This window comes from Vibrio sp. 10N.222.52.B7, from assembly GCF_041474275.1.
Taxonomy (GTDB): domain Bacteria; phylum Pseudomonadota; class Gammaproteobacteria; order Enterobacterales; family Vibrionaceae; genus Vibrio; species Vibrio crassostreae_C.
Window position 1 is genome coordinate 1 of the sequence record NZ_JBFRTU010000083.1, and the last position, 57,490, is coordinate 57,490.

Annotated in this window: 46 protein-coding genes; 33 read left to right on the top strand and 13 right to left on the bottom strand. The window is 45.1% G+C overall.

What is annotated here, in order from left to right; all coding sequences use genetic code 11:
- Window positions 1-79: 79 nt before the first annotated feature.
- From AB4512_RS19150 to AB4512_RS19165, 4 genes are all read left to right on the top strand, one after another.
- Window positions 80-1,594, top strand: a complete 1,515-nt coding sequence (locus AB4512_RS19150; protein WP_372175359.1) for a sodium:solute symporter family protein — start codon at window positions 80-82, stop codon at window positions 1,592-1,594.
- Window positions 1,595-1,684: 90 nt separating this feature from the next.
- Window positions 1,685-2,632, top strand: coding sequence for a sugar kinase (locus AB4512_RS19155; RefSeq protein WP_372175360.1), 948 nt, complete (start codon window positions 1,685-1,687; stop codon window positions 2,630-2,632).
- A gap of 14 nt (window positions 2,633-2,646) precedes the next feature.
- Complete coding sequence (locus AB4512_RS19160; protein ID WP_372175361.1) at window positions 2,647-3,276, top strand: bifunctional 4-hydroxy-2-oxoglutarate aldolase/2-dehydro-3-deoxy-phosphogluconate aldolase; 630 nt, start codon at window positions 2,647-2,649, stop codon at window positions 3,274-3,276.
- A gap of 141 nt (window positions 3,277-3,417) precedes the next feature.
- Complete coding sequence (locus AB4512_RS19165) at window positions 3,418-5,868, top strand: family 20 glycosylhydrolase (protein ID WP_372175362.1); 2,451 nt, start codon at window positions 3,418-3,420, stop codon at window positions 5,866-5,868.
- Window positions 5,869-5,987: 119 nt separating this feature from the next.
- Here AB4512_RS19165 and AB4512_RS19170 read toward each other — a convergent pair whose 3' ends face one another.
- A complete protein-coding gene (locus AB4512_RS19170; protein ID WP_372175363.1) occupies window positions 5,988-8,051 on the bottom strand; it encodes a sensor histidine kinase in 2,064 nt (687 codons plus the stop codon).
- A gap of 230 nt (window positions 8,052-8,281) precedes the next feature.
- On the opposite strand from AB4512_RS19170, the gene AB4512_RS19175 reads away from it, so the two are divergent.
- The 4 genes from AB4512_RS19175 (at window position 8,282) to lhgO (ending at window position 14,585) form a co-directional block, all read left to right on the top strand.
- On the top strand, window positions 8,282-9,622 hold the full coding sequence (locus AB4512_RS19175) for a sigma-54 dependent transcriptional regulator (RefSeq protein WP_102321268.1): 1,341 nt from the start codon (window positions 8,282-8,284) through the stop codon (window positions 9,620-9,622).
- 317 nt (window positions 9,623-9,939) lie between these two features.
- Window positions 9,940-10,953, top strand: coding sequence for a TAXI family TRAP transporter solute-binding subunit (locus AB4512_RS19180; protein ID WP_371724761.1), 1,014 nt, complete (start codon window positions 9,940-9,942; stop codon window positions 10,951-10,953).
- 213 nt (window positions 10,954-11,166) lie between these two features.
- Window positions 11,167-13,344: a TRAP transporter permease gene (locus AB4512_RS19185; protein WP_372146105.1), complete on the top strand. Its 2,178-nt coding sequence runs from the start codon at window positions 11,167-11,169 to the stop codon at window positions 13,342-13,344.
- Between the two features lie 26 nt (window positions 13,345-13,370).
- Window positions 13,371-14,585 carry an L-2-hydroxyglutarate oxidase gene (lhgO, locus tag AB4512_RS19190; protein WP_372175364.1) on the top strand — a complete coding sequence of 405 codons (1,215 nt, stop codon included), beginning with the start codon at window positions 13,371-13,373 and terminating at the stop codon, window positions 14,583-14,585.
- Between the two features lie 138 nt (window positions 14,586-14,723).
- Here lhgO and AB4512_RS19195 read toward each other — a convergent pair whose 3' ends face one another.
- The 5 genes from AB4512_RS19195 to AB4512_RS19215 all read right to left on the bottom strand — a co-directional run bounded on the left by AB4512_RS19195 (window position 14,724) and on the right by AB4512_RS19215 (window position 21,826).
- On the bottom strand, window positions 14,724-16,286 hold the full coding sequence (locus tag AB4512_RS19195; protein WP_372175365.1) for a M28 family metallopeptidase: 1,563 nt from the start codon (window positions 16,284-16,286) through the stop codon (window positions 14,724-14,726).
- Between the two features lie 161 nt (window positions 16,287-16,447).
- The gene (locus AB4512_RS19200) at window positions 16,448-18,817 is read right to left on the bottom strand and encodes a M4 family metallopeptidase (protein WP_372175366.1); all 2,370 of its coding nucleotides are present in this window, start codon (window positions 18,815-18,817) and stop codon (window positions 16,448-16,450) included.
- A 572-nt stretch (window positions 18,818-19,389) separates the two neighbouring features.
- Window positions 19,390-19,665 (bottom strand): hypothetical protein, encoded by a 276-nt coding sequence (locus AB4512_RS19205; RefSeq protein ID WP_017065177.1) that lies wholly within the window; start codon window positions 19,663-19,665, stop codon window positions 19,390-19,392.
- 100 nt (window positions 19,666-19,765) lie between these two features.
- Window positions 19,766-21,085 (bottom strand): sensor histidine kinase, encoded by a 1,320-nt coding sequence (locus AB4512_RS19210; protein ID WP_372175367.1) that lies wholly within the window; start codon window positions 21,083-21,085, stop codon window positions 19,766-19,768.
- A 36-nt stretch (window positions 21,086-21,121) separates the two neighbouring features.
- Window positions 21,122-21,826, bottom strand: coding sequence for a response regulator (locus AB4512_RS19215; protein ID WP_029235682.1), 705 nt, complete (start codon window positions 21,824-21,826; stop codon window positions 21,122-21,124).
- 288 nt (window positions 21,827-22,114) lie between these two features.
- Here AB4512_RS19215 and AB4512_RS19220 point away from each other — a divergent pair, with 288 nt between their 5' ends.
- The 14 genes from AB4512_RS19220 to AB4512_RS19285 all read left to right on the top strand — a co-directional run bounded on the left by AB4512_RS19220 (window position 22,115) and on the right by AB4512_RS19285 (window position 39,146).
- Window positions 22,115-23,212: an alpha/beta hydrolase gene (locus tag AB4512_RS19220; protein ID WP_372175368.1), complete on the top strand. Its 1,098-nt coding sequence runs from the start codon at window positions 22,115-22,117 to the stop codon at window positions 23,210-23,212.
- A gap of 430 nt (window positions 23,213-23,642) precedes the next feature.
- Window positions 23,643-24,245, top strand: a complete 603-nt coding sequence (gene betI / locus AB4512_RS19225; protein ID WP_048610022.1) for a transcriptional regulator BetI — start codon at window positions 23,643-23,645, stop codon at window positions 24,243-24,245.
- 105 nt (window positions 24,246-24,350) lie between these two features.
- Window positions 24,351-25,811 carry a betaine-aldehyde dehydrogenase gene (gene betB / locus AB4512_RS19230; protein ID WP_372175369.1) on the top strand — a complete coding sequence of 487 codons (1,461 nt, stop codon included), beginning with the start codon at window positions 24,351-24,353 and terminating at the stop codon, window positions 25,809-25,811.
- A 72-nt stretch (window positions 25,812-25,883) separates the two neighbouring features.
- Window positions 25,884-27,596 carry a choline dehydrogenase gene (betA, locus tag AB4512_RS19235; RefSeq protein ID WP_372175370.1) on the top strand — a complete coding sequence of 571 codons (1,713 nt, stop codon included), beginning with the start codon at window positions 25,884-25,886 and terminating at the stop codon, window positions 27,594-27,596.
- Window positions 27,597-27,715: 119 nt separating this feature from the next.
- Window positions 27,716-28,687, top strand: coding sequence for a choline ABC transporter substrate-binding protein (locus AB4512_RS19240; RefSeq protein WP_372175371.1), 972 nt, complete (start codon window positions 27,716-27,718; stop codon window positions 28,685-28,687).
- Between the two features lie 95 nt (window positions 28,688-28,782).
- Window positions 28,783-29,625, top strand: a complete 843-nt coding sequence (gene choW / locus AB4512_RS19245; protein WP_009845976.1) for a choline ABC transporter permease subunit — start codon at window positions 28,783-28,785, stop codon at window positions 29,623-29,625.
- Window positions 29,626-29,627: 2 nt separating this feature from the next.
- Window positions 29,628-30,839, top strand: a complete 1,212-nt coding sequence (gene choV, locus AB4512_RS19250; protein ID WP_372175372.1) for a choline ABC transporter ATP-binding protein — start codon at window positions 29,628-29,630, stop codon at window positions 30,837-30,839.
- A 362-nt stretch (window positions 30,840-31,201) separates the two neighbouring features.
- Window positions 31,202-31,684 carry a MarR family winged helix-turn-helix transcriptional regulator gene (locus tag AB4512_RS19255; RefSeq protein WP_017061075.1) on the top strand — a complete coding sequence of 161 codons (483 nt, stop codon included), beginning with the start codon at window positions 31,202-31,204 and terminating at the stop codon, window positions 31,682-31,684.
- Window positions 31,685-31,960: 276 nt separating this feature from the next.
- Complete coding sequence (locus AB4512_RS19260; RefSeq protein WP_372175373.1) at window positions 31,961-33,376, top strand: coniferyl aldehyde dehydrogenase; 1,416 nt, start codon at window positions 31,961-31,963, stop codon at window positions 33,374-33,376.
- Window positions 33,377-33,448: 72 nt separating this feature from the next.
- A complete protein-coding gene (locus tag AB4512_RS19265) occupies window positions 33,449-33,892 on the top strand; it encodes a hypothetical protein (RefSeq protein WP_372175374.1) in 444 nt (147 codons plus the stop codon).
- A 216-nt stretch (window positions 33,893-34,108) separates the two neighbouring features.
- A complete protein-coding gene (locus AB4512_RS19270) occupies window positions 34,109-35,314 on the top strand; it encodes an iron-containing alcohol dehydrogenase (RefSeq protein ID WP_372175375.1) in 1,206 nt (401 codons plus the stop codon).
- A 195-nt stretch (window positions 35,315-35,509) separates the two neighbouring features.
- Entirely contained in the window at window positions 35,510-35,941 is a 432-nt protein-coding gene (locus AB4512_RS19275) for a tetratricopeptide repeat protein (RefSeq protein ID WP_372175376.1), read from the top strand.
- Window positions 35,942-36,034: 93 nt separating this feature from the next.
- The gene (locus AB4512_RS19280; RefSeq protein ID WP_372175377.1) at window positions 36,035-37,780 is read left to right on the top strand and encodes an arylsulfatase; all 1,746 of its coding nucleotides are present in this window, start codon (window positions 36,035-36,037) and stop codon (window positions 37,778-37,780) included.
- A gap of 118 nt (window positions 37,781-37,898) precedes the next feature.
- Entirely contained in the window at window positions 37,899-39,146 is a 1,248-nt protein-coding gene (locus tag AB4512_RS19285; protein ID WP_372175378.1) for an anaerobic sulfatase maturase, read from the top strand.
- Between the two features lie 98 nt (window positions 39,147-39,244).
- On the opposite strand, the gene AB4512_RS19290 is transcribed toward AB4512_RS19285, so the two are convergent.
- Window positions 39,245-39,835: a TetR/AcrR family transcriptional regulator gene (locus tag AB4512_RS19290; RefSeq protein WP_102458015.1), complete on the bottom strand. Its 591-nt coding sequence runs from the start codon at window positions 39,833-39,835 to the stop codon at window positions 39,245-39,247.
- 320 nt (window positions 39,836-40,155) lie between these two features.
- Between AB4512_RS19290 and AB4512_RS19295 the strand changes: the two genes are divergently transcribed.
- The 8 genes from AB4512_RS19295 to AB4512_RS19330 all read left to right on the top strand — a co-directional run bounded on the left by AB4512_RS19295 (window position 40,156) and on the right by AB4512_RS19330 (window position 47,196).
- A complete protein-coding gene (locus AB4512_RS19295; RefSeq protein ID WP_372104839.1) occupies window positions 40,156-40,812 on the top strand; it encodes a QnrS family quinolone resistance pentapeptide repeat protein in 657 nt (218 codons plus the stop codon).
- 119 nt (window positions 40,813-40,931) lie between these two features.
- Complete coding sequence (locus AB4512_RS19300; protein WP_372175379.1) at window positions 40,932-41,363, top strand: GNAT family N-acetyltransferase; 432 nt, start codon at window positions 40,932-40,934, stop codon at window positions 41,361-41,363.
- A gap of 552 nt (window positions 41,364-41,915) precedes the next feature.
- Window positions 41,916-42,359: a PTS sugar transporter subunit IIA gene (locus AB4512_RS19305; RefSeq protein WP_108092688.1), complete on the top strand. Its 444-nt coding sequence runs from the start codon at window positions 41,916-41,918 to the stop codon at window positions 42,357-42,359.
- Between the two features lie 26 nt (window positions 42,360-42,385).
- Complete coding sequence (locus AB4512_RS19310; RefSeq protein ID WP_082152263.1) at window positions 42,386-43,798, top strand: PTS mannitol transporter subunit IICB; 1,413 nt, start codon at window positions 42,386-42,388, stop codon at window positions 43,796-43,798.
- 48 nt (window positions 43,799-43,846) lie between these two features.
- Complete coding sequence (locus tag AB4512_RS19315; RefSeq protein WP_372175380.1) at window positions 43,847-45,118, top strand: zinc-binding dehydrogenase; 1,272 nt, start codon at window positions 43,847-43,849, stop codon at window positions 45,116-45,118.
- Between the two features lie 58 nt (window positions 45,119-45,176).
- The gene (locus AB4512_RS19320) at window positions 45,177-45,689 is read left to right on the top strand and encodes an MltR family transcriptional regulator (protein WP_017065193.1); all 513 of its coding nucleotides are present in this window, start codon (window positions 45,177-45,179) and stop codon (window positions 45,687-45,689) included.
- Between the two features lie 10 nt (window positions 45,690-45,699).
- Window positions 45,700-46,434, top strand: a complete 735-nt coding sequence (locus AB4512_RS19325) for a nucleoside/nucleotide kinase family protein (RefSeq protein ID WP_017065845.1) — start codon at window positions 45,700-45,702, stop codon at window positions 46,432-46,434.
- 15 nt (window positions 46,435-46,449) lie between these two features.
- A complete protein-coding gene (locus AB4512_RS19330) occupies window positions 46,450-47,196 on the top strand; it encodes a phosphatase (protein ID WP_372175381.1) in 747 nt (248 codons plus the stop codon).
- Window positions 47,197-47,334: 138 nt separating this feature from the next.
- Here AB4512_RS19330 and AB4512_RS19335 read toward each other — a convergent pair whose 3' ends face one another.
- The gene (locus AB4512_RS19335) at window positions 47,335-47,550 is read right to left on the bottom strand and encodes a hypothetical protein (RefSeq protein WP_017065196.1); all 216 of its coding nucleotides are present in this window, start codon (window positions 47,548-47,550) and stop codon (window positions 47,335-47,337) included.
- 448 nt (window positions 47,551-47,998) lie between these two features.
- Between AB4512_RS19335 and AB4512_RS19340 the strand changes: the two genes are divergently transcribed.
- Complete coding sequence (locus tag AB4512_RS19340) at window positions 47,999-48,259, top strand: DUF5062 family protein (protein ID WP_017061084.1); 261 nt, start codon at window positions 47,999-48,001, stop codon at window positions 48,257-48,259.
- Between the two features lie 200 nt (window positions 48,260-48,459).
- On the opposite strand, the gene melB is transcribed toward AB4512_RS19340, so the two are convergent.
- Entirely contained in the window at window positions 48,460-49,887 is a 1,428-nt protein-coding gene (gene melB, locus AB4512_RS19345; protein WP_048610299.1) for a melibiose:sodium transporter MelB, read from the bottom strand.
- A 70-nt stretch (window positions 49,888-49,957) separates the two neighbouring features.
- A complete protein-coding gene (locus tag AB4512_RS19350) occupies window positions 49,958-51,310 on the bottom strand; it encodes an alpha-glucosidase/alpha-galactosidase (protein WP_372175382.1) in 1,353 nt (450 codons plus the stop codon).
- Window positions 51,311-51,637: 327 nt separating this feature from the next.
- Here AB4512_RS19350 and melR point away from each other — a divergent pair, with 327 nt between their 5' ends.
- Window positions 51,638-52,642 (top strand): transcriptional regulator MelR, encoded by a 1,005-nt coding sequence (gene melR / locus AB4512_RS19355; protein ID WP_372175383.1) that lies wholly within the window; start codon window positions 51,638-51,640, stop codon window positions 52,640-52,642.
- 109 nt (window positions 52,643-52,751) lie between these two features.
- On the opposite strand, the gene AB4512_RS19360 is transcribed toward melR, so the two are convergent.
- The 3 genes from AB4512_RS19360 to AB4512_RS19370 all read right to left on the bottom strand — a co-directional run bounded on the left by AB4512_RS19360 (window position 52,752) and on the right by AB4512_RS19370 (window position 55,912).
- The gene (locus AB4512_RS19360) at window positions 52,752-53,381 is read right to left on the bottom strand and encodes a bifunctional 4-hydroxy-2-oxoglutarate aldolase/2-dehydro-3-deoxy-phosphogluconate aldolase (RefSeq protein WP_372175385.1); all 630 of its coding nucleotides are present in this window, start codon (window positions 53,379-53,381) and stop codon (window positions 52,752-52,754) included.
- A gap of 15 nt (window positions 53,382-53,396) precedes the next feature.
- Complete coding sequence (locus tag AB4512_RS19365) at window positions 53,397-54,365, bottom strand: sugar kinase (protein WP_372175386.1); 969 nt, start codon at window positions 54,363-54,365, stop codon at window positions 53,397-53,399.
- A gap of 113 nt (window positions 54,366-54,478) precedes the next feature.
- Entirely contained in the window at window positions 54,479-55,912 is a 1,434-nt protein-coding gene (locus AB4512_RS19370; protein WP_017068132.1) for a PTS transporter subunit EIIC, read from the bottom strand.
- A gap of 260 nt (window positions 55,913-56,172) precedes the next feature.
- Here AB4512_RS19370 and AB4512_RS19375 point away from each other — a divergent pair, with 260 nt between their 5' ends.
- A complete protein-coding gene (locus AB4512_RS19375) occupies window positions 56,173-57,372 on the top strand; it encodes an enolase C-terminal domain-like protein (RefSeq protein ID WP_004732372.1) in 1,200 nt (399 codons plus the stop codon).
- The last annotated feature ends 118 nt before the right edge of the window (window positions 57,373-57,490 follow it).

A 57,490-nucleotide genomic window follows, 5' to 3' on the forward strand; every position in this document is an offset into this window, starting at 1 on the left:
TAATTATATGAAATATAAAAATGAATGAATCATAAATAAAGTTCAAGAATGAACTTAATATTTCACTGAGAGGTGTCAAATGAACAGCACACTTTTTCTTACAGGCTTCGGCGTGTACGTATTATTTTTAATTTGGTTAGGCTGGTTTGTCTCGCGTAATCAAAAATCTGGCGAAGATTTCTTATTAGGCGGCCGTGGCCTGCCATTATTCTTAGTTCTGGGTACAACCGTCGCGACTATGGTCGGCACGGGCTCAAGTATGGGTGCGGTTGGCTTCGGCTACGCAAATGGTTGGGCGGGTGCTCTGTACGGAATAGGCGGTGCTGTCGGCATCCTATTGCTTGCACTTTGGTTTGCTCCGGTTCGTAAACTGAACTTCATGACCATGAGTGAAGAGCTGGCTTATTACGTTGGCGCTAACCGAATCGTAAAAAACGTGGTTGGCCTACTTATCTTTATCGCGTCAATCGGTTGGTTAGGTGCGCACATTCTAGGTGGCGGCATGTACCTAGCGTGGATTGCAGACATCGACCTTAACCTTGCGAAAATTATTATTGCTGCAGCTTTCACTATCTACGTTGTTATCGGTGGTTACACAGCAGTTGTATGGACCGATACGATTCAAGCAATCATCCTTTTTGCTGGCTTCATCCTAATGGCGGTAATGTCTGTTGATCACATTGGTGGCATGGACAACCTTTACGCTGCGATGGACCCTGCTGCTACAAGCTTTTTAGCAATCGATAAACTGGGCATTCTGCCTGCTGTTTCTCTGGCTGTGGTTATCGGTGTGGGCGTACTTGCAACACCTTCATTCCGCCAGCGTATCTACTCTGGTAAAGATGTTTCAACTATCCGTCGCTCTTTCGTGGCTTCTGGTGTGTTGTACCTTTTCTTCTCTATTATTCCAGCAATCATAGGTATGGCGGCACACGCTATTGACCCAACGCTGGATAACCCGAACTTCTCGTTCCCTTACATTGCAGCGACGGTACTACCTGTTGGCGTAGGCATGATTGTTCTTATCGCAGGTCTATCAGCAACCATGTCGAGTGCAAGCTCAGATGCGATTGCCGGTGTATCTATCCTACTGCGTGACGTGTACGTGATGTTCACAGGCCGCGTACCAAACAAAGAATCAATGTTGAACTACTCTCGTCTAGCTTTGGTTGTGGTGATTGGCTTCGCACTACTGTTCGCACTGACGTCAAACGACATCATTGGCTACATCACTAAGATGATTTCAACGGTTATGTCGGGCATGTTTGTGTGCGGTATGTTGGGTAAATTCTGGAAACGCTACAACTGGCAAGGTGCGCTTGCAACACTAGCGGGTGCTTCTGTAGCTTCATTCGTAGTAATGTTAAACGCTGACTACACAGCCTTCTGGGGCAACCCAGTTATCCCATCATGTCTGTTTGCTCTAACGGCAGGTGTGGTTGTGAGCCTAGTGACTCCGGCTAACCAAGTAACACCTGAAATGGCAAAAGCGATTCTTGATGACGAGCGTGCTCTGATGGAGATGGAAATGTCTGAGACTGGCGTACTTGAAGAAGAAGCGGCACCTCAACGTCCTGCAAATCAAACAAGCTAAACCTAGTCTCCACAACTGGTTTGCTTAATTCAGGTCCTGCTTAGTGGCAGGGCCTTCTCCCACATATATCTCTCTATTTTAGGATCGGCTATGCCTGCATCTTCTCATTTCAATATTGCTTTCTTCGGCGAATGTATGGTCGAAATAAGCGGCTCTCCATTAACCAAAAAATTTGGCGGTGACACGCTCAATACCGCGCTTTACCTTTCTCGCTTAACCCAACATCAAAACCTGTCTGTTCATTACGCGACTGGTTTGGGTAGCGATGAACTGTCTCAAAACATGATTGATAGCTGGCAACTAGAAGGCATTCAAACCAATTTCGTTGAACGTATTCCAAACAAGTTGCCCGGTTTGTACATGGTAGAAACGGACGAAACGGGTGAGCGACATTTCCACTATTGGCGCAATGACGCGGCAGTAAAATCTTACTTTCAAACTGACGACCTGAATAAGCTTGAAATCGCGCTGACAGAGAAACAAGTCGACGCGGTTTACATCAGCGGTATCAGTATCGCGATTTTAGATGACACCTCACGTGAACGTCTGTTGAAAGCCATTGGTGTGTTCTCAAATCAAGGCGGAAAGCTGATTTTTGATAACAACTATCGCCCGCAACTTTGGACGACTGAACAAGCTCAGCATTGGTACGCCAAGTTACTACCATTGGTCGACATTGCACTGATTACCGAAGACGACGACCTGCTGGTTTGGGGCAATGGCGAGAGCGTTCAACAACGCTGCCTTCGCTTAGGCTGCCAAGAGATCGTCATCAAACGTGGCTGTGAGCCATGCAAGATTGTTCAAGTTGAACAAGGCGATGTTGTTGAGAGTTATGTATCCACGACTCGTGTTTCTAACGTGGTCGACACCTGCGCTGCGGGCGATTCATTCGCTGCGGGTTATTTAGCTGCGCGTCTTACTGGCGAGAGCGCCACCGACGCAGCCGAATTTGGCCACCAACTGGCTTCCATCGTTATTCAATACTCTGGCGCAATAATCCCTATGAGCGCTATGAGCCAACTGATTAAAAAATAAAAAGCGGAACTATTATGTCTCAAGAAATGATCAACACACTTAAGCAGTTCAAAGTTATCCCTGTTATCCAAATCAACAAGGTGGAACATGCGATTCCACTAGCAAAAGTGTTGGTAGAAAACGGCCTGCCAGTAGCAGAAGTGACGTTCCGTACCGAAGCGGCAGCGGATTCGATTCGTGCGATGCGTGATGCCTACCCAGAGATGTGTATCGGTGCAGGTACAGTACTCACACCTGCGCAGATCGACCTTGCGAAAGAGGCGGGCAGCGAATTCATCGTAGCACCGGGCCTGAATCCAAACACAGTAAAACGCTGCCAAGAGATCGGCATGCCAATCGTTCCGGGCGTAAACAACCCAAGCCAAGTAGAGCAAGCGCTAGAGCTTGGTCTTAACTTCTTGAAGTTTTTCCCAGCAGAAGCGTTTGGCGGCATCAACATGGTGAAATCTTTGCTAGCGCCTTACGTTGATGTGTCACTAATGCCAACGGGCGGTATCGGCAAACACAACGTGAATGATTACTTAGCCGTTGATCGCGTCGTATGTTGCGGTGGCACGTGGATGGTTTCTCCAAAGATGATCGAGAACGAACAGTGGGATGAGATCGCGGTGTTGGTTCGTGAAGCGGTTGAGTTGGTTAGCTAATCATAAGTTTGTGAGCTCATTCGTTTTTCACAGACGATAGGCTTTGAGCTCACGATAAACAACAGTAGTGGCTGAAGGTTCTGTTTTGTGAATCGCCTCCGATAAACAAAACAGAACGCCCGTTATATAGGAAAACTAATAATGAAAAAAACTATATTATCCCTATTGATTTCAGGTTCAGTAGTGTCTCCAATGGCGTTAGCAATGGCTCCAAATACCGATCTAAATTTAATGCCGTACCCACAAACGGTCGAGCTGAAAGCTGGACAGGTTAAGGTCGACGGTAACTTCAAGGTTTACATCAAAGGCTTTAACTCTGACCGTGTTGAATACACGGCGAAACGCTTTATTGACCGTCTTGAGCGCCAAACTGGCGTGCCGATCCTGAACTGGCAGGTTGAGAGCGCCGACCAAGCGAACCTGATTATTGATATCGACGCGGCGCCAAAATCTGAAGTACAAAACATTGATTCTGTGGAGTCCTACAAAATTACGACTCAGGGCGAACAAATCACGCTGAGCTCTCCAAGCCCATACGGCACAATTCACGGCATCGAAACCCTTTTACAGCTCGTTGAAACCACAGCGACTGGCTACCACATTCCTGCTGTCACGATTGTCGATGAGCCTCGCTTCCGCTGGCGTGGTGTCTCTTACGATACCTCTCGTCACTTTATCGAATTCGATGTGCTGATTCGTCAGTTAGATGCGATGGCATCGGCGAAGATGAACGTTTTCCATTGGCACTTCTGGGACGACCAAGGTATTCGCATTCAAACCGAATCATGGCCACGTTTGTGGTCTGAAACCGCTGATGGTAACTACTACACCAAAGACCAAGTCCGTTACTTAGTGGAATACGCGCGTAATCTTGGTATTCGTGTGATTCCAGAGGTGTCTCTTCCGGGTCACTCTTCTGCGGTTGCTTATGCTTACCCGCGCCTGATGTCGGGTGGTGAAGGTCAAAGCTATGAGCAAGAGCGTGGTTGGGGCGTGTTTGAACCATTAATGGACCCATTGAATCCAGAGCTCTATGAAATGCTGGGCGACGTATTTGATGAAGTGACCGAGCTGTTCCCAGACGAGTATTTCCACATCGGCGGCGATGAGCCGAACTATGCGCAGTGGAAAAACAGCGAAAAGCACCAACAGTTCATTGAAGAGAATAATATCGATGGTGAGCGTGGCCTGCAGTCTTACCTCAATGTAAAAGTTGAGAAGATGCTCGAAGAGCGCGGTAAGAAGATGACGGGTTGGGATGAGATCTGGCATAAAGATCTGCCAACTTCTATCGTGATTCAAAGCTGGCAAGGGCACGATAGTATCGGTCGTGCAGCGAAAGAGGGCTACCCAGGTATTCTTTCTACGGGTTACTACCTAGATCAACCTCAGCCAACTAGTTACCATTATCGCAACGATCCAATGCCAAGCGGCATCACGGTTGACGATAAGCTGCACAGTGGCGAAAAATTCGTGACTTACCAATGGCAGAAACCTCGTTCTAAAGGCAGCCCACGTAAGGGAACACTGACCATGATTGAAGCAAAAGACGGCACGTTCCGCGCATTCAGTGATTACAACGGCAAGTCTCGTGAAGAGATCTACATCCTTGATTACGTGCCGGGCAAAACCTTTGTCGGCCACTTCGATAACTTCATGTCGTACACCGAATTCAACCTGAACTTGAATCCAAATGGGTTTGCGGAAGGCAGCTATCAGTTAATTGGTAACGTGCGCTGGCCAACCACAGGCGAAGTGATTGCGAGCAGCGATGTAGAAGGCAGCGTGATCCCTGAGCCAAACGGAGGCTACCCCGCGGAGCTAACCGACAAAGAAAAAGAGCTGATTTTAGGCGGCGAGATCACCATGTGGCTAGAAAACAAAGACAGCCTCACGGTCGAAAACTACCTATGGCCTCGCAGTTATGCAATTGCAGAACGTTTCTGGTCGGATGCAGAACTGACAGACGAACGCAGTATGTATAAGCGCATGAAAGCAATGGATACATGGTCGGAAGTATCGGTAGGGCTACGTCATCACGCAGATGCTGATATGTTGTTGAAGCGCATTGCCAAAGGCCAAGATATTCACGACCTGCGCGTGCTAGCGAAATACACCGAACCGGCTCAATACTATGCTCGCAACTGGGAAAAGTGGAACTCCACTGAACCTAAGGGCACCTTGTACAGCCAATACGAGCGCCTAAATCGCTTCGTGGATGCTTTGCCAGTAGAAAGCTACGCGGTGTATGAGATGCAAGACTTGGTCAATGAAGTGGCGACAGGCAATCAGCAGGCGCTAGAGCAACTTGCAGAGCATTATCAGCAAGCAAAATCAGCTGCACTAGCGGCGGAAACTGTCTTCGCTGGTAACGTGTCTTCGGTAGAGACTGTGGTGGTTGCAGAGAAAACCGTTGAAGTTGCAGATTTAGCATTAACTTTGATTGCTAAAGCGCAAGCTGGCGAGAAGGTAAGAGAAGCTGACGTGAATGCCTACCAAGCGATACTGTCTGATTCAGCGAAAATCTACGATGAATCGATCATCGCGATTGTGCGCCCAACAGAACTGTTGTTGAAGCAGTTAGCTGAGTAAGTCGCGAACTGATTAACTGATAAGTCATACGCTAATAAGTGAATCAAAACCGCCCTCTGTGGGCGGTTTTTTAGTTCTGTCTTCTTTATGTGGTGCGATTTAATGCTTTTTGTTAGTAACTACTCACTATCTATATTCTTCAGCGTTAATGTGAATGTCATGCCTTGGTCTGGGTTGTTCTTTGCTATCAAGGTGCCTTGCATATCCCGTACATTGTTGGCTGTAATAGCTAACCCCAGCCCCAAACCTTCGCCCATTTTTTTGTTGGTATGAAACGGTTCGAAAATGGTTTCGAGTTGGTCTTCTGATACACCGCAGCCATTGTCTTGCACCTTGATGATCACACGTTGTTGATCGGTATGTGCACTGATAACAATGGTCGCGGGTGTTTGATTCTGAGTAGCATCGATGGCGTTTCTAAGCAGGTTACCAAGCACTTGGCGAAGTCGTGCTTCTTCTCCCATTACCATCGAAATATTGGAAGCGATACGCACACGAATATCGACGCTGTCTAGCTCGGTTTGATGAATACGCAGGGTTTCTTGCAGTGCGTCTGTTAGGGAAACGGGATAAGGTTTCTCAAGCCTTTGAAAGGCGAATGACTTCAGCTGGCTAGTCATGTTAGCCATTCGGTCGATTAGGCTCATCACCAGATCCATGTTCGCTTTCAGTATCTTAGTCTCGCCTCTTTCCATCAGCAACTGGTTACTCGAAAGTAGGGTTTTTAGGCCAGTAAGCGGCTGATTGAGTTCATGAGTAATCGCACTCGACATCCGCCCTAGTGCAGCCAGTTTGCTAGATTCGACAAGTTCTTGCTGCGCATCTTTTAGATCTTGAGTTCGCTCTTCGACCCGCAGTTGTAGCGTTTTATTGGCGTTTTGCACTGCAATTTCTGCTTTTTTACGCTTACTAATATCGATCACGGTACACAGGTAGTAAGTCGTCGCATGCCAAGGAAAGGCGCTAATAGAGAATAAAACAGGGAAGTAGCTGCCATCGCTGCGTCTTGCCATGGTTTCGACGCTAGTTATCTCGGCCAGCTCTTGATGCTGCTCTAAGTTTTTGAGCAGTTGCAAGGTGGTTGAATTCGGGTTACCTGCCTCAAATAACTGCCACGCCTTGATGTTATTGATCATTGAATCAGATAGTGAAAAGTAGTTCTTCGCCATCAGGTTGATATCGTGAATGCGTCCGTGTTTATCGATCAGTATTAACCCAACATGGGTTTTATTGATCATCCCAGACAGTCGTTTCTCAGACTCTTCGATAAGCTTTTGGATTCTCAGATTGCTGAGCTTTTTCTGGCGTCTTTGGTAAAGAATAACCAACAGTAACAGAATGAAAAGACAGCCAACCGCCACACTCCAGCTGATCCAGTTCGTGGTCTGGTTGAGGCTGGTTAATGGCGTTAGGTAGGTTAAACGCCAATTCAGATCGTCTAACTTGATGGACTGAATTAGGTAATCTTTATCTAGCAATCGCCACACGCGAATATGGGTTTGGTCATACAGCTCACGTTTTGTCGCTGTGGGCTGAGAATTGAAGGTGTCATTGAACCAATCGGCACTCAACCTGTTGTCACTGGAGAGAAAGAACTGATCGCGAGGGTTCTGAAACAGTATCGCCTCACCATCGGCAAACCATTGATCGGTTAACAATGACAAATCGATTTGCACCGCGACAATGCCAACCACATCAGAGGCTCGATATACGGGTGCCGCTATGAAGTAATCGGGTGTCACGCCTTTGTTTTTTGTCACCACTGAAATCGCACCACCTTGTTGGTGGATCTTCGAAACAATTGTACTGGCGTTCTTATTGCTCAGTTTGCTTCTTTCAACACTCGATACCAACAAGTCCCCTTCGCCAGAAAGCAGATACCAGCCCTTGGTGTTGGCGGCTTTATCCAATTGAATTAGCTGCTTCTTAATGCGTTTTTCTAGGCGGGCTTCACCATCAATGAAGCGCACACTGGTTTCATCATTGGTTACTAGGTAGGGCAGATAATAGAAACGCTTAAGGGTTCGCCTTGCTTCGGCAATGTAGCCAAGGAAGCGCTGTTCGGCATAGCGTTGGGCTTGTTCAAGCTTCCACTGGCTGATGCCATTCTTGGTGGTGACCTGCACCAAACCAATCAATAAACAGGTACACAGGAATAACCAATATCGATTGTTATTCATCATTTCTGATCAAATCCCTTTAAAATTAGTGGCTTGCCTCTTTGAGCTAGTGGTTTGACAAGGTTTTATGTTTGCTTTTTAAGCGAATGGAGAGTGAGACAAATCGAAGCTAACAAACATTATTAAACTGTTAAAGGAGTGTTATTCAAAGTGGGAGCTAGCTCCTTTTCGTCTGAGGTTTTTTTACATACCGTGGACGATATTAATCAGATGTAGAGTGGCGGAACCAAACTATGCAGCGTATTGCTTTAATTGAAGATGACGCGATTGTGCGTCAAGCAACCAGCCAATGGTTGCAGCTGGCGGGCTTCGATGTCACCGCATTTGAAGTAGGACAAGATGCGTTAAACGCCGTAGAGCAGGGTGATTTTCAAACCATTATCACCGATGTTCGTTTACCTGATATTGATGGTGTTGATCTGCTAGGGCGTTTCAAAGGTCTTGTGCCAGATGTGCCTGTTATTTTGATTACTGGGCATGGTGATGTCGATATGGCGGTGAAAGCCTTACAGCAAGGTGCCTATGACTTCATTGAGAAGCCATTCGACCCAGAGCGTCTGTCTCAAACGGTATCGGAAGCGGTAGATAAACATCAAAGTGGCCAAGACAGAAACAGTCGTCAGAACTATCTGGATAACCTTAAGGGCATTGAACAGGTGCTGATCGGTCGCAGTAAAGTGATGTGTGAACTGCGCGAGCAAATCCAGAAAGTCGCTTCCATAGACACCAACGTGATCATCTATGGTGAAACGGGTTGTGGTAAAGAGCTGGTCGCCTCTTGCTTACATGAATTCAGCCAACGTAAAACCCATCCGTTTGTTCCGCTCAACTGTGGCGCAATCCCAGAAAATCTCTTTGAAAGCGAGCTGTTTGGACACGAAGCCGGAGCGTTTACTGGTGCGGCCAAACGACGCATTGGTAAGCTGGAATTTGCCGACAAAGGCACAGTGTTCCTTGATGAAATAGAGAGTATGCCGCTGTCGATGCAGGTAAAAGTGCTGCGCACCTTGCAAGATAATGTCGTCGAACGCGTGGGGGGGAATCAGCAACAACATGTTGATCTACGAGTGGTCTCTGCCTCGAAAAGCGATCTACTGAATCACCCCGACTTTCGCCAAGATCTATTCTATCGTTTGAATGTTGCCCAGCTGCATTTGCCTCCACTCAGTGAGCGTGAAGAAGATGCCTTACTTTTGTTTGAACACTTCACCCAAGAAGCCAATTCCGAAACACGTATAGCCAGTGAGGCTGATCGCTATGCACTGCTCTCGTATGCGTGGCCGGGCAATGTGCGTGAACTGCGTAATGTTGCGATTCGTTTTGCATTGGATGAAAGCTTGACCGTTGGGGATATTTTGGCGTGTCGTCCCAATTCTGTCACAGAGTCCACAACGGCGGGCATCCCTTTGGCGGTTCAAGTACAGAGCTTTGAAAGGAAAGTGATTCATGATGCCTTAGTTCGTTATAAAGGGCGTATCAATGACGTGATGCAAGATTTGGATTTACCTCGTCGAACATTGAACCAAAAGATGGTGCGTTATGGGTTAAATCGAAGTGACTATGTTGACCCTTAGAGAGCGGCTTCATCGCAGTGCTTGTTGATTTTTAATGAGCAATAAATGGCTCATTGCATATTTATCAATTTACATACATTGATCACACAACTGCAACATGGTGTGACTTGCTTCCCGATCTACAGGTGTTAATTCCGGTAGCCGATAAGCCAAAAATGGCTTACTTAATAACAGGGGAATAAGCAAAAAACGGCTTATTTTGAATAGGTTTTAAAATAAAAGTAAATTAAAACAAATAGTTAAAAACTGGCATTACGCTTGCTATCTATTGTTGTTAACAAAAATATAACGTGAATAACCCTACATGGAGAGTAACAATGAAATACAACAAGCTGGTTAAAACTTTAGCGCTAGCAATGGCTTCTCTTGGCCTTATCAGTAATGCGTCAGCTGAAGAAGATCGCAGCTATATTTTAGCGACGGCTTCAACGGGTGGTACCTATTATCCAGTGGGTGTGGCCTTAGCGACATTGAGTAAAGTTAAGCTTGCGCCTAAGCAGCATTTTTCTTTAGCGGCTATCAGCTCTGCGGGCTCGGGTGAGAACGTAAAGTTGTTGAACGAGAACGAAGCTCAGTTCGCTATTCTACAAGGTTTGTATGGTGCTTGGGCTTGGCAGGGTTTAGGGCCATATGAGAAATCTGGCAGACAAACTCAACTGCGTTCAGTTTCCATGTTATGGCAAAACGTAGAACACTTTATTGTGCGTTCAGATCTAGCAAAAACAGGTACGGTAAGCGATCTAGAGAACCTAAACGGTAAGAAATTCTCTATCGGTAAGAAGAACTCTGGGACTGAAAACTCAGGTCGTCAAATCATGCAAGGCTTATCCGTGGACCCAGAACAATTTAAACTCGCCTTTATGGGTTATGGTGGCAGTGCGAGCGCATTACAAAATGGCACAATTGATGGTATGAACACGCCTGCTGGTGTTCCTGTTGGTGCGGTGACGCAAGCCTTTGCAGCACTGGGTGAAGATATTCAAATCTTGTCGTTTACCGATGCACAAATCAAACAAGCGAATGGTGATTACAATATTTGGACCAAGTATGAGATCCCAGCAAACACTTATCCAGGTGTCGATAAACCAATTACTACGATTGCCCAACCTAACTTCCTAGCGGTTCGTGAAGACATTTCTGAAGAAGATGTGTATCAACTGACCAAAGCTATCTATGAAAACCTACCTTTCCTACAAGGTATCCACAAAGCAACCAAAGCAATGGCACTTGAGAAAGGGATCGCAGGCCTTCCTGTTCCGCTTCACCCAGGTGCTGCTCGTTACTATAAAGAAGTGGGTATAGAAATCCCTTCTGAGTTGATCGTCGACTAACCCTTTGTCTTCGATTAGCCATTTATCTTTAACTCGCTATTTGGCGTGAACTGAATATTCGCGTTAATTAATTGCTTGGTGCGTTTTCATATGTTTCGGTTGCTTTGTTTGATTTGACCGTCTCCGATTCGTTCGATTATTTGAAGTGAAAACGCACCACCCTACTTTATGGATTTTCTCTGCGCGTTTGGCTGTGGAGAGCAGGAGTTTTCTATGAGCGATTCGCTGCAGCAGGAACTGAAAAAATTCGAATTGCCTACCCGAACAGATTTCCCTTGGGTAGGCAAAGCAATAACGACAATGGGAGTGATACTCTCCCTCCTACATATTTGGTTTAATACCTTATCTACCTTGCCAGAGCTTTGGATTTCGGCGACGCATTTCGCTGGTTTCGCAATCATTTGCGCGCTTTGGTATCCCGCTCATATCTCACTGAAAAAGAGCAAGATAGCTCTGGCGGTCGATATCGGAATTGCCTTGGCGGCTCTGGCTTGTCTTATCTACATCCCCTTTGCAGAAGATGCGTTGTATGACCGAGGCGTAAAATTTATCGCCAGTGATTGGTTTTTCTCTATCTTGGCGATTGCCATCGTCATTGAGCTGATTAGACGCACTATGGGCTGGTTCATTCCAGTGCTTATCTTAGTGTGTTTAAGTTATGTAGTGCTTTGGGGACAATGGACCAGCGGTATTTTTCATTTTCCGGGTTTAAGCCTTGAGACGTTACTTTATCGAAGCTTTTATTCATCAGAAGGGATGTTTGGTTCGATCTCAAGAATCAGTTGGACCTTCGTGTTCATGTTCATCCTGTTTGGCGCATTCTTAGTGCGTTCGGGTGTCGGTGATTACATCATTGATGTGTCTCGCGCAGCGGCAGGCAAAGTGATTGGTGGCCCCGGCTTCATCGCCGTGATTGGCTCCGGCTTGATGGGCTCAGTCTCCGGGTCGAGCGTAGCAAACACAGTATCGACTGGCGTGATCAGTATTCCCTTGATGCAAAAGGCAGGTTTCCCTTCGCGCTTCGCGGCAGGTGTTGAAGCGGCTGCATCTACTGGCGGGCAGCTGATGCCACCTGTGATGGGTGCGGGCGCGTTCATCATGGCCTCTTACACGCAAATTCCTTATGTCGATATTATTGCGGTTTCCTTCGTTCCTGCGCTTATCTACTTTTTGTCTGTGGCATTCTTCGTGCGCATCGAAGCAAAACGCAGTGGTGTGCAAAAGGTGACTTCTGGCTGTGAGCCTCTATTGAAAGTATTGCTGTCGGGTTGGCACAACCTGATCCCATTAGCGGTGTTAGTGACTCTGTTGGTGAAGGGCTTTACGCCGACTTACGCTGCGGGCATCTCGATTCTGTCTGTCGTGGTGGCTTCATGGTTCTCTAAAAATCACAAAATGGGTCCAAAGGCGATCATCGAAGCGCTTTCTCAAGGCGCAAAAAACATGGCGACCACGGCTGTGTTGCTAGTGGGCATTGGTCTGGTGATCAACGTGATCAGCACGACTGGTATTGGTAACACCTTCTCGTTGATGATCAACAGCTGGGCGAACGGCGATTTGTTGGTGATGATCGCCTTAATTGCACTGGCGTCTTTGATTCTGGGCATGGGGTTACCAGTAACCGCGGCTTATATCGTGTTGGGTACTCTGTCTGCACCAGCTTTGTATAAACTGATTGCTGAAAGTCAGTTGCTCGACCTGTTGGTTTCGGGACAGTTACCGGAACAGGCGAAAGCTATCTTCATGTTGGCTGCGCCAGATAAGCTTGATTTGCTGAACGCGCCAATGGCACTTGAAACAGCCAAAGAGATGATTGCGTTAGTCCCTGCTGATTTTGTGGAAACTCTGCTTGAACAGAGCCTTGGCTTAGAAGCGATCAGCCTTGCACTGCTTTCTGCCCACTTGATCATTTTCTGGCTATCGCAAGACAGCAACGTGACTCCGCCTGTTTGTTTAACTGCATTTGCGGCTGCAACCATTGCTAAAACACCCCCGATGAGAACGGGATTAATGGCATGGAAGATAGCCAAAGGCTTGTATTTAGTACCATTGTTGATTGCCTACACTAACTTGGTAAGTTGGGATGTGATCTCCGTGTTAGTCACGGGTGGCTTTGCTGTTATTGGTACTTACGCGTTTATCGCGGCGATTGAAGGTTATCTAGAGAGCGAAGTTAATATTATTACTCGAGTAGCGTTGGTTGCGGTAGGTATAGCTCTAGTATGGCCTGATGTTTCAGTCGTGATCCGTTTGGTATGTGTTGCCATTTTTGTTGGCATCTTTATCTACAGCGGTCGTAAATACGATGCTAATCAAGTGAAAATGGAATCAGAAAGTGAGGAAAAAAAGTTACCTCAAACCGGGTCTAACACTGTCGCGTCTTCCCTATAATTAAAAGGATTGAATGTAGGAATATTATGAACTCAATATACGACTATATTATCGTTGGTGGCGGCATTGTTGGCGTGTCGACGGCTTGGCAATTACAGCAAGCTCACCCTGATAAAAGTATCCTTTTAGTCGAGAAGGAACGTGGTTTCGCGCAGCACCAAACTGGCCATAATAGCGGGGTGATTCATGCTGGTGTTTACTACGCTCCGGGCAGTTTAAAGGCGGATTTTTGTAAACGCGGCGTAGAGCGCACCATCGCCTTTTGCAGCCAACACGATATCCCTGTCGAAAACTGTGGCAAGCTGTTGGTCGCGACCAATGAGCAGGAAGTGGAGCGCATGAACGCGCTCTATCAACGTTGTCATGATAATGACATTGATGTCGATTTGTTGGACCAAGCGCAGCTCAAACTAGCCGAGCCAAACATCACTGGCTTGGGCGCGATTTATGTCAAAACCACCAGTATTGTCGACTACAAAAAAGTCACCGAAGTGATGGCTCAAGAGTTTGTTGAGGCGGGTGGCAAACTTAGCCTTGGTACTGAAGTGATCTTGGCCGATGAGCAAGAAGATGAGGTGCAGTTAACGTGCAAAGTAGATGGTCAGACTCTTCAACTGAACAGTCGATTCTTGATCACGTGTTCTGGCTTGATGGCCGATAGAATGACCAAGATGTTAGACATCGAAACCGACTTCCAAATCGTGCCTTATCGCGGTGAGTATTATCAGTTAGACGCTAAGCACAACCAAGTGGTGAATCATCTTATCTATCCGATCCCTGACCCAGAACTGCCTTTCTTGGGCGTGCATTTAACACGCATGATTGATGGCTCCGTAACAGTAGGGCCAAATGCAGTTCAAGGCTGGAAGCGAGAAGGTTATGGCAAGCTTAACTTTAGCTTCAAGGACACTTGGCAGATGCTGAGCTTTGCGGGTTTTTGGAAAGTGACTGCGAATCACTTGAAAACGGGTTTGGTCGAGTTTAAGAACTCGTGGTGGAAACCGGGATATCTAAAGCTAGTGAACAAATACTGCCCGAGTATTACGGTTGATGATTTTAAGCCTTATCCTGCTGGGATTCGTGCTCAAGCGGTACTGAAGGATGGCACCTTGGTCCATGATTTCCTGTTTGCCGAAAGCCCAAGAAGCTTACATGTATGTAACGCGCCATCACCGGCTGCGACCTCTGCAATGCCGATTGGTGAGTACATCTGTGGCAAGGTAATGAAAAATACGGCTTGATGATAACGGAAGATCATTGATCGAATATTTCTCCTAAGATAATAAAAAATCCGCGCGCTCAATTCTATTTAGGATCGAACTCGCGGATTTTTAGTTTTGCCGTGTTTGCTCGGATTAATTGTTAGTAAATAACCAACCTTACAGCCAATCCGGCACAAAGTTAGCGACGATGGTGACATCGTTAAAGTTACGGTAGCCGCGCACCATGATGTTGAATTCCCCCGCAGGCATGTCTAATACACACTGTTCGTTGCTGCTGTTCTGGTATGGACGGCAATCGTAGCTCGCTTTCGATACGTTGCCGTTGTGTTTCACGTAAAGGTCGGCATCGCCACTTCGAGGGCCGGTTAACGTTACTGTTAACTGACCTGCACTTTGAGTCGTAAATGTGAAGAACTGCTCTTCACCATATCCTGCAGTAAGTCCTTTAACAGGCACGCCATTTTGCAGCTCTTTAGGGCCTGCAACGGGTGAATCAAGGCTGGTTTCGACAAGGTAAGCAATGGCTAGTTTGGCGAACTTGGTCGCGTGTGTCGCCGTAGGATCGGAGTTCTCAAGCGTGTCGTGCTCAGTGTGAATACTTGGGTTGTAATCATTGAACATGCTTTCGAATGGCATGGCAGCTGGGTAGCCAACATTGTGCCAAGAGGCGTGGTCAGAACAGGCATAGCCACAATCATCGAAACCGTAACTGATGTCGCTCGCGTAAGTGTCGATCAGCTCGCTTAAATAGGCGGTGAGGTTGCTGTCGGTGTAGTCTGTGATGAAGGTGATATCGTGCGCTGAACCGTTGTAGTTGGTCATGTCTAATTGCAATACCGATACAACGTTGGCTTGCTCATCTCTTAAAGCGTTGGCGACATCTTGTGAGCCACGTAGCCCTACTTCTTCAGCAGCATAACCATAGAACTTAATGGTTTTGTCTGGTTGAATACCACTGGCGATCATCAGGCGAAGCGACTCTGTTACCGTTGCAATGCCTGACGCATCATCATCGGCTCCTGGTGAGATGGTGCCTTCGCTTGTCCAAGAACCAACCGTTGAATCAAGGTGTCCGCCAACCACGACGATCTCTGCAGGATATTTCGCGCCAAGCAGTGTCACTTCAACAGATTTTTGCGGATATTCAGCATGTGTGATTTGGCGTGCAGACGCATACGGCACATCTTTAATTTCTGTTTCCCAACGCTCTAAAAGCCAATCCGAAGCAGCAACACCAGTAGAAGTAGTATAAAAACGGTTGGTGAAGTTGGTTAGATTTTCGATGGTCGTGACCATGTTGTTCGGCTCGACCTGAGCGAGTAGGTCGTTCACTGTGTCTTGATGGCTGATCACCGGCTTTTCGAAGGTGCTCATTGTCAATGGCATCGCTGCGGCTTTGAGTGCGCTTGCTTTGTCTTCGTGCACCATGTAGCCACCACAACGGTGAGTTTCTTCGTGCATGTGGCTGGAGAGTTTCGCCAGCTCTTTCTGGTTGATTTTCGCGACGATGGAATGGGAATGCTTGTTTCCTGTCACGCCTGGGTAAACCGTTGCGCCATGTTGAGTCATAATATGTTGTGCGTCCGCATCGGTGGTGATCCAAACCTCTTCGTTCGCTGGTGGTGTGATACCTAGGGATGCGTAAGCCGAAGTACTGTTGATTAAGGCTAAAGAGCCTCCGAGCACAGCCAAAGCTAGCATGCTTTTTTGAATAGCCATTTATCGTCCTTTTTATGGTGAGTATTGTTATGTTGATGGGGGTGATTTTTGTGTAATACGTGGATGTTTTTGTGTAGATGTTTCATTCGCTCATTAACCAAGAAGCTAAGAAGCTCAATCGCGAAAAAGGCTCCCATAAGGAGCCCTGAATCTACTTTCGATTATTGAGTTTTAATGAAACGATAATGCTTGGTTTCTGAACAGATATCGCTTGAGGTACACACTTGGTACTCCACATCGACTGTGCCGTTGTGACGGAACTTGTCGACGTATGAGTTGAAGTCTGTTGCACCAACATTCTTGCCATTGCGCTTAATCACAAAGTAGTCGTTGGTCTCGTAATCCCATGCCAGCTTAACGCGAGCTTTGCCATTCGGATTTTTGTTACCAAACTTCAGTTTTAGTGGGAAGCTTTCCGCTGAATCACCTTCAATTGTGATCGACTTGCTGGTTGATGTCGCAACACCTGCATCGTCAGTCACGGTTAGCGTAACCACGTAGTCGCCAGCTTCAGCATAGGTATAACGAGTCACTTCACCTGTTTGCGTGTTGCCATCGCCTAGGTTCCATTGGTAAGAAACAATTTGGCCATCGCTATCCGAACTTGTGCTGCGTAGCTCGACTTCTTTACCGACAATGGTGTGTTCGAAAGAAGAGACGGGCGGCACGTTAGCGCTGCCAGATTCGTACGACGCTTTCAGATTTGCACCTGCATAATCTGAGTAACCCAGAATGTTCACCGTGTAGCGACCGGCTGTTGGGTTTTCAATCACACACACTTCATCGGTTACACTTTCACTCTTACAGATATTCTCTTGAGAGCTTGGCGCATAATCTAGACCGACATACATATCTGGGTCACCAGTAGAGACAGCAAGATCAATTGTTAGCTTGTCTTGGCCTTCTGGTACTTCGATATCGAAGTAAGTTTTTGAGCCGGTTTCACCAGCAACCGCAGCTTCAACACCGTTTTCAAGGCGTTGATATTCCGGTTCTGGTGGAAGTGGTGGTTCGCCACACGGTGATACACCCACTAAGTTAAACGCAGAAACAACATCATCGGCACTGTAGCCAAGGTCGGTTGCTGAGTTTTTCACGCCACAGGCGCCCTGCCAAAAGTCACTGTTTTCAGACCAGTAGATCTGGTTGGCTAGCACGAACAGTTCGAACGCTTTTTTGGTGTCCCAACCTTGTGTGGTTGCAAGATGGTAGAACGCCTTGTTGAACACGCCAGAGCTGTAGTGCACGTTTAAGCCATCGTAGTACTCGGATGCGTTGTTGATTGAAGAGCCATCGCGTGATGGATCGTCCATGTAACGCAGTGCACCTTCGCCTTTAAAGATATTGCGTCCGACCATCCAGTCGTTGGTGCCTTTCATGTAGTATTCAGCCGCTTCACCCGCCATGTCCGAGAATGCTTCGTTCATACCGCCGGATTGGTTTGCGTATATCAAACCTGAGTTTTGCTCAGTGAAACCGTGGCTCACTTCATGGGCTGATACATCTAGGCTAACAAGCGGGTAAAAGAAGCTCTCCCCATCACCAAAGGTCATGGCTCTGCCGTCCCAAAATGCATTCTCGTAGTTTTCACCGTAGTGAACACGCATCATGAGCTTGAAGGAGAGTGGCGCTGTGTCGAACCAGTTTTTATACATATCGAACACGATGTTGCCAAAGTAATGGGCATCGTTGAGTGGTGAGAATGCGCCGTTCACGGCTTTATATTCGTTACGAGGACATTCATAGCTGTAAGTGGTGTCGCCGTCGGTCGCGCCATTAAGGTCAACGGTAACGACATTTTCAGACTCCATTACACACTCTGTGCCCACTTCTTGAACATCAAGGTAGTGGTAGTCGGTGCCGTATTCGTACATGCCGGTTTTTTCGTTGCCGCCAGGGCCAGTACCGATCTGAGCATGGGCAATACCTTCCCAGCGGTCGATGACTTCGCCTGTGTGCGCGTCTAGCATGGTGAACGGTCGAGTCGGCTGTTCACTGCCTTCTACTAGGTAAGAGACAACGTACACTAGTCGTGTTTTATCTCCGCTTTGCTGTCCGATGCCTTGCTTCACAGAGCCTTGATAGATAAATAGCTGATGTTGAACGTTGTCTAGAGATTTGCTGGTTAAGCCTTGAGTCTTTAGATCTTTACTTGCGAGTTCAACCGCTTGAGCGCTGTTGATTGATGGCTTAACAAAAGATCGCTCTAAGGTCGTTGTTTTAAGGTAGCGACCTTGAACGGACTTAAGTGCGCCACCTTGGACACTTTGGGTGGCATTTAGGTAATGTCCCCATACCGGTGTTCCCCAGATGTTCTGCTGGATCTTAACTTTATAGATACCACGCTTTTTCAGGTTTACTTCTTTCACCATCTTGAAGCTAGAGGCGTTACTGACTCCTAACTGAGCGTTTAACCCAGAGAAGCTAGTAAAGTTGATCGGTTGATCGATTTGAACGGATTCACTTGCATGCACTGACAAAGACATAGCACTGGCTATAGCAACGGCAACTAAACGTTTTCTTATTTTCATTGTTGTTTTCTCTTTCCATGTAAAATCCAAGAAAACGTAACAAATTAATCACAGCGAATTTACATCATTCGATCTGATTAATTAGTAGCATGGCAATGATCTCTTTTATTCATGAAACTTATATTTATCGTATTTACAGATAGTTATCATTTCTGTTTATTTTTGAACGCACCTATATGTTTATTTATAAAATCGTGACACTTTTATTAAGTGTTTATTTCTCTTGGAAATTAAGATTTTCGAGTAAATTGATCTGTGCCTCAATTAACGGATTCTGGGTTGATAGAAGGATCAACGATTTGAAAGTGTCACTTTAAACAGAAGGCCATTTAGCGAATTTAGGGGCAATTTTGATAAGAAATCGAAGACTTTTCGGCTTATTTTTCGAATTGTTAGTTAAAAGAGGGAAGGGGAATCGGGCACTTGTTTGGCACAGAGCACAAAATCTGCTGGATGAAAAAAGCCAGCGACGGGTCACTGGCTTAGATTAACTTAGTTTGTGTAGGCTACTGAATATAGGTAGGCAACTGCGACACTTAATTATGGTACGTGGCTAACGTCACTATAGCGAATTACTGCTTTTTACCGCCAACTTGTACGTAGTCGATACCGATAATACGGTTGATGATACCCAGAACAGAGCTCGTATCAGAGTTTGTTGAGCGAATCGTATCAACCGTTGCACCTTCAGGTACTAATTCCATTGCGCGGTCTTGAGTGTTACCTGGCACTTGGAAACCGACAATGTTGAAGCTCTCTGCGTGCGCTGTGTACACTTCTTCGTTGTGGCTGATACCAGAACAACCCGCTAGAGAAACAATGCCTAAAACAACTAATAACTTTTTCATACAAACACCTTAAGAAAGATTGGAATTTAGATTCAATAGGTTCATTGGGAGACAGCATCTCCCGACCGATGTTGAACATTATTCCAGAGGTGTTTTGTAGTTACTGTATGGGTTTGTCAGCTGAATCATTACACAGCTGAATGGTAATGGTGAATACCGCACCCTTTAAGGCTTGGCTCTGACCTACCTCCACGGTAGCGCCGTGTTGAGCACAGATCTTCTCGACGATAGATAACCCTAACCCATGGCCGCTCTTAGCTTTATTACGTGCTTTGTCGCCAACATAAAAGGGATCGAACAGATGTGCTCGGTGCTCCTCTGCAACGCCATCACCATCGTCATGTACCGCAATTTTCAGTTGTTCTTGGTGCACGCTTGCTTCTATCGACACTTGCGAGCGTGCGAACTTCATTGCGTTACGCACGAGGTTATCTAGTGCTCGGTTGAGTAGTGTTTCATCCGCAAGTATTGAGCTAGGTTGCGCTGGTAGTGAAAGGTCGATGTTGAGTTGAGTGTCTTTACTCCAACGCGTCATTGCGTGGTCGAGAAAGTCTCGAATCTCTAATGGCTTTTTTAAGTTCTCTAGGTCAGTGCTACCGAGTTTGGCGTAATACAATAGTTCATCGACCATCTTTTCCATCTCTTCCGTGTCTTCGACAATGCTCTCAATCGTGCTCTCTTGCTCTGCGTTTAGTTGGGTGTCTTTCAACATTTCAGCTTGCCACTGAATACGGAATATTGGCGTGCGCAGTTCATGAGCGACAGCATTAGTGAGTGAGCGATTACTTTCAACTAAGCGATGAATTCTGTCGGCCATCAGGTTGAAGGATTTGTTCAGTGAACCAATCGCAACACCGCTTGAAGTCTCGGCTCGTGTGGAGAGATCCCCTTCAGCAAAACGCAGAGTGGCAGCCTCAAGCTTTTTAACTCGGCGGAAGATAATAAATAGATGACATAACCCATATAAGATAAAGCTCGCTAAAAAGAACAACCAAATGAGGTCATCCTCCAACTCTATTTTTTGCCTAACGAACGCTTCACTGTTGGGGAGGTAGTGATAGGTATTGTCACTGCTTGCTAAGCGAAACCATAGGTCCCGTTCATCATCGTGAAAAACAAAGGTATTCGGATTCGTGCTGAAGAACTCTGAAACGGGGCTGGGTATTTCATCGTCTGGGCTGAATGTAACCAATTTATTTCGTGTGGTTTCTACAAACTGGTTTATCGCTTGATGAGCCGCTTCAAGGCCTTGATTTTTAGCGATGTTCTCGATCAATTGCTGGTGGGCAGCCGCTTCGTAATCTTCCAGTACGTATTCGTAGTCGGTATTGAGCTGATAGACGCTAATCTCGTAGGCGACAAGGCCGGCCATAAAGCAAACTAACAGCCCTATTAAGGACTCCAAAAAGATACGTCGCATAATCGCTCTCTTTTATTACGCTCGTATTGAGCGAGGTTAACGCCAGGCGGTCGAAACAAATAAGTAACCCTTCCCGCGAATGGTCTGAATTTTCTCTGCTGGTGTGTGGTCGTCGCCCAAAATCTTTCTTAGACGTACAACCTTGTTGTCAATCGTCCGGTCTATTCCGTCGTACTCAATCCCGCGCAATGTTTGCGTCAAGTAGTCACGAGATAACGGCGTGTCTGGGTTGCTTGCCAATAACCAAAGTAGGTCAAACTCGCTGTCAGTGAGTGATAAAACCGCACCTGAAAGTTCACACTTCTTATAAGTGTTTTTCAGAACGAGTTGATCGAACTGAAGGGTGTCTGAGTCATCGACTGAAGCGGTATTGGTGTCTTGGCGGCGTAATAGTGAACGAACTCTGGCCAGCAGAACTCTTGGTTTGATTGGCTTGGTGACATAGTCATCAGCCCCTGTCTCTAAACCAGCGACGTGGTCAAAGTCGTCATCGCTAGCAGTGAGCATCAAGATTTTACCTTTATAGTGCGTACGCGTCTGTCGGCAGATTGTAAGTCCATCAGTTACAGGAAGCATCAAATCCAGCAGTACGATGTCAGGTTGCTCCGTGAGGATGGTGTGTGCGGCATCACTGCCATCGTCCAACACCGTGACATCAAAATCTTGCGCGACGAAGTAGTCCTGCAACATTTTCTGAAGTTTCAAATCGTCTTCCACGATGATCATTTTAGGTTTTGTCATTCCATTATCAGCCTTGTCGTGCGTTTCACTTATTGAGATTAGGTGAGCGAGTCTTCGTCGTGATGAACCATTACGATTATACGCTATTGCATATAAGTTCAGATGCTTCGCCAAATACCTAAAGCGAATGATTAAACACTTTATAAGTTAGTTCAATGATGAATTGGCATTTATAGGAAAATAAAAAACATCGTTCAAATAGGCTCGACATTCTCATACATTTCCACGACAGATAAATTCAGCGCTAAACAATAGAATTTTCTCATCAAACATTTTGGGAATAACGGTATGAACGACTATAGAAATGCATTACTGGCGTTACCTTTGATTCTGTTAGCGGGCTGTAATTCAAGCTCTAACTCAGGTAAAGCTGCCACCAAAGTGCAAGCAAAACCTCAAGCAGATTACGTATTTTCATCAGCGAAACTGGGTGAGTTGTATAAAGAGCGACAAGAGGTCCAAGAATCCATAAAACTTGATTACAACGGTGTGCAGTATGAAATCGTTCTGTTTGCGGAAGATATTAGTGATAAGCAAAAAGTGGTTAGGCTTGCGGATAGTTTAGGTCAGAGTGTGGATCTGTACCTCCCTGATGCAGGGGCTGACGATTGTGCGATTTACAGTGAGGGTAAGTTTTTTGATTCATTTGATTGTGGTGTTGCTCAACGTTCAATCGGCAATGACACCACGTTAATTAACACGACGACGAATACTCATAAACCCGTCGAGCTTGAGTATCACAATGAACTGGTTCAATACGTGACTAGCCTTGGGTCTACCATTCTGAGTAACACTAAAAGTGGGAACAAGGTAACGATAACCACCTCGTTTGCTTTCAACGCTTTTTACCGTGATGTGTTCAACGAGACTGGCGCTGTTGATCGCATTACTTCCACTCTAGGCGCATCAACCTATTCTCAGCTTTTTGATATCGTGAAATTGTATCAAGGCAGTGAGATGACGTTGAAGTTTACCAACCATATTGGTGGAAGTGCCGACGATGATATCAATATGTACACCGGTCGCATGATCCACAGTAACAACATGACGACGATCGTAACGCCTACGGGGTCGGTGTTCTCTGGCGGCACGGATCTTTTCGCTGCGGGTAACCCACGAGTTTTGCAACGAGCAGATACCACTAAAGCCATTGAGCTTAATAAGCAGGTTGGTGTGCACAGTTGGGCTGAGGATGATAAAACAGCCAAAGACTTCCCATACACGAACGAAAGCCATCGCAAGCAAGCGACCTACTTTAAAAAGGTAATGGGAGACAAAGGAATCGACTTCTATATCTTTACGTTAGATTCTGCTCCGGTTTCTGGTGAACACTGGGTGACTAAGGCTGAGTCAGATAAATACGACTTCATCACTCGCATTGAGTAGCTTAGGCTTGCAATAACATTAGAAACGACTGAGAAGGTTGGTGATGACGCTGTTGTCGCCAACCTTTTTTGTTCATTTTTTGATTCGTTACCTGTGTTGATTGTGGATTTCCTTGTCTTAAATTTCAGTATGAAAATTCCTTGATACTTCCTTTCCACTCCCTCCCCAAAAAGTTTCTACAAGGACTCTCACTGATTGATTCTTGAACTTTCTAAGCAAAAACATTTGACCAATAACTATCACACCTCAAATCTTTAATTGTTTTCGTTAGTGCTCTAAATGATATTTAATTTATTGTTTTATAATGATTTTTGTTGTTTTGAATGCTGTATTGTTACGAGTTTGTTTTAAATAATCATTTGAACCCTAACTAAATTTCTGTCATTTTATATTTAACTGAACGTTCAATATAAAATAAAAGGATTAAGAAATGCCGAAGGTTGGGATGCCTGATATACGTAAACCACAGCTTGTTCAAGCCACCATGACGGTGATTGATCGAGTGGGTTTGCATGCCGCGAGTATTGCGTTGATCAGCAAAGAAGCGGGAGTCTCCACTGGCATTATTAATCACTATTTTGGCGGGAAGCATGGGCTGCTCGAAGAGACCATGCGTGAAATCCTTCGCCAACTTTCTAATACCATCACGACTTCACTAAAAGCGCTTCCTGTTGATGCTCACCAACAGAGAATCAACGCGATCATCGATGGTAACTTCGAAGGTTACCAAGCAGAAAATAAGGTCGCGAAGGCGTGGTTGGCATTTTGGTCATATTCAATGCATGACGAGCAGCTGAAAAGACTGCAACGTGTGAATGAAAAACGTTTGATTTCACACTTACGTCTTGAGTTGAAAGGTATTTTGAATCATGAACAAGCGGATCTCGTTGCTCACGGAATTGCGTCTCTGATTGATGGTTTGTGGCTGAGAGGCACACTAAACCCAGATGGTATCGATGCTCAAAAGGCGCGTGCCATCATCAATGATTATCTAGATAAGCAACTGACGTTCTACTCGTGCAGTACCAAATAGAACGCAGTGTTAGAACTAGAACAGCACTAGAACGACCAATACTTACACCCAAAATTCAAACTAGACCAGTAGAGTCTAATAACAATAATTAAGTCAGAATCTCAAATGGAAATGAACTCGTTATACATCGATGGCGCAGCGGTTAAAGCAACCTCTGGTGAAACCTTTGATAGCATTAACCCTGCCAACGGTGAACCTATCGCGACCTTAGGCCAAGCATCTTCAGCAGATGTCGACAGTGCTATTGAATCTGCGAAACGCGGGTTTGCGGTATGGTCTGCAATGACCGCTGTGGAACGCAGCCGCATTCTGTTGAAGGCAGTGGAAATACTTAGAGCTCGAAATGATGACCTTGCAAACCTTGAGGTTGTTGATACGGGCAAGCCGCTGCAAGAAGCAATTGAAGTGGACGTGGCGTCTGGCGCTGATGTTATTGAATACTTTGCTGGCTTGGCTCCAACGCTACAAGGCGACCAACAGCCGCTGAGTGAATCTCAATTTTTCTACACACGCCGCGAACCGCTAGGTATCTGTGCGGGCATCGGCGCGTGGAACTACCCTATCCAAATTGCGATGTGGAAATCGGCTCCAGCACTCGCTGCGGGTAATGCGATGATTTTCAAGCCTTCAGAAGAGACGCCGCTCACAGCTCTAAAGCTTGCAGAGATCTTTACTGAAGCTGGTCTTCCTGATGGCGTGTTTAACGTAGTTCAGGGTGATTACCGAGTGGGCCAAATGCTAACAGCTCACCCCGACATCGCTAAAGTGTCGTTCACGGGTGAAACCGGTACGGGCAAAGCGGTAATGTCAGACAGTGCTAAAACACTCAAGTCTGTAACGATGGAGCTCGGCGGTAAATCACCAATGATCATCTTTGATGATGCGAAATTGGACGATGCGGTGTCAGCTTCAATGGTCGCTAACTTTTACACCCAAGGCGAAGTGTGCACTAACGGTACTCGTGTTTATGTACACGAAAACATCTACGACGCATTTATCGACCAACTTAAAACACGCACTGAGAAGCTCATCATTGGTAACCCGATGGATATGGAGACTCAGATCGGCGCGTTGATTTCTAAAGAACACCTTTCAAAAGTCCTTGAAGCAATTGAGCTGGCTAAACAGTCGGGTGCAACTCTGCTGACTGGCGGTTATCAAGTGACGGACAACGGCTTAGCAAACGGCAACTTTGTTATTCCTACGGTATTCACAGATTGCCATGACGACATGCCTCACGTTCAGCAAGAAATTTTCGGCCCTGTTATGTCGGTGTTGAAGTTTACGGACGAAGACGATGTGATTCGTCGTGCTAACGATACTAAATACGGCCTTGCTGCTGGTGTGTTCACGCAAAACCTTTCTCGCGCTCACCGTGTTATTCATCAAATGCAGGCGGGTATTTGTTGGGTTAATACATGGGGTGACTCACCTGCAGAAATGCCTGTTGGTGGCTACAAACTTTCAGGGGTTGGCCGCGAAAACGGGCCAGAGACTCTACTCCACTATACGCAGACTAAGAGCATTCTTATTGAACTTGGCGACTACGCCAGCCCTTATGCCTAACGCGTAACACTCAATTTTATGGGTTAGCTTAACAGAGCTAGCCCTACTGACTCATCTCAGGGAAATCAAAACATGGAACAACGCTACGATTATATTATCGTCGGCGCGGGTTCGGCCGGCTGTGTGTTAGCGGATAGGCTAACGGAAAGCGGTGAACATAGCGTTTTATTATTGGAAGCGGGTGGTACGGATAAGAGTATTTTTATCCAAATGCCGACTGCGCTTTCTTACCCGATGAATACTGAAAAGTACGCTTGGCAATTTGAGACCCAACAAGAACCGGGCCTTGATGGACGTGAACTGCATTGTCCACGCGGCAAGGTGTTGGGTGGCAGCTCATCGATCAACGGCATGGTTTACGTTCGTGGCCACGCTTGTGACTTTGACCAATGGGAAGAAGAGGGCGCAGCCGGTTGGAATTACCAAGCTTGCTTGCCTTACTTCCGCCGTGCTGAATCATGGAATAAAGGTGGTGACGAATATCGTGGCGACAATGGCCCTGTCGGCACTTGTAACGGTAACGATATGGAGCTCAACCCGCTTTACCAAGCATTCATTGATGCAGGTAAAGACGCCGGTTACCCAGAAACACAAGATTACAACGGCTACCAGCAAGAAGGCTTTGGTACCATGCATATGACGGTAGACAAGGGTGTTAGAGCCTCAACCTCTAACGCTTATCTACGTCGTGCATTGAAGCGTTCAAACCTTACCTTGAAAAAAGGCATCGTGGCGCGTCGTTTCTTACTTGAAGCACAAGATTCAGAAGGTCAATCAGGCTTGAAAGCGGTTGGTGTCGAGTTTGAAAAGTCAGGCAATACCCAGGTGGCTGTGGTGAACAAAGAAGTGATCTCTTCTGCGGGTTCTATTGGCTCGGTTCAACTGCTGCAGCTTTCTGGTATCGGCCCGAAAGCCGTGCTTGAAAAGGCCGGCGTTGAAGTTAAACACGAACTAAGCGGTGTCGGTGAAAACCTTCAAGATCACCTAGAAGTGTACTTCCAATATCACTGCAACGAACCCATCACACTCAACAGCAAGCTTGGCTTGGTGAGCAAAGGCATGATTGGCGCGGAATGGATTCTGACTCGCAAAGGTCTGGGTGCTACTAACCACTTTGAATCGTGTGCGTTCATTCGCTCTCGTAAAGGATTGAAGTGGCCAAACATTCAATATCACTTCCTGCCAGCAGCGATGCGTTACGACGGACAAGCGGCCTTTGATGGTCACGGTTTCCAAGTACACGTTGGGCCTAACAAGCCAGAGAGTCGCGGTACGGTTGCGATCACTTCTGCTGATCCGCATGCCAAGCCAGAGATCATTTTCAACTACATCTCGACTGAACAAGATCGCCAAGATTGGCGCGATTGTATTCGTCTGACGCGTGAGATTTTGTCTCAACCTGCGATGGATGTGTATCGAGGAAAAGAGATTCAGCCGGGTCTAAATATTACTTCCGATGAAGCAATTGATGAATGGGTTAAGCAGAACGTTGAAAGTGCATATCACCCTTCTTGTGGCTGCAAAATGGGTTCAGATGATGATCCAATGGCAGTGCTTGATGAAGAGTGTCGCGTTCGCGGTGTCGATAATTTACGTGTTGTCGACTCATCGGTTTTCCCAATCATTCCAAACGGTAATTTGAACGCCCCGACCATTATGGTTGCCGAGCGTGCTTCCGATTTGATTTTGGGTAAGCCAATGCTCAAAGAGCAGGACGTTCCAGTGTGGATTGCACCTGAATGGCAAGAGAAGCAAAGAATCAATAAACCAGTAAGAGAAGCGTAAGCCTCTGTTATTGAGATAAAAATAATAAAAAGTAACAACCAAAATTAGTCAAAAGTCAGCAAAACTGCCCTGATTAGTATGAGTTAGGGCAGAAAAAGGAAAGATAAAAAGGAATCATTATGACGACTCAACATAAACAAACCGCTACAAAAAAGGTATTAGCAACATTAGCCATCAGTTCATTTGCATTTGGTGCTAACGCTTCTATTGAACCACAGCAATGTGAAAACGTCCGCTTCGCTGATGTAGGCTGGACTGACATTACCGCAACAACCGCCGTTACTTCTGAACTATTAAAAGGCCTTGGTTACAAAACCAAAACCGACCTACTTTCAGTACCGGTGACATACTCTTCAATGGCGAACGGCGATATTGACGTATTCCTAGGCAACTGGATGCCAACCATGGAAGGCGATATTGCTAAGTACCGCGAAGAGGGCACAGTTGAAACCGTTCGTGCCAACCTTGAAGGCGCAAAATACACACTAGCTGTACCAAAATACGTGTACGACTCTGGCGTGAAAAGCTTCGCCGACCTAGCAAAACATGCCGACAAATTTAAAGACCGCATCTACGGCATCGAGCCGGGTAACGACGGTAACCGCCTAATCCAATCAATGATTGATTCTGACGCGTTTGGCTTGAAAGATTTCAGCCTAGTGGAATCAAGCGAAGCGGGCATGGTGTCTCAAGTATCACGCGCAGCACGTCGCAGCCAATGGATTGTTTACCTTGGTTGGGCTCCGCACCCGATGAACAGCAATGTTGAGATGGAATACCTTTCAGGCGGTGACGACTTCTTCGGCCCTAACTACGGTGGCGCGAATGTTTACACTAACGTTCGTTCAAAATACCTGTCTGAGTGTGCAAACGTCGGTCAACTTCTACAAAACCTAGAATTCACTCTAGAGATGGAAAACCAGTTGATGGAAGAGATTCTTAACCAAAAAGTGAAGCCAGAAAAAGCAGCTCAACAATGGTTGAACAAGAATCCTCAACAAGTTGAAGCTTGGTTAGACAACGTAAAAACGCATAAAGGTGAATCAGCGACTCAAGCCGTCACTGAATACTTAAAGCAAGTTAAAGCTTAGTTCTACCTATCTCAACAGCTACATAAATAATAAAGGTGGGCTTGCCAATTTATCGATTGGTTTGAAGTAGCCCACCCATAATAAAAGGCAATATTGTGAATTTTATTACGGAAAACAAAATCCCTGTCGGACAATGGATGGAAGCGGGTGTTGATTGGCTAACAATCAATGCAGCAGGATTCTTTGACGCTATTTCGATTTTTCTAGAAACCGTCATTATGTTTTTAGTCGATGTATTTAAGTGGATGCCGCCTGCTCTGCCAATCGTAATGACTGCTGCTATTGCATGGTACTTACACCGTAAACCTTCGCTGGTGATCTTTGTGGTCGCAGCACTGCTGACTATTCTTAACCTCGGCTATTGGCAAGAAATGCTGGAAACCTTTGTTCTCGTCTTTGCGGCGACAACGATTTCCGTATTAATTGGCGTACCGGTTGGCATCATGGCTGCTCACCGTCCTTGGCTCTATACAGTTTTGCGTCCAATTCTTGATTTGATGCAGACAGTCCCAACTTTCGTTTATCTGATTCCAACTCTGGTTCTATTCGGCTTGGGTATTGTTCCTGGCTTAATCTCTACCATTATTTTCGCGATAGCTGCACCGATTCGTTTAACCTACTTAGGCGTCACTAAAGTGCCTGAAGAGTTGATTGAAGCGGGTAAAGCGTTTGGTGCCAGCCGCATGAAATTGCTGATGAAGGTCGAATTACCGGCGGCTCTACCAAGCATCATGGCGGGTGTAACCCAATGTATTATGTTGTCGCTTTCGATGGTGGTTATCGCCGCTCTTGTCGGTGCTGACGGACTTGGTAAACCTGTTGTTCGTGCATTGAACACAGTGAACATCTCACAAGGTTTTGAAGCTGGATTAGCGATTGTATTAGTCGCAATCATCCTTGACCGCTTGTGCAAAACACCAAACCAGAAGGAAGCTTAATCATGTCTAACTCTCAGGGAAAAAAGACAATGGACGCGATTACCATTAAGAATCTCGATGTTGTGTTTGGTAATAAATCGAAACAAGCGCTTGAGCTACTCGACCAAGGTAAAACTCGCCAAGAGATCATTGATGAGACTGGCCAAGTGGTTGGCGTAGATAATGTGTCGCTGACCGTTGAAGAAGGCGAGATTTGTGTGCTGATGGGGTTGTCTGGTTCTGGTAAATCATCTTTGCTTCGCGCAGTTAACGGCTTGAACGAGATCAGCCGTGGTTCACTGACAATCAAAGACGGTGACCAACAAGTCGATTTAGCACAGTGTGATGAAGCGACTCTGCGTCATCTTCGTACTCACCGTGTATCCATGGTTTTCCAAAAGTTTGCTTTGATGCCATGGCTTAATGTATTAGACAACGTAGCGTTTGGTCTTGAAATGCAGGGTGTAGCGAAAGATGTTCGTCGTGCAAAAGCGCGTGAGCAATTAGAAATGGTCGGCCTGGCGGAATGGGAAACCAAATTTCCACATGAGCTTTCTGGCGGCATGCAGCAACGTGTTGGTTTGGCGCGCGCGTTTGCAATGGACACCGACATTCTGTTGATGGATGAACCGTTTTCGGCGCTTGATCCACTGATTCGTGCTCAGTTGCAAGATGAACTGATCACACTGCAAAGCAAACTCAACAAAACGATTTTGTTCGTGAGTCACGACCTAGATGAAGCACTGAAGATTGGTAACAACATCGCGATCATGGAGTCAGGAAAGCTGATTCAACACGGTAAGCCTGAAGAGATCGTATTGACGCCAAAAACAGAATACGTAAAAGACTTCGTTGCTCATACCAATCCATTGAATGTGCTTAAAGGTCGCTCTTTGATGCAGCCTCTTGATTCACTAACGCAAGAGAATGAAAGCTGGAAGATCTGCGATTCTAAAGATCTCTGGATTGAACAGAGTGAAGGTGCTTTATCGGTGAAAGGTGAATCTGCTTTGGCGCTTGTCGAGTGGAGTGAATCTGACGACTTAACTGCAATCAGCGAGTCGAGTGTAGTTGTGGCAAGCCCGGAAATTGGCATGCGTGATGCGATTAAGCTCAAGCAGATCAGTAACCACCCGATTTTGCTGGTGGAAGACAATCAACTGGTCGGTATTCTGGATAACAGCGAGTTTTACTACGCACTAACGGGTAATTTTCAGATGAATACAGCCGCGTAAAATTTCGTTTTCCAGCTTGGCGATTAGGGCTGGTTTTTTATTAGGTGGAGAGGGTTAAGTCTCTCTACCTCTATGATTATTAAAATATATTATTCTTTGAGTTTGTATTCTCTGGTTCATTATTTTTGTCTTCATTGAAGCTTTCATTTCCCCTTCATTAAGCAAAAGTGCCGTACCACGCAAGTTTAGTGGTATAGAAAAGATTGAGAATAGTATGAACATCAGTACAATGCGGAAAAATCAATGAAGTAATTTATCAATTTACAGTGTAATTCGAGCTCACCTGACGTAAATAATCAGGACATATCATCGCTTCGACGCTGTAAAACCATTCACAGTATATTAGTACAAAGGTCTGCATCTTGGACAAACATGACGAAATCCTGGTCGCTATTCGCCAAATTATTCGCGCTATCGATTTACATTCGAAAAAGCTGAGTAAAGAGTATGGTTTGACTGGCCCTCAATTAATCTTAATGAGAGCAATCCAAGAAATGGGTAATGTGACGATCAAAGAATTGTCTAATCACACCAATGTAAGCCAAGCCACCACAACCACGATCATCGATCGCTTGGAACTGAATGGCTATGTACAACGTGTTCGCAGCTCGTCAGATCGCCGCAAAGTACACGCAAACCTGACTGAAAAAGGTCAAGAGTTGCTAAACAATGCGCCACCACCGCTGCAAGATAACTTCGTTAAAAAATTCCAAAACCTAGAGCCGTGGGAGCAAAGCTTACTGCTTTCTTCAATGCAGCGAGTATCATCAATGATGAACGCAGAAGACATCGACGCCGCTCCAGTACTTCAACTTGAAGGCATTGCAAACGTAGCCAAGAGCTAACCTTATTTATAAATTGTTTATTTAGAACAACAACTTAAATAATTGTCAAATGGTCGCACTAAGCGGCCATTTTTGATCCTGCCATTTAAAATTCTCTATTTGCCTTGCGTGTTAGCTACGCCTTCTTATTTTAAATTCCCCTGACTTTTTGCCCCGTTTGTAGCCGCCTCATTGGATTGTCATCAAAACTCCATTGACTATTCTCTGACAATAAAACACTAGACCGACCGGTCTGTTGTGTATTATTGTGTGCTCATCTTAACCACGGGGTGATGTATGAAACACGAATTGACGCCAACACAAATGACCATGACGTTGAACAACATGCAGGGAGCTTTTGCACAGAACCCGATGCCAGCGGTATCGGTGAGAATTGAGCAGTTGCTTGCACTTAAATCTGCGCTTATCGATTACACAGATCGTTTGTGTTCAGCCGTGAGTGAGGACTATGGTCACCGCAGTCGACAAGACACTTTGATGGCCGACATATTGCCTTGCATCGGAAATATTGATCACAGCATTGAGTGTTTACCTCATTGGTCGACATCTTCGATTCGTCATTCCGGCCCTTTGCTTTCAACCTCTCGTGTGGAGGTGGTTTATCAACCCAAAGGCGTTGTCGGGATTATTGCTCCGTGGAATTTCCCGATCATGTTATCCGTCGGCCCGCTTATTTCTGCTCTGGCTGCTGGCAATCGCGCCATGATCAAGATGAGCGAATTTACCCCAGCGACGAACCAAGTATTAACAGCGCTATTGGCGGAAGTATTCGATGCCGATGAGGTGTGCTTGGTTGAAGGTGAGGTAGAAATCTCAGCCGCATTTTCGGCGTTGCCGTTTGATCATCTTTTGTTTACGGGTTCAACCCAAGTGGGTCGCCAAGTGATGAAGTCAGCGGCTGACACGCTAACTCCAGTCACGCTAGAGCTGGGTGGAAAGTCGCCGGTTATCGTGGCAGAAGACATGCCGATAGATATTGCGGTAGAGCGAACCATTTATGGCAAGAGCCTAAACAACGGCCAAGTATGTGTCGCTCCAGATTACGTGCTACTCCCTGAAGATAAGCTTGAAGCCTTCATTCTTGAGTATAAAAAACAGTACCAATTCTTGTTTGATGAAGGGATCTACTCTGAGAGTTTAACCTCGCTCATTAACCCTCGCCAATGTGATCGTATTGTTGGTTTATTGAATGAAGAGCAGGAAGCTGGGACACGAATCGTTGCTTGCCATGACGAAGCGATGGACCTAGATACTCATCGATTGGTGACACATTTGATCGTTGAACCAAGCCTGTCATCCAAGGTGATGAACGAAGAAATTTTCGGCCCATTATTACCTTTGATTACGTATCGCAATGTCGAAGAGGCGTTCCAAGTCATCAATAGCAAACCAAGGCCGTTAGCACTCTACCTGATGAGCTTTGATTTGAGTTTACAGGCTCAGGTTAAGCACCAAGTTCACTCCGGTGGCATGTGTATTAATGACTGTGTGTTCCATTTAGCGGTTGATGATGCGCCGTTTGGTGGCATTGGTGAATCAGGTCAGGGCAACTATCACGGTAAAGAAGGTTTCCTGACTTTCTCCCACGCCAAAACAGTCTTGGAAACGGGTTTAGATCATCGAGTTAAACATCTGTTTTCAAAAGAAGACAACGAATTAAAAACAGCAGTGATGGGCATGCTTGGCCAGTAAATCACTGTTGGTATGACACTGTTTATTTTTCAAAAAGTTATTTTCACGAAATTATTTTAAGAGGTTACTTTTATGTTAGAACGTTTTTTTGAACGTACGATCAAATCGTATTTGATGATTACCGGTTTCTTAACAGCGACGGCTTTTTCCACTTTCCTAGCGCCAGATTGGAGTATGCAGACGCTGTTCTCGTACAACGAGACCATGATGGAAAACAAAGAGTACTTGCTGGGGACTTATCAACACTGGGGTGTGATGGTTGGCTGTATTGGTGTGTTGTTGATGTTCTCGGCGAAGTACAAATCGCTGCGCACCTCGACGATGATTTACAGCGCATTTGAGAAGTCGATGTTTGTTGGCATCTTCTTATACAACGTGTGTATCAACGATTATGAGTGGTTCTATGGCTGGAGCGGCGTGTTTGCGCTCGATGGTTTTGTGACCGTTTATTCTTTGGTTTATCTGTACTACTACCTCACTAGAGATAAGAGTAAGGTCCCAGCTCACCTTCGTTAATCGTTAACCGTTTGTGACTTACTCAGGGTGAGTCAATAACACTTCTATAATGATCAATAGCTTACTTATGATTACAGCCCGCATTTTCGGGCTTTTTTCGTTTTGGGGCAATGATCCATAAAGATCTTAATTGACATATCTTTGACATTCACACTCTAGACCGACCGGTTTGTTTTGGTTATTGTTTAGTCATCAACTAGAAATGAGGTAAACACCATGACAACCAATAATTTTAACTTTCAACTTAAAACCATTGTTCATGCTCAAGAGAACGGCATTGAAAATATCCCTTCTCTGTTTGGTCGCTTAGGTGCGCAAAGAGTCGTGCTCTTTTCTGATAAAGGTTTGGAGTCTCTTGGCTTTGTTGAGCAGTTCTCGGCGTTGTTTGTAAACCAGAATGGGAATCAGGAAGCGAACCAACAAGCGGTTCAGCTTGTTGGCGTGTACACCGATATCGCGCCAGACGCGACTTGCGACAACATCAACGCAGCCATTGAGTTTGCAAACAGCGTCAATGCTGATGCGATCTTGTCTGTTGGCGGCGGCAGCGTAATTGATGCTTCTAAAGGTGTGAAATACGCATTTCATAAGAAGATAGATGACATTCGCACCGTAATTGCAGGTGGTGGTCATATGGATGTGTGGCCAAACAATGAAGATATTCGAGTGCCCCACATTGCTGTTCCGACAACGGCTGGTACGGGTGCAGAAGCTTCTCCTATTGCTGTTTTTTACAACGAACATGAAAACATTAAGGCAAGCCTAGTCGCATCGGGATTGGAAGCCGATATCGCAATTCTTGATCCAACAGTGACCACTAAGCTGCCAGCTCACCTGACTCGTTCTACCGCGATGGATGCACTAACACACGCTGTTGAAGCGATTGTCTCGCCAATGAGTAATGCATTCACCGACGCTTACGGAATTCAGGCGGCAAAACTGATTGTTGAAAACTTACCCTTGGCACTTAAAGATCCAGAAAACCTAACAGCGCGCGGCAATCTTCTTCAAGCGAGCACCATGGCGATCTCTGCTTTCTATTCGTCTTTGGGCGGCATTCCGATTCACAACTGTGCTCACGCTTTTGGTGCGATTAGCCACATTCCACATGGCGATGCCAACACGGTACTGATGCCGGTTGTGATTGAAGCGCTGCCGGAATTTTATATGCCAAATGCGGCGAAGTTAGCTCAAGCTTTCTCGGTCGACACTACGGGAACCGATGAGATGGTTTACCAGAGAGTGTTGGATTTCTTAAACAACTTCCAAACCAGTGTCGGTGCGATGAAGCGTTTCAGCAGCTGGGAGTTTGATGAGCAAGAGAAGAGCAACATTGCAGAAGCGATTGAAAAAGACATCTGCTTTCAGTTCTACCCAATCTCGAAACAGACGATTGAAACCATCATAGAGAAAGCGATTTAAGTCTCTGTCTTAATCGACTGAATTTTATGACCATTTAGTTCAGCCCCTGATTCACTCACAACTATTACTCGAGAGCCAATTATGAAAATTGAAAACGTATTGCTATCAAGCTTGTGCATCATCGCGCCATTCCTACTTTTCACCTAACGCATTCAACAGGGACGTTGTGACCTTTATTCCCCGAGGAGGAAATAAATGATCAATAAACGTTTAACTACCGTGATTCTGACTGGTGTTTTGGCCGCACTGTTTTTTGCCAAAGCAAGCGTTGGAAGCGAAAGCTCTAAGAACGTAGGCACCATGGACCAATCGCAGCAGCATCAAGATGTCGCGCAATTATTGGATGAGGCTTATCAAGGGCAATTGGATGCTCAGATCTCTGTCGCTTACTTATATCTGAGCGGAGATGGCGTAGAACAGAATGATGAAAAAGCCGCGGAGTGGTTCGTCACCGCAGCTAATAACGGTAGCCCTGAAGCTCAAACACAGCTTGGGTTGATGTATATCTCTGGAAGTGGCGTTCAAGCCAGCCAAGCGGAGGCTGTCACCTGGATTGGCATGGCAGCAACTCAAGAGTATGACCCCGCGCTCGACTTATTACATTGGATGTCGCAAGCCGCGCATTAATTCAAATCTTAACTCAGGTTACTCACAGAAAAAGTTACTCGCAGAAAAGTTAATTACTGAAACAAGTTAATCACAGAAATTGGAGAACGTCTTATGCAGACATTCAAGAAATCTTTAGTCTTCACTGCAATGGCTGCGGCAAGCAGTGCTGCTCTTGCGGCTGAATCAGAAAAACCGAATATTGTTGTTATTGTTGGCGATGATGTGGGCTTTGCCGATACTCAGCCTTATGGCTCAGAAGCCAATACACCAAACCTAATGGCGCTGGCTGAAGAGGGGGTTAAGTTTACTAACTTTCACGCGTCACCAACCTCATCGGTAACGCGCTCTATGATGTTAACCGGAGCAAATAGCCACGAGGTTGGGCTAGGCACCTTCGACTATGCCGTCTATCCGGGCGCGATTGGTAAGCCGGGTTATGAAGGTTACCTCACCAAGAAAGGCGTCACGGTCGTAACGCTGCTCGAAGAGAGTGGCTATAACACTTACCTGTCTGGTAAATGGCATTTGGGACACGAGGATGGCTTCCTACCTGACGATCGAGGTTTTGGAGAGAGCTACGGTATCTTAGCGGGCGGTTCGAATCACTTTAACCGAGATATGATGTTCCCTGCCAAAAACGCTGCGACAGCGGGTGCGTTGCAAAAAGGCGATATTCCCGGTGTTGAAGTTGAGCCAACTTACCGCAACGGTGAAGTGGTTGAGGATAATTACAAAGGCGAGTACTCAGACCAAGTTTACACCAACGAGATCATCAAGATGATCGATAGCAAAAAAGACGACGGTAAGCCTTTCTTCGCTTACGTCCCATTCACCGGTATTCACCTGCCACTGCAAGCGCCTGAGTCTGCCTATCAAGATAAAGTCGATTACTACGTTGAGCATGGTTGGGACTCGGTTCGAGAAGACCGTTTTCAACGCATGAAAGAGATGGGTGTGATTCCAAAAGATGCCGATATTTCAGATCGTAACGCATTAAGCCGACCTTGGGACTCGCTCTCTGAGAAAGAACAAAAGTGGTATGGCAAGAAAATGGCTGTCGCGATGGGCATGATGGAAATGCAGGACCAACAAGTCGGCCAGATAGTCGATTACCTGAAAGAAATCGGCGAGTACGACAATACCTACATTATGTATCTAGCGGATAACGGCCCAGAAGCGGCGGATATTACCGGTGAAAATATCAGTGATTTGATCCGAACGTGGACTGCTCATCATTTCGATAATTCGACTGAAAATTTGGGTAAGGCGAACTCCAGTGTGTCACTTGGACCTGAGTGGGCAAGCGCTTCAACCGGTGGCCTATCTTGGTACAAAGCTTACACAGCAGAGGGCGGTATCCGCGTGCCATTTATCGTTAAGCCAGCCAAAGTGCTTTTAGACGGTGAAGATGCGTTGCAACCGGGAACTCAGACAGACGACTTATCCCAAGTGAAGGACATTGCAGCCACGATTCTTGAGATTGCAGAGGTCGATCATCCAGGAACCGAATATCAAGGTCGAGAAGTGGCGCCGATGAGTGGTGTGAGCTTGTTGCCTTACTTCAAAGGGGAAACGGCAGACGTGCACAGTGCCAACAATGCGATTCCATTTGAATTGTTTGGTAGCGGAATTCTGCTTAAAGGTGATCATAAGATCATCCGAATTTCTACGGGAATGGGCGGTGACAGTGAGTGGCACTTATACAACACCAAGAAAGATCCAGCTGAGCAACATGACTTGAGAAATGAAATGCCAGATCTGTTCCTTGAAATGGTCGCTGAATATCAAGAATACGAAAAAGCGCAAAATATCGTCCCGGTTGACGAAGCGTGGAACCCGTTTGAAAACGTGAAATAGAGGAAAAAACCACTCGGCCAACCTAATGCCATCAAGCTTGGTTGGACGATGAACACCGTGTAAAGGAATTACGAATTGTTTTGGCTAATACAATAACTTTTACATCGAGGCACTCTTCATGACGACATTATCGCTATCAAATTTGAGTTCAGTTCCGCAGTTCAATGGCAAAGCACACAGCAAACTTCAGGCGTTAGCAAAACCCATTGGGGCGGTGTGTAATATCAGTTGCACCTACTGTTATTACTTAGAAAAACAACAGCTGCTTGATTACCCAAAAGGCTCTCAATATACGATGGATGAAGCTCTGTTAGAGCGTTATATCAAGCAATATATAGAAGGGCAGAATACACCTGAAATCATCTTTTCTTGGCATGGTGGAGAACCTACTTTATTGGGGATTGAATATTTTCAAAAGGTGGTCGCACTGCAGAAAAAATATTGCCCTAGCTACAGCAAGATCAGCAATGACCTTCAAACCAACGGCACGTTACTGAATGATGCGTGGTGTGAGTTCTTCAAGAAGAATGACTTTATCATTGGTGTGAGTATTGACGGCCCAGAGCACTTACACAATCACTACCGAACCAACCGTGCAGGCAAAGGCACTTTTTCTCAAACAATGCGTGGCATTCGCTACTTGAAACAACATAACGTCGAGTTCGCGACTCTAAGCTGCGTGAATGATGTGACAGGTAAGTATCCATTAGAGGTCTATCGCTTTCTACGCGATGAAGTGGGTTCGAAGCAATTGCAGTTTATTCCTGTCGTCGATAAGCGCGAAGCTCACACCAACAATAAATGGTTGAGCAACCAACAAGCGATCATTCCCGTATCAGGCGAGGTTGAACCGTGGAGTGTCGGCTCTGCGCAATGGGGACAATTCCTCACTACCGTTTTTGATGAGTGGTTTGAACACGATTTTGGTCGAGTGTTAGTGCCGTACTTTGAAAATTTTGTCGGTGTATGGATGGGCAGAGAAAGCACCATGTGCACGCTGAGTGAGATCTGCGGCAAAGGGTTAGCGGTTGAGCCCAATGGCGATGTGTACTCATGTGACCATTATGTATTTCCTGAATTTCAGTTAGGTAATATTCAGGAACAAGCACTTTCAACTTTAGCCTTTTCGCCAAAGCAGCAGAGTTTTGGGTTCGCCAAACAGAAGTCTCTGCCGAAACAATGCCAAGCCTGTGAGTTTAAATTTGCATGCCATGGCGAATGCCCCAAAAACCGTATCATCACAAGCCGAGATGGCGAAGCAGGGCTAAATTACTTGTGTGAAGGTTGGCTGAGCTTCTTCAAGCATATCGACCCTGTTATTAAGGACTTATTCAAAGCCAATAATATTGCGTCTCGTCTGGGGTAATGGAGTAGGCGTGAATGGATTCAATCAAGATTTAAGTTAGATAGAAGGCTCGCTAAATTGTGCGAGCCTCTTGGTATTTGGTATTTGGTAACGGGTATCTAGTCAGCCGATTCTTGGGCTGGGCTCATGGCGAGAAGAGTCTCTTCCATGGCATTGTTTAGAATCGAACGGTTACGCTGCATGGCGGCCATGAGCGTTGAGCCAAGCCATAAACCATAAAGCGTTCGAGATAGCGATTCGGGCTCTGCGATAGTGAAATCACCGGCCTCATTGCCTTCTTCAAACAGCTTTGCCATACGCAGGATTATCTTTTCTGCGCCTTCTGCCATGGTCGATTGCAATGGGTTAGCAGACCCAGATACTTCTCCCGCCAGTTTTACGACAAGACATTGGATATTGAAGTCTTCAGTCAGTTTCGACGCACACCAAAACTCGAAATAGGCTTTAACGCGGTCACGACGAGAAAGCGATTCATCACTTAAAAAGTCATCCAGCTTAGCGAGATGCTCATCAAAGTAGTTAGTAAGAAGGATCTCACCAAAGTGCTCTTTGGATTTAAAGTAGTGGTAAAAAGAACCCTTCGTGCCTTCCGCTTGGTTGATGATCTTCATCAGGCCAACACCAGCAAACCCGTGTTCATTAATAAGGCTAAATCCTGCATCGAGCATAGCTTGTCGCATGTCTTTCATTGTTCTTACTCTTTATGCTGAGAATGAGGAATAGTGTAACGAGCAACATACCAACCGTCCAGTCTAGCGCGTTAGGACGCGGTCAATAATTGATTCGTTCCGTCAAAGTAACTTTTTCTCTTATTGGTACTTCTAAGCGACAAAACTTTTTTCAAGATAAGCACATCCTATAAATCGAAAATAACAACCTTAAAGGGCTTGTTTGGTGCCTTAAAATGGCTAAATCAGGGTGTTTTAAGTTGCTGTTTTTGTTCGTTTTTAATTTGGTGTTTTCTTAAGATCGCAATGGTAGTCTTAGCTTAATTTCTTTAGGGGGCTAAATGGACACCAATAACAGCACTTATCATCACCACAATTTTGCTCAGCAAGACTTATCAGAGCTTACATTTACAGCCTGTACGTTTATCCGTTGTGATTTCAGACGTTCGAACTTACGTGACGCAACGTTTATTAACTGTAAGTTTATTGAACAAGGCGATATTGAGGGATGCCACTTTGATGTTGCCGACTTACGAGATGCAAGCTTCCAGAATTGCCAGTTGGCGATGGCGAATTTTAGTAATGCGAATTGCTATGGGATTGAGCTACGTGAATGCGACCTGAAAGGGGCGAACTTTACTCGCGCTAACTTTGCCAATCAGGTAAGCAATAGAATGTACTTTTGCTCTGCGTATATTACGGGCTGTAATCTGTCATACGCCAATTTTGAACAAGCTTGTTTAGAGAAGTGTGAGCTGTTTGAGAATCGTTGGATAGGCACTTACCTTGGCGGCGCGTCACTGAAAGAGTCTGATCTCAGCCGAGGTGTGTTCTCGGAAGATGTATGGGGGCAATTTAGTATGCAAGGGGCGAATTTATGCCATGCTGAATTAGAAGGGTTAGACCCTCGCAAGGTAGACACATCGGGGATTAAAATCGTCGCGTGGCAGCAAGAGCAACTGCTTGAAACCATGGGTATTGTGGTGATGCCCGATTGATAGGGCTAGCGAAGTGAGTAAATCGTACAGAGAAGGCGGTTGTTTTGTTTTTCTAACCACTGATAAACTACTGGCTCGCGGCTGCACACGTTTATCTTCAGTTCAATTTAGAGAAAATTATGACTATAGAAAATGTGCTTCCTGAAGATTATGCAGAAATGCTTAAGGTTTGGGAGAATTCGGTCCGAGCAACTCATGACTTTATTACAGAAGAAGATATTGAGTTTTTTAAACCTATTATCATGGAACATGCGTTCCCTGCGGTTTCTTTGAAATACGTTAAAAATGAAAGTGGTTCGATTGTTGGCTTCGTGGGTGTCCATGATGCAAAAGTTGAGATGCTTTTCGTTTTAAATGAAGTTAGAGGGCAAGGCGTAGGTACGGTGTTGTTGCAACATGCCATTAAGCAGTTAGCAGCCACTAAAGTTGACGTTAATGAGCAAAACCCACAAGCGGTAGGTTTCTATCAGCACATGGGGTTCAAAATTGAATCACGCTCTCCAATTGATGACATGGGAAAACCATTTCCAATTCTGCATATGACGCTGTAAGCCTCGGTTGTCGCATCACTCGGTTGTAATCAACCACAGTCGCTAGAAGAAAAGCCCAAAGCTAATAACTTTGGGCTTTTCCGTATTTGGAGTTTCGTCAGACTTTTTTATGCAGGTCGTTTGCATGTCGTGAGGCTGGATGAGTGAGTTAGCAGTTTGTTATGTCGTAAAATTTCAGTTGAATGGTGTTTAGATTTCATACGCGATCTTGATCACTGATTTTAGCGTGTTACATTCCTTGCTTTACGAATATAAACATCACTATTATCACAATTAATTTATGGTCAACCGTCTAACCTGAACTCACGTCTCATTTTATTGTTTTAAATTAATTTTGGTTATTGAGGTTAATGTCAAACTTAAACTATTGACTTGTTTTTAATTGTAAATTTGTAATTTAATTACAGCTTTAATTTGAGGGGTAGCGTAGAAATATCCGATTGACAGTTATTTATAGGTGACTAAAGTCACGTTTCTTTGCCATTTCTCGATTCGACAACTTCCATTGATAATAATCCCAACAACAACGAACAAGAATAACTGGGATATATTATGCTTTATGACCTTATTGACCACGACTTAATTGATGTCATTAACCACTCTGAATATAAGTGGGAAGATGCAGTTAAAGAAACGACTCGTTATTTGCAAGATAAAGGTTACGTTACCGATAACTATGCCAATGCGATCATTCAGTCAACGCATGATAATGGACCTTATTATGTTCTTTGTCCAGGCATTGCTATGCCTCATGCCCGTCCAGAAGCAGGTGTAATAAAGACTGGGTTGGGTATCCATGTTTTTTCAACCCCAGTTGATTTCGGCTCAGAAATGGGACCAGCGAATGTCTTATTAACATTAGCTGCAAAGGATTCAGATACACACATCGAGGTTATTCAAGCACTTAGTGAAATGTTAGTTGATGAAGAAAACATTGCCAAGCTGGCCGCTTCATCTTCAAAAGCTGACGTACTTGAAATTATTAAAAGCTATTAATAACCTTTGAAAATAAGGAATATACCGTGTCTACAAATATAAGAGCAAAAGTGCAATCTTTTGGTGGTCATCTGACCGCGATGGTATTGCCAAATATTGGAGCCTTCATCGCATGGGGCTTTATTACTGCATTATTTATTCCAACAGGTTGGATGCCTAACGAATATTTTGGTGAATTAGTGGGTCCGATGATCACTTATTTACTTCCTCTGCTTATTGGTTATACCGGTGGACAAATTGTCGGGGATAAGCGTGGTGCAGTTGCTGGTGCGATAGGTACCATGGGTGTTATCGCTGGCGCTGAGATTCCAATGTTTGTTGGCGCAATGATCATGGGTCCATTGAGTGGCTGGGTGATCGTTCAAATCGATAAACGCTTACAAGACAAGATCCCTTCAGGTTTTGAGATGGTGGTAAACAACTTCTCGTTAGGCATCTTCGGCATGTTGATGTGTTTATTTGCTTACGCGATTGTTGGTCCTGCTGTGACTGCTGCGAACCTATTCGTTAAGTCGGGTATCGAAGCGCTTGTGGCAACTGGTTTTCTTCCGTTACTTGCCATTATTAATGAACCAGCAAAAGTACTGTTCCTAAACAACGCTATCGACCAAGGTATTTACTACCCATTAGGTCTGCAAGCGGCGGCGGAAACGGGCAAATCGATCTTCTTTATGGTGGCGTCAAACCCAGGTCCTGGCCTAGGTATGCTTTTGGCTTACGCGAAATTTGGTCAAGGTCTAAGTAAGAAATCAGCACCAAGTGCAATCATCATTCACTTTTTCGGTGGTATCCATGAGCTGTACTTCCCATACGTGCTAATGAAGCCAATCATGATTGTTGCGATGATTGCTGGCGCGGCGACAGGTATTGCCACGTTCAACCTACTTGATGGTGGTCTGGTTGCTGGCCCTAGTCCTGGCTCGATTTTCTCTTACTTAGCACTCACACCAAAAGGTAGCTTCTTCGCAACCATCGCAGGTGTGGCTTCAGCAACGGTTGTGTCTTTCCTTGTCGCAAGTGCAATCCTCAAAGTGAGCAAGAAAGAACAATCAGAAGACGAGTTTGAACAGTCGATAACCGACATGAAAGATATGAAAGCAGAAGGGGTGGTAGCAAAAGCATCAGCTCAGGCCTCAACAGAACAGCCAAAAGAAGCAAAGAACATCAAATTTATTGCGTTTGCATGTGATGCGGGAATGGGCTCAAGCGCCATGGGAGCATCGACTTTCAAACGCAAACTAGAAAAAGCCGGTTACGATGTTCAAGTTAAAAACTTTGCCATCGAAAAAGTCCCAACTGATGCCGATGTGGTGGTGACTCACGAGAGCCTAGAGAATAGAGCGATTAAAGCAACGGGTTTACCTGTGGTCACTATCAAGAACTTCTTACATGACCCTGCATTAGACAACCTAATGAACACCATTGGTCAACAAGCTTAATTTAAATTTTGGGGGTCACTCAGTGGTCCCACTTTCGGAGAGAAAATCATGACTCAAACAACTGCTGCTGTTATCCGTGGTGAAAAAGATGTTCAACTTAGAACGTTCGATCTTCCAAAAATTTCTGATGATGAACTATTAGTTAAAAATATCTCAAACAGCATCTGTCTTTCTACTTACAAAGCAGCACTGTTAGGCAGCAACCATAAACGTGTACCGGGAAATATTGCTGAAGTACCTGTAATGACAGGCCATGAATACGCAGGTGTGATTGTAGAAGTAGGTGCTAACTTACAACACCGTTTTAAGCCGGGCGAACCATTTGTACTGCAGCCAGCAATGGGTTTGCCAACAGGCTACTCAGCAGGCTACAGCTATGAAACGTTCGGCGGCAATGCGACGTACTCAATTATCCCTAAAGTAGCAATCGACTTGGACTGTGTATTGCCTTACAAGAGTTCGTACTACGCTAATGCCTCTTTAGCTGAACCTATGTCATGCATCATTGGTGCGTTCCACGCAAGCTACCATACAACGCCTTATGTATATGAACATCAAATGGGCATCAAAGAGGGCGGCTCTCTTGCATTGTTAGCATGTGCAGGCCCTATGGGAATTGGCGCGATTGATTACGCGATTAACGGCCCTGTGAAGCCAAGCCGTATTGTGGTGACTGATATCGATGAAGCTCGTCTCTCGCGCGCAGAAAGCCTTATCCCGGTATCAAAAGCGACCGAGAATGGTATTGAACTCCATTACGTAAACACAGCGAAAATTGATGACCCTGTTACGTACTTAAAAGAACTGAATGACGGCAATGGCTATGACGATGTCATGGTGTATGCAGCGGTTGCACAGGTGCTTGAGCAAGCTGATGAGCTATTAGGTAACGATGGCTGCCTGAACTTCTTTGCTGGTCCAACAGATAAGCAATTTAAAGTACCGTTCAACTTTTACAATGTGCATTATGAATCTACGCATATTGTAGGAACCTCTGGCGGTTCAACAGGGGATATGGTTGAATCCATTGAACTTTCGGAAGCGGGTAAGATCAACCCATCATTTATGCTAACTCACGTTGGTGGCTTAGAGGCGGCACCTCACACTATCCTAAATCAACTGGATATTCCGGGTGGTAAAAAGCTAATCTACCCGCATATTGACCTGCCACTGACGGCAATTGATGAGTTCCATAAGCTAGCAGAGCAAGACCCGTTCTTCGGCGAACTAGACCGAATTTTGAAAGATAACAACTACGTTTGGAACGAACTGGCAGAGAAAGCACTGCTTGAGTTCTACGGCGTTAGCCTAACGGCGTAATCGATGATTTCGTGGCAGCTACACTGCTGCCACGACCAATAAGGAACATGTTATTACGGTGCAAGACGAATTATTAGATGCCTTAGAAGAGTGCGAAACCGCTACTTGTTTTATCCAAGCATCTCATAAGCTGATTAGCGTTAAGTTAAAGCATTTGTTACCAAGGGTATTTGTTCAAGATCCTTTGGTGATTGAGTATGCCGTGACCCCTCTACTCAAAGAGGATGGTCCTTTGGTCGAGATTGATGTGGTATCAAAGCTGATGTTTGCGATGGGTAAGATCTCAATAGAGAGTTACGCAGATATTAACTTGTTTGACCAAATGCACGGTTTTGTCGCTCAGCAACAAGAGCCAATTTCGTTTAGTGATGATGTCATTTACGACTTCATCACTAATCAAGCGACGCTCTCAAAGAGCGACGGCAGCATCTATCTTGATTCGATTAACCAATTAAAATTTTCATCATTCGACTCCTTTTCTCAAGCTCGCTATGAGTCACTGGTCAAAACCGTGTTGAAGCTCGCTTGCGAAGGTTTGTTAGAAACCGTGGAGAACGAAATTTTAGATTAAGGCTTTTCATATGAAAGTTTCCCTAAATGTCAGTGGCTTTGAGACCGAAGCTGTGTTTTCAGATAACAATATCGAACAAATTCATAAGCCATTGGTTGAAAAGTTTTCTCGTCTTTACCAAGAAAAGAACGAACGAACGGTTATATTCTTAGCTGCGCCTCCTGGCAGTGGAAAATCAACCCTAGCGGCATTCTGGGAGTACCTATCTCACACAATCCCAAATGTTGAACCATTGCAGGTGCTGCCTTTCGATGGCTTTCATTACCCGAACGAGATCCTCGATTCGAATTACACCATCCGCGGTGAAGAGAAGATAAAGCTGCGTAGTATTAAAGGCGCACACGAAACCTTTAACCTCACATCTCTTATCGACAAACTCAAGAAGCTAAAAGTTCAAGACCCAAAGTGGCCTTACTACGATCGTAACCTGCATGATCCAGTTGATGACGCAATCACCGTTGAAAAAGAGATTGTGGTGATTGAGGGAAATTGGCTTCTGCTCGATGAACCAGTATGGAGTGGGTTGAATGAGCTTGCTGATTTCACCATCTTCATCGATACCGCTCCTAAGTTTTTAGAAGAGCGTTTAGTGAACCGCAAGATTCGTGGTGGCTCAACGCTTGAAGAGGCTCTCGCTTTTTATAAAAGTTCAGATTCAAAGAATGTAGACATGGTTTTAAATCATTCTGTAAAAGCGGACCTAACTCTATATATGAACCAAGATGGTTCTTTTGATATCAATTAATTCTAGGAGGTCGCTATGAAGATCGTCGTCGACAGCCACACTCATACTCTTGCCAGCGGCCATGCTTACAGCACTATTATTGAGAACGCTAAAGCAGCACAGCATAAGGGGCTGAAACTTCTTTGTACAACGGATCATGCTCCTGAAATGCCGGGTGCCCCCCACTACTGGTTTTTCAACAATCAAAGAATTTTGCCCCGCTTTCTTCACTATGTTGGAATCCTGCGTGGAGTGGAAGCAAACATCACCAACATTGAAGGAGACTTAGATCTATCCCCTTCAACCTATCAGCACCTTGACTGGACCATTGCCAGCTTCCACGAACCTGTGTTTCCTCCATCCACTGAAGAGATACATACCCAAGCCCTCATTAATATAATTGAGGGGGGAAAGGTTGATGTGCTTGGGCACCTTGGTAACCCAAATTACCCATTTGATATTCGAGCCGTGCTTGAGTGTGCTAAACAGCACAATGTGGCGATTGAGGTGAACAATACCTCTTTGACGGGAAAAAGCCGCAAGGGGAGTGATGTACGCTGTTCTAAGATTGTGGAGATTGGAAAGCAAGTCGGGGTTTATTTCTCGACAGGCTCAGATGCCCATTTTTGTGAAGAGATAGGGAGTGTAGATCTCGCCATAGCGCTCCTTGAAAAGCATGATGTGGAAGAAGACAAAATAATCACTACCTCAACATCCCGCTTTTTGAACTTTTTATTATTGCGCGGTAAGAGTCGAATCGAAGAATTTGCACACTTATATTAAGTGTGTTGTTGAGTTAATGATTACTGGTATCAAAAAGCCCAAAGCTATTAACTTTGGGCTTTTCCGTATCTGGTAACCAGCATTTTATAATGAATTTTTAAAAAGAGAATGCTTGGTGATAGAGAACTGATTGGTTGATTAATGCATGCCTGAGCGCATTTTGTCGGCGAGCGCAAAGAAGACAAAAATGACGAAGCATACTAGAGCAACACACAGTGAAGCTATGATTGTAGTTGCGTCTTTTGATATCAATGGAACAACGATAGAAGCTAATGCAACCAACATAACCAAGATATGAACGACTCGTCCGATGATTGGGTTTTTATGACAGAATGAAGCCCAGAGGTAACGCATTTTTAACACCAGTATAATATTAGTGGTTTTATTCTATTTTCTTAATGAGTGTTTTGTAAATAATATTCTATAACAAGAACCTGTAAATATGAACTAAGTCATCATTGTATAAAACTAGTTAAATAACAGGGGTTTATCAATAGAAAAAAGATTGCCTCTCATTTTTATAAGAAAACATAGTATTCGGTATTGTGTTGGATATTAAGCTAAAATTTGTTCAATTTTGATTTCTTGACTTAAGATCTCATTTACTGAGTGTTTTGTTAAGAGATCGTTTGCGTATAGCCATTGATGCCATAAATACCAACCGAATTAGAATCAGCCTTGAGCCTGTTATTCGTTTTACGTTATTTATCAAAGCGACTCCTCAAATTGAGATCGAAGTAATCTTGTGAGTTTTTCGGTTTGATATACTCAGTATTCATTCGATAAAGATGATGGAGATGATATGTCGAAAACCGCGAAGATCATTAATGAAGATAAGCTGGTAAAAAAAGCAGTTGAAGTCGGTTTTAAGATGGCAAAGCTACAAGGTTTTGATTTACCAAATTCATCCCAACCGATAAAGGTTAAAGCGGTGTACTTGTTCCTGGTTGAAGTCAATCAGATCACACCGTTACCGGACGATAAGCTTGATGGCGCGAACATTAAGAAGCGTTTAGCACTCTGGCTTCATAAGGCACTGCCGGATAATGACCCGCTAAAATAAAGAAGTTCTGAAGACTGGTGTAGTTCACCTGATTTGAACTGATGATTGGCAACCTTTCCCCTAATCTCACTTATTGTTTTAATGTACGAAAGCCTAGCGATTACTCGCTAGGTTTTTTAGTTTCCGGGATTTTTTGCATCGATGATGTGCTGATTGTTTTGACTTTTCTGTCCCCTGTTTCTTTGACTTATTACTTGGATCTAAATTGCTTGTACTGGTTTGGTTGGCTTCGAAGCTTCTCCTGTGCTTGAGCCATCATTTGTAATGTGGTCGTATTTCTCGGTTAAGTGATCTTGAATTTTTTGGTGGTAGGCGCCGTTCAGTTTGTAGAAGCGGAAGTAGATGATTAACGCAATGGCAAAGAAGAAAGCCGGTAGGCCGACCATGATACATTGCATGCCGAATACGGTTTCAGGGCTTTGCGTTACGTTGGGCACATAGTCAACTGCAGTGAGAGCGATGCCGATAAAGAAAGCGGCAAATGCTGAGCCTGCTTTTACAACCAGAGTTTGCACCGAGTAAGCGATACTTTCACAACGAGACCCCAGTTTAAACTCACCGTAATCGACCGTATCTGCCACCATAATCACGTTCAGTACCCAGAACAGAGCTGTACCGATTTGTAGGAAGACGCCTGCCGTTGATATCAGCAGAATGCTTTGTTTGTCATACATGCCGACATAGATGAGTACTGCGCTGCCTAAGATAGGGAAAGTGGATGCACAGGCCCATAAAACTCGGCGTGAGAACATTTTCGCAAGTTTAGGGAACAACACTAGAGTGATAAGGTTCGCGATACCTGCATACGCCATGTAGTACGGGAACAGCTCTTCATTACCGACCACATAAGTAAAATAGTAAACCGCGAAGGCGGTAATGATGTTGGTCGCAAGGTTGTAAGACAACGCCATACACAGAACACTGGTCAGTTGGTCGTTTTTGTAGATAAGTGACAGTAGTTTTTTCAGTGAAACCTTTTCTTCAGGTTGAGTTGTGTCTAGGTTGGCGGTTGAATAACGTTCCTTCACATTACGCAATGTAATGAAAGTTGATACCAAGAAACAAGCGATCAGCAAGAGTGTAAAAATCTGGAAGCCGAACCCTTTGTCGTCACCACCTACGTAATTCACGAAAGGCATCGCGATAGCCGCAGTTACAATCCAAGCTAGGCTAGCAAAGAAGCGAGGGTATGGGACGAGCTCTTCACGTTCACGCTTATCTAAGGTGAGTGTTGGAACCAATGACCAAAAAGGAATATCCATTAATGTGTAGGTCATGCCCCAAAGAATATAGGTGACAGCAGCGTAAGCGATTAGCCAAGGGCCTTCGATATAGTGAGCACTAAACACCATCAATAGAACGACTGAATTGGCGAGCGTGCCGATTAAAATCCAAGGCTTGAATTTACCCCAACGAGTGCGGGTGTTATTGACCAGCCATCCCATAATTGGGTCATTGACCGCATCCCAGATACGCGCGACGAGGAAAATAGTACCGACTGCAGCGGCAGAAATACCGACCACATCGGTGTAGTAAAACATTAGGTACATATAGACGATGGTGATTGCGAAGTCTTTACCAAATGCGCCAAAGCCGTAACTTAGCTTGGTATTCATTGAGATACTCATTGCCACTCCTTACGCCTCCTCACTGAGAAGGCGTTAATATTCACGTTATTGTATTTTTATTAGTATGAAATTACTTGTTAACCCACTCTGGTAACCAACCTTGATGAGCCTCAATCAAGTCATCAACCAGCACGTATATTTCTTCTATTCCAAGTACTGCGGCGGTATGAGGATCAAGCATCGCAGCATGATAAATACGGTCGCGGTTTTCAGTGAGAATGGCTTCGGTTAATAGAGTTTGAACGTTGATGTTGGTTTGCATCAATGCCGCTAAGTGATTTGGTAGGCGACCAACTTTGATCGGTTGCACACCATTCGCATCAACTAAACAAGCGACCTCAACACAGCAACCTTGCGGCAGGTTATCGATTAAGGCTTCATTTTTAACGTTGCCATAGATGACGCTCGGTATACCTGTCCAGATGGAGTTCATGATGGTGCTAGCGTACTCATGAGATTCTTCAACGGTGATCTTATCGGCCGTTTTGAACTCTTGAAGATCCTTTTTCCAATCGGCAATCTGTTCGACACAACGTTTAGGGTATTCATCAAGTGGCACTTTATAACGTTCAATTAAATCTGGACGATTTGGCTTGATAAAATAAGGGGTATATTCAGAAAAATGTTCAGAAGACTCTGTCACAAAGTAGCCCAGCTTCTTAAACATCTCATAGCGGATTAAATTGGTGCAGCGGCCATTGTGGTACACACCCGGTTTAGGCGCTTGGCCACTCTCAAAGGCTTCAAGTAGGTCTGGGTAGATATCGACGTACTCACCGCTTTCGGTTTTCTTCTCGAGGGTCAAGTAGTAAGCCATGTGGTTGATGCCAGCGCAGGTGTAGCGAAGGTCTGCGTAATCTAAGTCTAGGTCTCGAGCTAGTTCTTCAGCAGTACCTTGTACAGAGTGACATAAACCGACTTGTTTAATGTGCGGATACTTCTCGTACATTGCCCATGTGTTCATTGCCATTGGGTTGACGTAGTTGAGCATGGTCGCGCTTGGGCAAACTTCAGTCATATCTTCACAGACACTCCAAAGATGCGGGACTGTGCGCAGTGAACGCATTATGCCGCCCGGACCAAGTGTGTCAGCGATTGTTTGTTCCAGACCATGGCGCTTACACACCTCGAAATCGGTGACGGTACAAGGTTCGTAACCGCCGATTTGGAAAGCGATGACGACAAAATCTGCGTCTTGTAGCGCTTCTTTCTGATTTAAGTGACATGAAATAGAGCCAGTAGCGCCTGATGATTCCATCAACTTACTGACGACAAGGTGAGACTCTTCTAATCGGGTCTCATCAATATCCATCAAGGCGACATGAGCGTTTTGTAATGCCGAACGGTGGAAAACGTCACCAAGAATGTTCTTAACAAAAATGGTTGAGCCAGCACCGATGAATGTGATCTTAGGGCTTTGCATAGTGGAATCCTTTATCTCTCTGAGTTCTTTGTTGATGCAGATAAATTACACCTAGAACCCATGTCGATTCGTCTCAGATAATCTAATAGCTCTCCCGTTTTCTAATATTTTTAAATCACCCAATGAAAATCTTAGGAAATGGGACAACTTGCTGGCTTTTAAGGAGAGAGCTTATGCAATGAAGCGAGTTTTGCACTTAAGATACTGACTCTAATCACATCGTGATGATCTTATGAATTGGGGTACTGCGGCTCTATGATCGCCTTCAGAGTTTTATTATCGAGGAACTGCTAAAACTCAGCTATACGATTTCCTAAGGAGCGAGATATGCCACAATCAGCCCCAGATACGGTGAGAATTATCACTTTAGATAAGTACTCATCCGAGACCGTGTCGGTAAGTCCGCTTTCTCTCTATTCTTCCTATGAGAAAATCGATATCGAACTCAGAGCGCCTCACTCCATGCCAGGCTATCACTGGCATGGTCAAGTTGAGGTGAATATTCCCTTTGGGGATGATGTGGAGTACATCATTAACGGCAGTCCGGTTGTGGTTAAGAGCGGATCGATTGGCTTGTTTTGGGCATCGGTACCGCATCGACTTACCAATCCAGGTCAATGCCATAATATGGGGATCATCAACATACCAATTCACCATTTTATGTCGTGGGCTCTCAGTCGGGATTTTATCAATCAGATAACTCACGGTAGTGTATTGCAATCGAATTCCTGTGCGTTGATCAGTGAGTTTGAAATCTCCCGTTGGGCACAAGAGATAAAACATTCGTCCGAAAGCCGTCAACAGTTAGCTATGGATGAAATTGGCTTAATGCTTAAACGAATCTGCCTTGATGGTTGGCAACAACTGCTGGTAAATCGACAGGATAAGTCGACCAAGAAAGGGGTATCGAAACACTCCCAGTTCTATGTCAGCCAGATGTTGGAATACATTGCGACTCACCATAATCAGCTATTAACCGTTAAAGATATCGCTGAACATATTGGGTTACACAGCAACTACGCGATGAACGTATTTCAGCGAACGATGCAGATGACCATTAAGCAGTACATCACAGCGATGCGCATCAACCACGCTCGTGCTTTGCTGAGCGATACGGATAGAACCATTCTCGATATCTCACTCACGGTGGGCTTCAATTCGAGCAGCCGATTCTATGAAACCTTCCAAACGTACATTGGTGTCACGCCGACTCAATATAGAAAATTAGCGAGAGAAGATCACCGATGGAGCAGTCATGGGGCCAGCCCGCTATACGACCTTGAGAAAGGTGCGTGTGATGGCAAAAGGCCATTAACGACGACAGACAGTTAGCGGTATTGATATAACCCGATAAAAGCAAAGCCACAGCATGTGCTGTGGCTTTGTTGCTATGGAATCAAGGGAGTTTGTCCTTTCTAGAACGTTTTCGACTAGCTTTCGACTAGCGATTCACTTGCTCAACAACCTCGCGTGTTAGGCGGGCAATCTCATCCCACTCTCCGTTTTCAACGAGCTTCTTATCAACCATCCAAGTGCCACCGCAGGCTAATACCTGAGGTACAGCCAAGTAATTATCGATGTTTGATGGCGTGATACCGCCAGTTGGCATGAGTCGAATATCGCCGTATGGGCCAACGAGTGATTTAACCATGTTGATGCCGCCAGAGGCTTCTGCTGGGAAGAATTTCAAGGTTGTTAAGCCCATCTCTAATGCAGCTTCAACGGTGCTTGGATTGTTCACACCTGGAATGATATCGATACCGATCTTTTGGCATGCTTTAACCGTGTTCGGGTTAAAGCCCGGTGATACCACAAACGTTGCGCCTGCTTCTTTCGCGGCCAGTGCTTGCTCACGGTTCAAGATGGTGCCTGCGCCGATCAGCATATCAGGCTGTGCTTGGCGAAGCAGTCGGATAGCTTCAACAGCGGCGTCTGAACGGAACGTAATCTCAGCTGCAGGAAGTCCATTCTCAGCCAATACTTTGCCTAGAGGGATAATATCCTCTGCGTTATCAATGGCGATAACAGGGATAACTTTAAGTGCTTTTAGCTGTTCGTTAATTGTAGACATGTGTACTTCTTAATATCAGTTTGAAAGAGTGTCGGTGATGGATTTTGGGATGATTGCACCATGATGTTGAATCACCAATCTGGCTAATGCATTACCTTGGTAGCAGGCTTCTTCAATAGAACCTCCAGCGAGATAGCAAGATAAGAAACCGCCGTTAAAAGAGTCGCCGGCAGAGGTGCTATCAACCACGGTTTCTACTGGCGTGGTTTCAATTAGGCTTGGTGTTTGGGCTGGAGTTTCACTGACCAAACAGCCTTCAGCACCGAGTTTTACAATGATGGTCTGCACGCCAAGCCTGTGTAGTCGGTCGATGGTGTCTTGAGGTGTTTGGTCGCCCCATAGTTGCTGTTCATCATCAAAGGTAACCAAGGCGATATCAGTGGTTTGATAACCCAGTCGATAGCACTCTTTGGTCGCGCTTTCTGATTCCCATAGTTTTGGTCGGTAGTTACTATCAAAGGCGATGGTAACGCCACGTTCACGCAGGCCTTCAATGATAGTGAGCAACTTTAGCTGATCGCTGTGTGGCAATATCGCGAGGGAAATACCACTCAGAAACACCATATCAACATCGTGAAGTTGGTTGGCTATCTTATCGAAATCGGGGTGCTGTACCATGTAGCGAGCCGCCGAATCGTTGCGCCAGTATAGGAAGGTGCGCTCACCAACATCGTCGAGTTGAATGAGATAGAGCCCGGGTGAACGCTGCTCGTCAATAAGCACGAATTCGGTTGATAGTCCTTCATCTTGCCATCGGTTAAGCATCTCTTGGCTGATAGCGTCAGAGCCAAGCGCCGAGACATAGCTAGTTCGCATCGCTGGATTCGCAGTGTTATTGCAGTTCATGGGGTTGCTAACCGCAGCGCTGCGGTTCAAGTAGATTGCCGCGTTTAATGTGTCTCCACCATAGCTTTGATGCATGTCGCCAAATGGAGCCCCATTCAGTTCAATCATGCACTCACCGATGATTGCGATGTGGGTCATAATATAGCCTTAGAAAGGAAAGGTTGGGTTTGTTCGTATTGAGGAAAACATGACCATAATGAGATATGGTCATGCTTTTTCGATTCTAATCTTACGGGAGTGAGACTAGCCGATTACTTGTTGTCTAGTTTTACGAACAACATCGTTAGGACGAAAGACAGTGCGAATACACCCACCACGCCCATCAGTGCTTGAATGAAGTTTTGCGTACCGCCTGCAAGGTAAGCTGGCAAGCTGAATACAGAAGAAAGAATGTAGCTTGTTAAGTGCGTATCGATCGTTACCGAGATAGCACCAAACACACCTGCAGCCAAACTCGCGGTCATCATCGCTTTGGTGTATTTCGTGAGGACACCAAATAGAGCCGGCTCCGTGATGCCTAAGATAGCGGTAACACTTGAGCCCATCGTAATTGAAGATTGCTCTTTAGAAACCGTTTTACGTTGCTTGTGCCAGATAGCCATGGTTGCCCCCGCAATTGCCATGTTACCTAAACACATGATAGGCATCAGTAGATCCTTACCATACAGTGCAAAGTTGTTCAGGCTGATCGGCGTCATGCTGTGGTGGATACCAAATACGATGGTAATCGGGCGAGTTAGACCAAACACAAAGCCGGTTAACGTCGGAGAGATTTCCAGTAGTGAACTCATCACCCAACCTGCGCCATTACTTAGCCAGATACCAGCAGGGCCAACAAATGATAGCGTGATGGTCGAAGTTACCGTAAAGGCAAGCAGTGGTGTAAATACAGGCTTCGCAGAAGAAGGAACTAGGCGGTCAACTAACGGAGTCACTTTAGACAATAACCAGATTGCTAGAATCGCAGGAACAATCGCGCCGCCGTAGTTGAGCAGCTCAATAGGAACCACGCCAAGAACCGTCAGCTCAGGTGCAGCGCCTGCGTCTTTTAGCATTGTTGCTTTATCAACAAGCAGAGGCGCTAGCATTGCTGAAGAGACAGCAAGCGCAATGTATTCGTTTACTTTGAATACCTTAGCGGCAGAGAAAGAAACCAGCATAGGTAAGAAGAAGAACACAGCAACAGAGATCGAGCGGAAGAAATAAACTGTGTCTGAGGTTTCAGAGATAACATTGGTTGCAATAAGACCAGACAACAGGCCCATCAACATACCCGCGCCAGCGATTGCGGGTACAACCGGACCAAAGATGCCTGCGACAATACGCATCACGCCTTGGAACAGCTTGCCTTTCTCTAGTTCATCAGCCGGATTAGCGTCAGCTTGTTGAGTGTTTGATAGCGCGTTGAACCACTTCTCGACCTCAACACCGATGATGACTTGAGTTTGGCCTTGTTGAAGTACCACACCTTTCACATCTGCGATCTGCTTGATTGCTTCTTCGTCTACCAGCGACTCGTCTGCTAATTTGAATCTCAGCCTTGTCATACAGTGCGTGATACTCACGATATTGTCTTCACCACCAAGTGCAGTGATTAATAACTGTATATTTTCTTTGAAATTTTTCTTCTTCGATGATGACTTCGAGTTATTAATAACGGCATCACTTTTTTCTACCATTTGCATACTACACCTGTTATTGGAATATATTTAACTCGAGCAATCATAACGACAACCAATTTAAATCCAACGGAGTAAAAAGAGATCTCAATCACACTTAAAATCCGAAAAATTATTTTTTCACCGTTTTTGGCCAATTGGTATGTTTTGGTTATCAAAAAAAATCACTTAACGTACCAATTATTTTTACGCAAAATTAGCGCTTGAAATGTGGTTTTTAAAGCGGTTAGATAATAGGAGTTGACTTAAGTTTAGGTTATTTAATTGTGAAAGAAACTATTATATCTGATATCCATTGTATTATTACTAAACCAGACAGACACAACCTCATTACCGTGGTAGTTGAAACGAATGAAGGCGTGACAGGGTTTGGTTGTGCGACATTCCAACAAAGACCGCTTGCTGTAAAAACAATGGTCGATGAATATTTAAAACCTATTCTTATTGGTAAAAACGCCAATAATATTGAAGACTTATGGCAAATGATGATGGTCAACGCTTATTGGCGAAATGGCCCTGTTATCAATAATGCAATTTCCGGTGTTGATATGGCACTGTGGGATATTAAAGCCAAATTGGCGGGTATGCCGTTACACCAGTTATTTGGTGGTAAGTCTCGTGATGCTATTCCTGTATACACACACGCGACGAGCGACACGATGGAAGGGATTTATGAGCTGGTGGAATCTTTCCTAGACAAAGGCTACAAGCACATTCGTTGTCAGCTTGGTTTCTATGGCGGCGTTCCAACGGATTTGCATACCACTCAAAACCCGACTGAAGGTTCGTACTACGACCAAGATCAGTACATGGATAATACTCTAACGATGTTTAAGTCGCTGAGAGAGAAATATGGTAATCAATTCCATATTCTTCATGATGTTCATGAGCGCCTATTCCCGAACCAAGCGATACAATTTGCGAAGGAAGTCGAGCAATATAAGCCGTATTTCATTGAAGATATTCTGCCGCCAAATCAAACGGAATGGTTGGATAATATTCGCAGCCAGAGCTCAGTTTCATTAGGTTTAGGGGAGTTATTTAATAACCCTGAAGAGTGGAAATCATTGATTGCTAACCGCCGCATTGATTTCATTCGTTGCCATGTTTCACAGATTGGTGGTATTACCCCAGCTCTGAAACTCGGCCATCTATGTCAGAACTTCGGTGTTCGTATTGCATGGCATTGCCCGCCAGATATGACGCCAATTGGCGCAGCGGTAAACACGCATTTGAATGTGCATTTACACAATGCTGCCATTCAAGAACATGTCGAGTACAACGAGAATACACACAAGGTATTCCCGAACGCTGCAGAGCCAATTAATGGCTACTTATACGCTTCTGAAATCGCAGGTATTGGTGTTGAAATCGACCGAGAGGTTGCAGCCGAGTTCCCTGTTATGTATCGCCCCCACGAGTGGACTCAAAGTCGCCTTCCTGATGGCGCGATTCATACCCCTTAACTCGTATTTTTAATATCAAATGGTCGCTATAAGCGGCCATTTTCTTATTTAATATACTTACCAGATATTACGTATTATCTGGTAAGTATATTTCTAGTATCATTAAATGAATAATATT

What these genes read in the sequence shown, in the direction of transcription:
- AB4512_RS19175 (WP_102321268.1), top strand. Translation starts at nt 8,282, where the DNA reads ATGCAGCGTATTGCTTTAATTGAAGATGACGCGATTGTGCGTCAAGCA.
- AB4512_RS19215 (WP_029235682.1), bottom strand. Translation starts at nt 21,826, where the DNA reads ATGACAAAACCTAAAATGATCATCGTGGAAGACGATTTGAAACTTCAG.
- betA (WP_372175370.1), top strand. Translation starts at nt 25,884, where the DNA reads ATGGAACAACGCTACGATTATATTATCGTCGGCGCGGGTTCGGCCGGC.
- AB4512_RS19185 (WP_372146105.1), top strand. Translation starts at nt 11,167, where the DNA reads ATGAGCGATTCGCTGCAGCAGGAACTGAAAAAATTCGAATTGCCTACC.
- AB4512_RS19195 (WP_372175365.1), bottom strand. Translation starts at nt 16,286, where the DNA reads ATGGCTATTCAAAAAAGCATGCTAGCTTTGGCTGTGCTCGGAGGCTCT.
- AB4512_RS19365 (WP_372175386.1), bottom strand. Translation starts at nt 54,365, where the DNA reads ATGACCCACATCGCAATCATCGGTGAGTGCATGATTGAACTGAATGGG.
- AB4512_RS19295 (WP_372104839.1), top strand. Translation starts at nt 40,156, where the DNA reads ATGGACACCAATAACAGCACTTATCATCACCACAATTTTGCTCAGCAA.
- AB4512_RS19340 (WP_017061084.1), top strand. Translation starts at nt 47,999, where the DNA reads ATGTCGAAAACCGCGAAGATCATTAATGAAGATAAGCTGGTAAAAAAA.
- AB4512_RS19285 (WP_372175378.1), top strand. Translation starts at nt 37,899, where the DNA reads ATGACGACATTATCGCTATCAAATTTGAGTTCAGTTCCGCAGTTCAAT.
- AB4512_RS19150 (WP_372175359.1), top strand. Translation starts at nt 80, where the DNA reads ATGAACAGCACACTTTTTCTTACAGGCTTCGGCGTGTACGTATTATTT.
- AB4512_RS19280 (WP_372175377.1), top strand. Translation starts at nt 36,035, where the DNA reads ATGCAGACATTCAAGAAATCTTTAGTCTTCACTGCAATGGCTGCGGCA.
- AB4512_RS19325 (WP_017065845.1), top strand. Translation starts at nt 45,700, where the DNA reads ATGAAAGTTTCCCTAAATGTCAGTGGCTTTGAGACCGAAGCTGTGTTT.
- AB4512_RS19155 (WP_372175360.1), top strand. Translation starts at nt 1,685, where the DNA reads ATGCCTGCATCTTCTCATTTCAATATTGCTTTCTTCGGCGAATGTATG.
- AB4512_RS19300 (WP_372175379.1), top strand. Translation starts at nt 40,932, where the DNA reads ATGACTATAGAAAATGTGCTTCCTGAAGATTATGCAGAAATGCTTAAG.
- AB4512_RS19360 (WP_372175385.1), bottom strand. Translation starts at nt 53,381, where the DNA reads ATGTCTACAATTAACGAACAGCTAAAAGCACTTAAAGTTATCCCTGTT.
- melR (WP_372175383.1), top strand. Translation starts at nt 51,638, where the DNA reads ATGCCACAATCAGCCCCAGATACGGTGAGAATTATCACTTTAGATAAG.
- AB4512_RS19170 (WP_372175363.1), bottom strand. Translation starts at nt 8,051, where the DNA reads ATGATGAATAACAATCGATATTGGTTATTCCTGTGTACCTGTTTATTG.
- AB4512_RS19200 (WP_372175366.1), bottom strand. Translation starts at nt 18,817, where the DNA reads ATGAAAATAAGAAAACGTTTAGTTGCCGTTGCTATAGCCAGTGCTATG.
- AB4512_RS19370 (WP_017068132.1), bottom strand. Translation starts at nt 55,912, where the DNA reads ATGCAAATGGTAGAAAAAAGTGATGCCGTTATTAATAACTCGAAGTCA.
- melB (WP_048610299.1), bottom strand. Translation starts at nt 49,887, where the DNA reads ATGAGTATCTCAATGAATACCAAGCTAAGTTACGGCTTTGGCGCATTT.
- AB4512_RS19160 (WP_372175361.1), top strand. Translation starts at nt 2,647, where the DNA reads ATGTCTCAAGAAATGATCAACACACTTAAGCAGTTCAAAGTTATCCCT.
- lhgO (WP_372175364.1), top strand. Translation starts at nt 13,371, where the DNA reads ATGAACTCAATATACGACTATATTATCGTTGGTGGCGGCATTGTTGGC.
- betI (WP_048610022.1), top strand. Translation starts at nt 23,643, where the DNA reads ATGCCGAAGGTTGGGATGCCTGATATACGTAAACCACAGCTTGTTCAA.
- AB4512_RS19275 (WP_372175376.1), top strand. Translation starts at nt 35,510, where the DNA reads ATGATCAATAAACGTTTAACTACCGTGATTCTGACTGGTGTTTTGGCC.
- AB4512_RS19335 (WP_017065196.1), bottom strand. Translation starts at nt 47,550, where the DNA reads ATGCGTTACCTCTGGGCTTCATTCTGTCATAAAAACCCAATCATCGGA.
- AB4512_RS19265 (WP_372175374.1), top strand. Translation starts at nt 33,449, where the DNA reads ATGTTAGAACGTTTTTTTGAACGTACGATCAAATCGTATTTGATGATT.
- AB4512_RS19305 (WP_108092688.1), top strand. Translation starts at nt 41,916, where the DNA reads ATGCTTTATGACCTTATTGACCACGACTTAATTGATGTCATTAACCAC.
- choV (WP_372175372.1), top strand. Translation starts at nt 29,628, where the DNA reads ATGTCTAACTCTCAGGGAAAAAAGACAATGGACGCGATTACCATTAAG.
- AB4512_RS19165 (WP_372175362.1), top strand. Translation starts at nt 3,418, where the DNA reads ATGAAAAAAACTATATTATCCCTATTGATTTCAGGTTCAGTAGTGTCT.
- betB (WP_372175369.1), top strand. Translation starts at nt 24,351, where the DNA reads ATGGAAATGAACTCGTTATACATCGATGGCGCAGCGGTTAAAGCAACC.
- AB4512_RS19315 (WP_372175380.1), top strand. Translation starts at nt 43,847, where the DNA reads ATGACTCAAACAACTGCTGCTGTTATCCGTGGTGAAAAAGATGTTCAA.
- AB4512_RS19260 (WP_372175373.1), top strand. Translation starts at nt 31,961, where the DNA reads ATGAAACACGAATTGACGCCAACACAAATGACCATGACGTTGAACAAC.
- AB4512_RS19240 (WP_372175371.1), top strand. Translation starts at nt 27,716, where the DNA reads ATGACGACTCAACATAAACAAACCGCTACAAAAAAGGTATTAGCAACA.
- AB4512_RS19350 (WP_372175382.1), bottom strand. Translation starts at nt 51,310, where the DNA reads ATGCAAAGCCCTAAGATCACATTCATCGGTGCTGGCTCAACCATTTTT.
- AB4512_RS19330 (WP_372175381.1), top strand. Translation starts at nt 46,450, where the DNA reads ATGAAGATCGTCGTCGACAGCCACACTCATACTCTTGCCAGCGGCCAT.
- AB4512_RS19180 (WP_371724761.1), top strand. Translation starts at nt 9,940, where the DNA reads ATGAAATACAACAAGCTGGTTAAAACTTTAGCGCTAGCAATGGCTTCT.
- AB4512_RS19290 (WP_102458015.1), bottom strand. Translation starts at nt 39,835, where the DNA reads ATGAAAGACATGCGACAAGCTATGCTCGATGCAGGATTTAGCCTTATT.
- AB4512_RS19210 (WP_372175367.1), bottom strand. Translation starts at nt 21,085, where the DNA reads ATGCGACGTATCTTTTTGGAGTCCTTAATAGGGCTGTTAGTTTGCTTT.
- AB4512_RS19220 (WP_372175368.1), top strand. Translation starts at nt 22,115, where the DNA reads ATGAACGACTATAGAAATGCATTACTGGCGTTACCTTTGATTCTGTTA.
- AB4512_RS19205 (WP_017065177.1), bottom strand. Translation starts at nt 19,665, where the DNA reads ATGAAAAAGTTATTAGTTGTTTTAGGCATTGTTTCTCTAGCGGGTTGT.
- AB4512_RS19270 (WP_372175375.1), top strand. Translation starts at nt 34,109, where the DNA reads ATGACAACCAATAATTTTAACTTTCAACTTAAAACCATTGTTCATGCT.